At 69.3% G+C, this 54,852-nt stretch carries 57 protein-coding genes and 1 riboswitch (1 of these 58 only partly in view); of the genes, 32 read left to right on the top strand and 25 right to left on the bottom strand.

The features are described from left to right. The 3 genes in view from O4G76_RS08025 to O4G76_RS08015 are tightly spaced (at most 53 nt apart) and all read left to right on the top strand, a layout consistent with a single transcriptional unit that may run on beyond the window. Positions 1-215, top strand: partial view of a urate hydroxylase PuuD gene (locus O4G76_RS08025; protein WP_269396847.1) — the final stretch only. The gene continues 1,018 nt to the left of window position 1, outside the view; only the last 215 of its 1,233 coding nucleotides appear in the window; its start codon lies beyond the left edge, outside the window; the stop codon is at positions 213-215. A gap of 53 nt (positions 216-268) precedes the next feature. Then, on the top strand, positions 269-517 hold the full coding sequence (locus tag O4G76_RS08020; RefSeq protein ID WP_269396846.1) for a type II toxin-antitoxin system Phd/YefM family antitoxin: 249 nt from the start codon (positions 269-271) through the stop codon (positions 515-517). Continuing rightward, on the top strand, positions 514-918 hold the full coding sequence (locus O4G76_RS08015; protein ID WP_269396845.1) for a type II toxin-antitoxin system VapC family toxin: 405 nt from the start codon (positions 514-516) through the stop codon (positions 916-918). The genes O4G76_RS08020 and O4G76_RS08015 overlap by 4 nt, the downstream gene beginning before the upstream one ends. 4 nt (positions 919-922) lie before the next feature. On the opposite strand, the gene O4G76_RS08010 is transcribed toward O4G76_RS08015, so the two are convergent. Then, positions 923-1,978 carry an ornithine cyclodeaminase gene (locus tag O4G76_RS08010; RefSeq protein ID WP_269396844.1) on the bottom strand — a complete coding sequence of 352 codons (1,056 nt, stop codon included), beginning with the start codon at positions 1,976-1,978 and terminating at the stop codon, positions 923-925. Positions 1,979-2,101: 123 nt separating this feature from the next. Here O4G76_RS08010 and O4G76_RS08005 point away from each other — a divergent pair, with 123 nt between their 5' ends. Next, the gene (locus O4G76_RS08005; protein ID WP_269396843.1) at positions 2,102-2,533 is read left to right on the top strand and encodes an Lrp/AsnC family transcriptional regulator; all 432 of its coding nucleotides are present in this window, start codon (positions 2,102-2,104) and stop codon (positions 2,531-2,533) included. A 133-nt stretch (positions 2,534-2,666) separates the two neighbouring features. Beyond that, positions 2,667-3,836, top strand: a complete 1,170-nt coding sequence (locus O4G76_RS08000) for an acetyl-CoA acetyltransferase (RefSeq protein ID WP_269396842.1) — start codon at positions 2,667-2,669, stop codon at positions 3,834-3,836. A 48-nt stretch (positions 3,837-3,884) separates the two neighbouring features. Here O4G76_RS08000 and O4G76_RS07995 read toward each other — a convergent pair whose 3' ends face one another. Next, a complete protein-coding gene (locus tag O4G76_RS07995) occupies positions 3,885-4,229 on the bottom strand; it encodes a hypothetical protein (protein ID WP_269396841.1) in 345 nt (114 codons plus the stop codon). A 465-nt stretch (positions 4,230-4,694) separates the two neighbouring features. Here O4G76_RS07995 and O4G76_RS07990 point away from each other — a divergent pair, with 465 nt between their 5' ends. Further along, the gene (locus tag O4G76_RS07990; RefSeq protein ID WP_269396840.1) at positions 4,695-5,306 is read left to right on the top strand and encodes a hypothetical protein; all 612 of its coding nucleotides are present in this window, start codon (positions 4,695-4,697) and stop codon (positions 5,304-5,306) included. A gap of 155 nt (positions 5,307-5,461) precedes the next feature. Beyond that, the gene (locus tag O4G76_RS07985; protein WP_269396839.1) at positions 5,462-6,232 is read left to right on the top strand and encodes a hypothetical protein; all 771 of its coding nucleotides are present in this window, start codon (positions 5,462-5,464) and stop codon (positions 6,230-6,232) included. Between the two features lie 76 nt (positions 6,233-6,308). Here O4G76_RS07985 and O4G76_RS07980 read toward each other — a convergent pair whose 3' ends face one another. Together O4G76_RS07980 and O4G76_RS07975 are read right to left on the bottom strand one after the other, a co-directional pair. After that, the gene (locus tag O4G76_RS07980) at positions 6,309-7,937 is read right to left on the bottom strand and encodes an isocitrate lyase (protein ID WP_269396838.1); all 1,629 of its coding nucleotides are present in this window, start codon (positions 7,935-7,937) and stop codon (positions 6,309-6,311) included. Between the two features lie 70 nt (positions 7,938-8,007). Further along, on the bottom strand, positions 8,008-9,537 hold the full coding sequence (locus O4G76_RS07975) for a malate synthase A (RefSeq protein ID WP_269396837.1): 1,530 nt from the start codon (positions 9,535-9,537) through the stop codon (positions 8,008-8,010). 152 nt (positions 9,538-9,689) lie between these two features. Between O4G76_RS07975 and O4G76_RS07970 the strand changes: the two genes are divergently transcribed. The 12 genes from O4G76_RS07970 to O4G76_RS07915 all read left to right on the top strand — a co-directional run bounded on the left by O4G76_RS07970 (position 9,690) and on the right by O4G76_RS07915 (position 19,431). Beyond that, positions 9,690-11,126: a short-chain fatty acyl-CoA regulator family protein gene (locus O4G76_RS07970; RefSeq protein WP_269396836.1), complete on the top strand. Its 1,437-nt coding sequence runs from the start codon at positions 9,690-9,692 to the stop codon at positions 11,124-11,126. A 96-nt stretch (positions 11,127-11,222) separates the two neighbouring features. Further along, positions 11,223-11,323: riboswitch (TPP riboswitch) on the top strand. Between the two features lie 53 nt (positions 11,324-11,376). Beyond that, positions 11,377-12,177 carry a bifunctional hydroxymethylpyrimidine kinase/phosphomethylpyrimidine kinase gene (gene thiD / locus O4G76_RS07965; RefSeq protein WP_269396835.1) on the top strand — a complete coding sequence of 267 codons (801 nt, stop codon included), beginning with the start codon at positions 11,377-11,379 and terminating at the stop codon, positions 12,175-12,177. Further along, positions 12,174-13,148 (top strand): FAD-dependent oxidoreductase, encoded by a 975-nt coding sequence (locus O4G76_RS07960; RefSeq protein WP_269396834.1) that lies wholly within the window; start codon positions 12,174-12,176, stop codon positions 13,146-13,148. The genes thiD and O4G76_RS07960 overlap by 4 nt, the downstream gene beginning before the upstream one ends. Then, positions 13,132-13,329 (top strand): sulfur carrier protein ThiS, encoded by a 198-nt coding sequence (gene thiS / locus O4G76_RS07955; RefSeq protein ID WP_269396833.1) that lies wholly within the window; start codon positions 13,132-13,134, stop codon positions 13,327-13,329. Before O4G76_RS07960 ends, thiS begins: the two co-directional genes overlap by 17 nt. A gap of 1 nt (position 13,330) precedes the next feature. Further along, positions 13,331-14,101 carry a thiazole synthase gene (locus tag O4G76_RS07950; RefSeq protein WP_269396832.1) on the top strand — a complete coding sequence of 257 codons (771 nt, stop codon included), beginning with the start codon at positions 13,331-13,333 and terminating at the stop codon, positions 14,099-14,101. Further along, a complete protein-coding gene (locus tag O4G76_RS07945) occupies positions 14,098-14,694 on the top strand; it encodes a thiamine phosphate synthase (protein ID WP_269396831.1) in 597 nt (198 codons plus the stop codon). Before O4G76_RS07950 ends, O4G76_RS07945 begins: the two co-directional genes overlap by 4 nt. Then, on the top strand, positions 14,691-15,653 hold the full coding sequence (locus tag O4G76_RS07940; RefSeq protein ID WP_269396830.1) for a HesA/MoeB/ThiF family protein: 963 nt from the start codon (positions 14,691-14,693) through the stop codon (positions 15,651-15,653). Before O4G76_RS07945 ends, O4G76_RS07940 begins: the two co-directional genes overlap by 4 nt. Before the next feature lie 82 nt (positions 15,654-15,735). After that, the gene (locus O4G76_RS07935; RefSeq protein ID WP_269396829.1) at positions 15,736-16,920 is read left to right on the top strand and encodes a glycine C-acetyltransferase; all 1,185 of its coding nucleotides are present in this window, start codon (positions 15,736-15,738) and stop codon (positions 16,918-16,920) included. After that, positions 16,917-17,969, top strand: a complete 1,053-nt coding sequence (gene tdh, locus O4G76_RS07930; protein ID WP_269396828.1) for an L-threonine 3-dehydrogenase — start codon at positions 16,917-16,919, stop codon at positions 17,967-17,969. Before O4G76_RS07935 ends, tdh begins: the two co-directional genes overlap by 4 nt. A gap of 157 nt (positions 17,970-18,126) precedes the next feature. Next, positions 18,127-18,345, top strand: coding sequence for a DUF1127 domain-containing protein (locus O4G76_RS07925; RefSeq protein ID WP_269396827.1), 219 nt, complete (start codon positions 18,127-18,129; stop codon positions 18,343-18,345). 161 nt (positions 18,346-18,506) lie between these two features. Further along, positions 18,507-18,980 (top strand): hypothetical protein, encoded by a 474-nt coding sequence (locus O4G76_RS07920; RefSeq protein ID WP_269396826.1) that lies wholly within the window; start codon positions 18,507-18,509, stop codon positions 18,978-18,980. Between the two features lie 139 nt (positions 18,981-19,119). Continuing rightward, positions 19,120-19,431 (top strand): hypothetical protein, encoded by a 312-nt coding sequence (locus O4G76_RS07915; RefSeq protein ID WP_269396825.1) that lies wholly within the window; start codon positions 19,120-19,122, stop codon positions 19,429-19,431. 19 nt (positions 19,432-19,450) lie between these two features. Here O4G76_RS07915 and O4G76_RS07910 read toward each other — a convergent pair whose 3' ends face one another. Together O4G76_RS07910 and O4G76_RS07905 are read right to left on the bottom strand one after the other, a co-directional pair. Continuing rightward, complete coding sequence (locus O4G76_RS07910) at positions 19,451-20,125, bottom strand: SDR family oxidoreductase (protein ID WP_269396824.1); 675 nt, start codon at positions 20,123-20,125, stop codon at positions 19,451-19,453. A gap of 234 nt (positions 20,126-20,359) precedes the next feature. Next, positions 20,360-20,728 carry a hypothetical protein gene (locus tag O4G76_RS07905; protein ID WP_269396823.1) on the bottom strand — a complete coding sequence of 123 codons (369 nt, stop codon included), beginning with the start codon at positions 20,726-20,728 and terminating at the stop codon, positions 20,360-20,362. Between the two features lie 374 nt (positions 20,729-21,102). Here O4G76_RS07905 and O4G76_RS07900 point away from each other — a divergent pair, with 374 nt between their 5' ends. Then, positions 21,103-21,714, top strand: coding sequence for an autoinducer binding domain-containing protein (locus O4G76_RS07900; RefSeq protein WP_269396822.1), 612 nt, complete (start codon positions 21,103-21,105; stop codon positions 21,712-21,714). A gap of 78 nt (positions 21,715-21,792) precedes the next feature. Here O4G76_RS07900 and O4G76_RS07895 read toward each other — a convergent pair whose 3' ends face one another. The 6 genes from O4G76_RS07895 to O4G76_RS07870 all read right to left on the bottom strand — a co-directional run bounded on the left by O4G76_RS07895 (position 21,793) and on the right by O4G76_RS07870 (position 28,523). Beyond that, complete coding sequence (locus tag O4G76_RS07895; protein WP_269396821.1) at positions 21,793-22,182, bottom strand: DUF1127 domain-containing protein; 390 nt, start codon at positions 22,180-22,182, stop codon at positions 21,793-21,795. A 41-nt stretch (positions 22,183-22,223) separates the two neighbouring features. After that, positions 22,224-22,802, bottom strand: a complete 579-nt coding sequence (locus O4G76_RS07890; RefSeq protein ID WP_269396820.1) for a hypothetical protein — start codon at positions 22,800-22,802, stop codon at positions 22,224-22,226. 43 nt (positions 22,803-22,845) lie between these two features. Continuing rightward, entirely contained in the window at positions 22,846-24,825 is a 1,980-nt protein-coding gene (locus O4G76_RS07885; protein WP_269396819.1) for a glycosyltransferase family 2 protein, read from the bottom strand. Next, positions 24,825-26,063 carry an HlyD family efflux transporter periplasmic adaptor subunit gene (locus O4G76_RS07880; RefSeq protein WP_269396818.1) on the bottom strand — a complete coding sequence of 413 codons (1,239 nt, stop codon included), beginning with the start codon at positions 26,061-26,063 and terminating at the stop codon, positions 24,825-24,827. The genes O4G76_RS07885 and O4G76_RS07880 overlap by 1 nt, the downstream gene beginning before the upstream one ends. Positions 26,064-26,225: 162 nt before the next feature. After that, positions 26,226-27,314 (bottom strand): cache and HAMP domain-containing protein, encoded by a 1,089-nt coding sequence (locus O4G76_RS07875; protein ID WP_269396817.1) that lies wholly within the window; start codon positions 27,312-27,314, stop codon positions 26,226-26,228. A 246-nt stretch (positions 27,315-27,560) separates the two neighbouring features. Further along, positions 27,561-28,523, bottom strand: coding sequence for a LysR substrate-binding domain-containing protein (locus O4G76_RS07870; RefSeq protein ID WP_269396816.1), 963 nt, complete (start codon positions 28,521-28,523; stop codon positions 27,561-27,563). A 67-nt stretch (positions 28,524-28,590) separates the two neighbouring features. Here O4G76_RS07870 and araD1 point away from each other — a divergent pair, with 67 nt between their 5' ends. From araD1 to O4G76_RS07850, 4 genes are read left to right on the top strand one after another with little or no spacing between them, the layout of a single operon-like run. Beyond that, positions 28,591-29,574 (top strand): AraD1 family protein, encoded by a 984-nt coding sequence (araD1, locus tag O4G76_RS07865; RefSeq protein ID WP_269396815.1) that lies wholly within the window; start codon positions 28,591-28,593, stop codon positions 29,572-29,574. Positions 29,575-29,584: 10 nt separating this feature from the next. Next, positions 29,585-31,327: an L-arabinonate dehydratase gene (araD, locus tag O4G76_RS07860; RefSeq protein WP_269396814.1), complete on the top strand. Its 1,743-nt coding sequence runs from the start codon at positions 29,585-29,587 to the stop codon at positions 31,325-31,327. Continuing rightward, positions 31,327-32,271 (top strand): Gfo/Idh/MocA family protein, encoded by a 945-nt coding sequence (locus tag O4G76_RS07855; protein ID WP_269396813.1) that lies wholly within the window; start codon positions 31,327-31,329, stop codon positions 32,269-32,271. The genes araD and O4G76_RS07855 overlap by 1 nt, the downstream gene beginning before the upstream one ends. After that, positions 32,268-33,764 (top strand): aldehyde dehydrogenase (NADP(+)), encoded by a 1,497-nt coding sequence (locus O4G76_RS07850; protein ID WP_269396812.1) that lies wholly within the window; start codon positions 32,268-32,270, stop codon positions 33,762-33,764. The genes O4G76_RS07855 and O4G76_RS07850 overlap by 4 nt, the downstream gene beginning before the upstream one ends. 162 nt (positions 33,765-33,926) lie before the next feature. Here the strand turns inward: O4G76_RS07850 and O4G76_RS07845 are convergent, their stop codons facing one another. Then, complete coding sequence (locus O4G76_RS07845; RefSeq protein ID WP_269396939.1) at positions 33,927-34,397, bottom strand: GNAT family N-acetyltransferase; 471 nt, start codon at positions 34,395-34,397, stop codon at positions 33,927-33,929. Between the two features lie 246 nt (positions 34,398-34,643). Between O4G76_RS07845 and O4G76_RS07840 the strand changes: the two genes are divergently transcribed. From O4G76_RS07840 to O4G76_RS07830, 3 genes are all read left to right on the top strand, one after another. Next, positions 34,644-35,801, top strand: a complete 1,158-nt coding sequence (locus tag O4G76_RS07840; RefSeq protein WP_269396811.1) for an MFS transporter — start codon at positions 34,644-34,646, stop codon at positions 35,799-35,801. A gap of 366 nt (positions 35,802-36,167) precedes the next feature. Next, positions 36,168-38,498, top strand: a complete 2,331-nt coding sequence (locus O4G76_RS07835; RefSeq protein WP_269396810.1) for a mechanosensitive ion channel domain-containing protein — start codon at positions 36,168-36,170, stop codon at positions 38,496-38,498. Between the two features lie 427 nt (positions 38,499-38,925). After that, complete coding sequence (locus O4G76_RS07830) at positions 38,926-39,126, top strand: DUF1127 domain-containing protein (protein ID WP_269396809.1); 201 nt, start codon at positions 38,926-38,928, stop codon at positions 39,124-39,126. Positions 39,127-39,145: 19 nt separating this feature from the next. Here the strand turns inward: O4G76_RS07830 and ureG are convergent, their stop codons facing one another. The 9 genes from ureG to O4G76_RS07785 all read right to left on the bottom strand — a co-directional run bounded on the left by ureG (position 39,146) and on the right by O4G76_RS07785 (position 44,514). Next, complete coding sequence (gene ureG / locus O4G76_RS07825; RefSeq protein ID WP_269396808.1) at positions 39,146-39,781, bottom strand: urease accessory protein UreG; 636 nt, start codon at positions 39,779-39,781, stop codon at positions 39,146-39,148. Continuing rightward, entirely contained in the window at positions 39,778-40,443 is a 666-nt protein-coding gene (locus tag O4G76_RS07820; protein ID WP_269396807.1) for an urease accessory protein UreF, read from the bottom strand. Before O4G76_RS07820 ends, ureG begins: the two co-directional genes overlap by 4 nt. Continuing rightward, positions 40,412-40,882 carry an urease accessory protein UreE gene (locus O4G76_RS07815; RefSeq protein WP_269396806.1) on the bottom strand — a complete coding sequence of 157 codons (471 nt, stop codon included), beginning with the start codon at positions 40,880-40,882 and terminating at the stop codon, positions 40,412-40,414. Before O4G76_RS07815 ends, O4G76_RS07820 begins: the two co-directional genes overlap by 32 nt. A 9-nt stretch (positions 40,883-40,891) precedes the next feature. After that, positions 40,892-42,601: an urease subunit alpha gene (gene ureC / locus O4G76_RS07810; protein ID WP_269396805.1), complete on the bottom strand. Its 1,710-nt coding sequence runs from the start codon at positions 42,599-42,601 to the stop codon at positions 40,892-40,894. Positions 42,602-42,647: 46 nt separating this feature from the next. After that, positions 42,648-43,004, bottom strand: coding sequence for a lysozyme inhibitor LprI family protein (locus tag O4G76_RS07805; protein WP_269396804.1), 357 nt, complete (start codon positions 43,002-43,004; stop codon positions 42,648-42,650). 66 nt (positions 43,005-43,070) lie between these two features. Continuing rightward, positions 43,071-43,376: an urease subunit beta gene (locus tag O4G76_RS07800; RefSeq protein ID WP_269396803.1), complete on the bottom strand. Its 306-nt coding sequence runs from the start codon at positions 43,374-43,376 to the stop codon at positions 43,071-43,073. Beyond that, a complete protein-coding gene (locus tag O4G76_RS07795; RefSeq protein WP_269396802.1) occupies positions 43,373-43,522 on the bottom strand; it encodes a hypothetical protein in 150 nt (49 codons plus the stop codon). Before O4G76_RS07795 ends, O4G76_RS07800 begins: the two co-directional genes overlap by 4 nt. A 25-nt stretch (positions 43,523-43,547) precedes the next feature. Then, a complete protein-coding gene (locus O4G76_RS07790; RefSeq protein ID WP_269396801.1) occupies positions 43,548-43,850 on the bottom strand; it encodes an urease subunit gamma in 303 nt (100 codons plus the stop codon). Between the two features lies 1 nt (position 43,851). Continuing rightward, a complete protein-coding gene (locus tag O4G76_RS07785) occupies positions 43,852-44,514 on the bottom strand; it encodes an urease accessory protein UreD (protein WP_269396800.1) in 663 nt (220 codons plus the stop codon). 529 nt (positions 44,515-45,043) lie between these two features. Here O4G76_RS07785 and urtA point away from each other — a divergent pair. Genes urtA through urtE form a run of 5 tightly spaced genes read left to right on the top strand, consistent with a single transcriptional unit; the run spans position 45,044 to position 51,029 of the window. Further along, positions 45,044-46,330, top strand: a complete 1,287-nt coding sequence (urtA, locus tag O4G76_RS07780; RefSeq protein ID WP_269396799.1) for an urea ABC transporter substrate-binding protein — start codon at positions 45,044-45,046, stop codon at positions 46,328-46,330. Positions 46,331-46,380: 50 nt separating this feature from the next. Beyond that, positions 46,381-48,333, top strand: coding sequence for an urea ABC transporter permease subunit UrtB (urtB, locus tag O4G76_RS07775; protein ID WP_373568020.1), 1,953 nt, complete (start codon positions 46,381-46,383; stop codon positions 48,331-48,333). Between the two features lie 37 nt (positions 48,334-48,370). Next, positions 48,371-49,594 carry an urea ABC transporter permease subunit UrtC gene (locus O4G76_RS07770; protein ID WP_269396797.1) on the top strand — a complete coding sequence of 408 codons (1,224 nt, stop codon included), beginning with the start codon at positions 48,371-48,373 and terminating at the stop codon, positions 49,592-49,594. Continuing rightward, positions 49,591-50,331, top strand: coding sequence for an urea ABC transporter ATP-binding protein UrtD (gene urtD / locus O4G76_RS07765; RefSeq protein ID WP_269396796.1), 741 nt, complete (start codon positions 49,591-49,593; stop codon positions 50,329-50,331). The genes O4G76_RS07770 and urtD overlap by 4 nt, the downstream gene beginning before the upstream one ends. Positions 50,332-50,333: 2 nt before the next feature. Beyond that, positions 50,334-51,029 (top strand): urea ABC transporter ATP-binding subunit UrtE, encoded by a 696-nt coding sequence (gene urtE / locus O4G76_RS07760; protein WP_269396795.1) that lies wholly within the window; start codon positions 50,334-50,336, stop codon positions 51,027-51,029. Between the two features lie 4 nt (positions 51,030-51,033). Here urtE and O4G76_RS07755 read toward each other — a convergent pair whose 3' ends face one another. From O4G76_RS07755 to O4G76_RS07745, 3 genes are all read right to left on the bottom strand, one after another. Continuing rightward, entirely contained in the window at positions 51,034-52,437 is a 1,404-nt protein-coding gene (locus O4G76_RS07755; RefSeq protein ID WP_269396794.1) for a DUF2252 domain-containing protein, read from the bottom strand. A 78-nt stretch (positions 52,438-52,515) separates the two neighbouring features. After that, entirely contained in the window at positions 52,516-52,956 is a 441-nt protein-coding gene (locus tag O4G76_RS07750; protein WP_269396793.1) for a GNAT family N-acetyltransferase, read from the bottom strand. A 92-nt stretch (positions 52,957-53,048) separates the two neighbouring features. After that, positions 53,049-54,074 carry an SDR family NAD(P)-dependent oxidoreductase gene (locus O4G76_RS07745; RefSeq protein ID WP_269396792.1) on the bottom strand — a complete coding sequence of 342 codons (1,026 nt, stop codon included), beginning with the start codon at positions 54,072-54,074 and terminating at the stop codon, positions 53,049-53,051. Positions 54,075-54,852 lie beyond the last annotated feature (778 nt).

The raw sequence follows: 54,852 nt of genomic DNA, 5'->3' as shown, positions 1-54,852 counted from the left end.
CGATGTGCCACGCGCGCGAGCCGGTCTGGGACGGTATCCGCTGGGCCCCCAAGGGGGTGGTTCTGGAGACGCCGCAAGACATCGCCCAGAACGCCCGCGCCATCTACCTGCAGGCCGGGGTCAGCCACGCGATGCCGCCCGCCAACGTCACCGACATCTCCGAGGAGGATCGCCGCGCGCTGATACGCTGGTTCAAGGCGGGGCAGGGGGCTTGAACCACGCCGCACATACTCCTATCTAGACAGGTATCTAGACAGGAGTTGCGGTTATGTGGAGCCTCCAGGACGCGAAGAACCGGTTCAGCGCGGTGGTGGATGCGGCCCTCGCCGGCGCCCCGCAGGAGGTGACGCGGCGTGGCAAGCCCGCCGTGGTGGTGCTGTCGGCCGCCGAATATGCGCGTCTCGTCGCGGCGGCGGGCGCCGAGCGTGGCAGCTTCGCCGAGCACCTTCTCGATTTCCCCGGCATGGAGAACGGTACGGAGCGGCCGCAGGCGCGGCCACGCGACGTGGCGTTTTGATCTATCTTCTCGACACCAACGTGATCTCGGCGGTGCGGCGCTCGGGCCGCGCCCCCGCCGTCGCGGCGTGGCTTCGGGCGCAGCCGGAAGAGGCGCTGTTTCTCAGCGCCGTGACCTTGGGCGAGATCGAGCGCGGCATCGCCCGGCAGGAGGACCGCGACCCGGGCTTCGCCGCCGATCTGCGCGGCTGGCTCGACCGCACGACGCGGCTGTTCTCCGATCGCATCCTGCCCTTCGGGCCCGAAGAGGCGCGGATCTGGGGTCGGCTCTCGGCCGGGATCGGCCATGGCGGCGCCGACCTGATGATCGCCGCCACCGCGCTGGCGCACGGGGCGACGGTGGTCACCGGCAACGTCTCGGATTTCGAGCCGACCGGCGTGGCGATCCTCGACCCGTTCTGACGCCTCAACCCTTGGCGCGGCGCACCATGCCGTAGAGGTCGCGCGTGTCGTCGGGATCGGCGAGCAGGTCGAGCATCGTGTAATGCCCGGTCCGGTCGAGCTGATCGCGCACGTAGCGCAGCGCCGAGAAATCCTCGGTGGCGAAGCCGACGCTGTCGAACAGCGTGATTTGGTCGGGCGCGCGTCGGCCCTCGGCCTTGCCGGTGATGACCTGCCACAGCTCGGTCACCGGGTGATCGGGGTCGAGCTGCTGGATCTCGCCCTCGATCCTCGTCTGCTCGGGATACTCCACGAAGATGTCCGAGCGCAGCAGGATTTCGCGGTGCAGCTCGGTCTTGCCGGGGCAGTCGCCGCCGATGGCGTTGATGTGCACGCCGCGCCCGACCATGTTGTCGGTCAGGATCGTGGCATACTGCTTGTCGGCGGTGCAGGTGGTGATGATCTCGGCGCCCGCCACCGCCTCTTCGCCGCTGTCGCAGGCGGTGATGTCGAGCCCGCTATCGGCGAGGTTGGCAACCGCCTTCTTCGTCGCCGCCGGGTCGATGTCGTAGATCCTGACCTTCTCGATGCCGAGCATCTCCTGGAACGCCAATGCCTGGAACTCGCACTGCGCGCCGGCGCCGATCATGGCGAGGGTCTTCGCCCCCTTGGGCGCGAGGTGCCGCGCGGCCACGGCCGAGGTGGCGGCGGTCCTGAGCGCGGTCAGCACCGTCATCTCGGACAAAAGGATCGGGTAGCCATTGTCCACCCGCGCCAGCACGCCGAAGGCGGTGACGGTCTGGAACCCGCGCTTGAGGTTCGAGGGGTGGCCGTTGACGTATTTGAAGCCGTAGGTCTCGCCATCCGAGGTCGGCATCAACTCGATCACCCCTTCGGGCGAATGGCTGGCCACGCGCGGCGTCTTGTCGAACAGCTCCCAGCGGCGGAAATCCTCTTCGATGTAATCGGCCAGCTCGGCCATCATCCGGCGCGGCCCGATGCTGTTCACCATCTCCATCATTTGGGCCACCGAGACGAAGGGCACCATGGCGAGCTTGGACGGGGCGGGGGCGTCGGTCATCTGTCACTCCAATGCAGCGGTTATGCCCGATCCTGTAACATTCCTCGGGTGCTGGGGAGGGGGCGGATTGCGCATGACGCGCGGTTCTTCCTACAATCTGTCAAATCAACCGACGAAATGCGCATGACCCAACTCGACCCGACCGATCGCCGCCTGCTGGCGCTGCTGCAGCAGGACGCCCGCATGCCCGTGGTGGCGATGGCCACCGAGCTGGGCCTGTCGCGCGCCACGGTGAGCGCGCGGATCGAACGCCTGTGCCGTGACGGCGCGATCCGCCGCTTCACGGTCGAGTTGGGCGCCCCCGATGCCGACGACCTCGTGCGCGCGGTGATGCTGATCGAGCTTCAGGGCCCGCAGGCGCGTGGCGTCGCGGCACGGCTGCGGCGGATGCGGCAGGTGGCCGAGCTGCATTCGACCAACGGCGCCTGGGATCTCGTCGCGCGGATCGAGGCCGCCTCTCTGGCCGAGTTCGACCGGGTTCTCGGCGACATCCGCGAGATCCCCGGCGTGCTCAATTCCGAAACCTGCCTGCTGCTGAGCCGGGCCGGCGGCTGAACCAGAGGGCGCCGCGAGCCTCCCCGCCGGCGCCGCTCTCGCGATCGTGTCGCGCCCCTTGCCAATGCCGCCGCCCTGTCCGAGCATGGCGGCTGCCGCGGGAGGGCGGCGCAGATTCAAGGGAGGAGGCGTGATGGCCGAGGCGCAGATCGTGGGCTGGGCGCATAGCGTGTTCGGAAAGAGCGAGGCGCCGGACACCGCGGCGCTGATGGCCGAGGTGACGGCACCGGCGCTGGAGCATGCCGGGATCGGCGCCGAGGATGTCGACGGCGTCTTCGTCGGCGTCTTCAACAACGGCTTCTCGGACCAGGATTTCCAGGCCTCGCTGGTGGCGATGGGTCATGACGGGCTGCGATACACGCCGGCGACGCGCTACGAGAACGCCTGCGCCACCGGATCGGCGGCGATCAACGGCGCGATGGATTTCATCGCCTCGGGCCGGGGCCGGGTCGCCCTCGTCGTCGGGGCCGAGAAGATGACCGCGACGCCGGGGGCGCAGGTGGGCGACATCCTGCTCGGCTGTTCCTACCGCGCGGAAGAGGGCGACACGCCGGGCGGCTTCGCGGGGATCTTCGGGCGCATCGCCCAGAGCTATTTCCAGACCTATGGCGACCGCTCCGAGGCGCTGGCCCGGATCGCCGCCAAGAACCACGCCAACGGCGTCGAGAACCCCTATGCGCATCTGCGCAAGGATCTGGGTTTCGAGGCCTGCAACGCCGTCACCGACCGCAACCCCTATGTCGCGGCGCCGCTGCGGCGTACCGACTGCTCGCTGGTCTCCGACGGCGCGGCGGCGCTGGTGCTGGCGGATGCCGAGACCGCGAAGACGATGCGCCGCGCCATCGCCGTGCGGGCGCGGGCCCATGTGAACGACATCCTCGCGATGAGCCGCCGCGACGTGCTGGCCTTCGAGGGGCCGAAGCGGGCCTGGGCCCGCGCGCTGGAGCAGGGCGGCGTGACGCTGGACGACCTGTCGCTCGTCGAGACGCATGACTGCTTCACCATCGCCGAGCTTCTGGAATACGAGGCGATGGGTCTCGCAGCACCCGGACAGGGGCACCGGGTGATCGAGGAGGGCGTGACGTTGAAGGACGGCCGGTTGCCGGTGAACCCCTCGGGCGGGCTCAAATCCAAGGGCCATCCGATCGGCGCGACCGGCGTGTCGATGCATGTGATGGCCGCGATGCAGCTGATGGGCGAGGCGGGGGGCATGCAGGTGCCCGATGCCGAGCTCGCGGGGGTGTTCAACATGGGCGGCGCGGCGGTGACCAGCTACGTCTCGCTGCTCGAGCGGGTCGGTTGAGCGGCGCGGCCCGGGCCCCCGGGCCGCGCCTTTATCCGATGCCCGGTCTCAGACGGGCGTGGCGTGACGGACGGTTCCGGCCCGGCGCGCCATCTCGACCGTGTTGTCGATCATCTCGGTCTCGGCCTCGGTCGCTTCCCGCGCCAGATGGCTGGCGCAGTTGGTGCAGAGCGTCATCCAGTCCTGCACATCGGCGCGCAGCCTTTCGCCGGCGCCCTCGTGCCAGCGCGACATCGCGTCCGAGATCCGTGCACCGTCCGCGCCGGCATCCATGATCTCGGTGGCCAACTCGCCCATGGCCTGGGTCATCTTGTGGCGCCGGTCGAACCATGCGTCGAAGAAGGTTCGGGTTTCCTCCAGCATGCGCGTCTGCGCCACGCGGACATGTTGCATCTGCGGTGTCCCATAGGGTTCGAGCGCCTTTCGCGTCGTCGATGGGTTTGTGCCGCGCGCCTCCGCGGTCGCCGTTTTCAGGTGGGGTGTTCGGGTCATCTCCAGCCTCCCGTGCGAGATTGACACGTGCCGACTTTGGCAGGGCGCTCGAAGTTTATCCACAGCATTGGTGCCGGGGCGCCCACATGGCGGGGAATGGCCGATGCGATCCGCCCGCATCAGGGCGATTGCCCGAATTCGCGGCATTCCGGTCGAGGAACAGATGCGCCGCGACGAGCCTTGGCGCCGTCGTCTCGAATCGCCGGGACCAAGATGGATTGGGGGCAGCATGGGGTGCCAAACCCGAGGCCCCTGATCGCGCGTAGAAAAAGCTCACCGGTTGCAGAGCTTCGGCGAATCCTCGCCCGGTATCGACCCAACCGTGTTAGGATTTGCAGATGTTTCTCCAGGAGGTGCGAAATGGTTATGAAACGTCTTTTCACGGTCGCGGCCCTTGCCTGCATGGGAACGGCGGCCATGGCGCAGGATCAGGCGATGAGCTTCTTCGTGACCAGCGCCAATCCGGGGCAGGGGGCCGGGCTGGGCGGCCTCGAGGGCGCCGATGCGCATTGCGCCGAGCTTGCCGCCGCGGCCGGGGCCGAGGGTGACTGGAAGGCCTATCTCTCGACAGATCAGGAGAATGCGCGCGACCGGATCGGCTCGGGCCCCTGGTACAATGCCGACGGCGTCGAGATCGCCGCCGATGTCGAGGCGCTGCACGGCGATGGCAACGCGATCTCGAAGGAGACCGCGCTCGACGAGATGGGCAATGTCGTGAACGGTCGCGGCGACGACCCGAACCGCCACGACATCCTCACCGGCTCGATGCCGGACGGGACGGCGGCGGCCGAGACCTGCGAGAACTGGACCAGCAGCGGCGAGGGCTCGGCTATGGTCGGGCATCACGACCGGATGGGACTCGATGATTCGGATGCCGCGAAATCGTGGAATTCGTCCCACCCGTCGCGCGGCTGCAGCCTCGAAGCGCTCCAAGGTACCGGCGGTGACGGGCTGTTCTACTGCTTCGCCGCCAACTGATCGATTCCGTACGCGATCAGGTCGCGCGCGCCTCGCCGACAGCGCGCGCGGCACCCAAGCTCCCGTAACCTATGAGTGTTTTCGGAAGTAGGGGGTAGTGCTATCCTAAAGGCGAAGGCAGCGCACCCTTAGGTCATGGGACATGTGCTTTTGTATTGGCCAAATCCCGCGCCATTCTTGCCGCAATCGACGCCTCAAGTCGGGTCATACGCACCCTTAAGAGGTTCGACATGCCACTCACATTCAATGCCGGTTCCACCGGCTTCGACTGGAAAGCCGCCCTTGCCGCCCTGCTGGAAGCGCGCGCCGCCAAGTCCGAGACCACGGTCGAGCAGAAAGCTCCCGTCCCCGCCGAAGAGCCCAAGCTTCAAACCACCACCACCGAGCCGGCCATCCGCATCGACATTTCCGAAGCGGCGAAAACGGCCAGCGCACCCACTGCCACTGAGACGGCTGTCACAGCCGTTGCAGCCGTCGCAGAACCCGCCGCACCGACAGCCCCCGCCGCCGTGTCGCCGGTCGTCGAGAAGGCCGCCGAGGCTGCAACTCAGGTAGTCGCGCCTGTCGCGGATGCCGGGGAAGAGACCGCAAGCGAAGCCGTCGCCGTGACCGAGCAGGTCGTGTCCAAGGTCGCAAGCCTCGCGGGCCTCAACGGTGCGACGGCCGCCGAGAATATCGGTCTCGCCGCCGCGACCGAGCCCGCGGAGCCCGAGGTTTCGGACATCGCGGCCGCCCGCGCGGCGGCGATCCGGCTGCAGGAGCTGGACCGCATGCAAAACCTCGTCTCCTCGATCGGTGCGGCGCCCGAGAGCGACGCGGTCATCACGCCGATCAACCCGCAGAGTGCCGCGCGCGCCGGCGCGGCCTATGGCGCCAGCGCCGCATCGGCGGCTTCGGCCGGCGAGCGCACCGACATCGCCGCATGACGAAAACCGGGCCGGGGCGTGCCGCCCCGACCCGGTTCCCGATGACCCGCCGGTCAGGCCCGACCGGCGGGTTTTCTCATTCGGCCGCGAACTGGTTCATCGTGTTCGCATGGCCCCCGGCCTTGAGCGCCCGGTCGCCGCCGACCATGACCTTGAAGCTGTCGCCCAGATCCGACCCGACCTCGTGCTGGTGCTTGACCGCCGAGATGCCGCGCCGGATCTCCTCGCGCTGCACGGTGGCGACATAGGCCAGCATCCGGTCCTCGCCGAAATAGCCGCGCGACAGCTCGTCCACCGATTTCGCGGTCAGGTGGAAGGTGGGCAGGGTGATCAGGTTGTGGAACACGCCCGCCTTGGTCGAGATGTCGTACTGGAACCGCTTGAGCCTCGCGTCGGCCTCGCGGCCCAGCTCGGTATCGTCGAACTCGGCCTTCATCAGCGCGGTGCCGTCCGGGTAATCGGCCTCGGCGATCTTGCCCTCGGCGATCCAGTCGGCGCGGACCTGCTTGCGCAGGTTCAGGGTCCAGTTGAAGGAGGGCGAGTTGTTGTAGACCAGCTTGGCCTTCGGCGCCTTCTCGCGGATTTCGGCGACCATCGAGGCGATCTCGGCCACGTTGGGTGTGTCGGTCTCGATCCAGATCAGGTCGGCGCCGCCGTCGTTGAGCGAGGCCACGCAATCCTCGATGACCCGCGCGCGCCCGGTGCCCTCCTTGAAGCGCACGAGGCCGTTGGGCAGCCGCGCAGGCTTGGCCCAGCCGCCATCGCGCCACATCGCGATCTCGCCCTCGGTCGGCTCGCCGTCGATGCTCTCGGTCTCGACCCATTTGAGGTATTCGGCCGCGTGATCGCCGGGGGCCTGGCTCACGGGGAGCTTCTGGGTCAGCCCCGCGCCGAGGCTGTCGGTACGCGCGACGATCACGCCCTCGGTGACGCCCAGCTCCTCGAAGGCCATGCGGCAGGCGCGCAGCTTCTCGATGAAATCCTCGCGCGGGACCGTGACCTTGCCGTCCTGGTGGCCGCATTGCTTGGCGTCGGAGACCTGGTTCTCGATCTGCAGGCAGCAGGCGCCGGCCTTGATCAGCTCCTTGGCCAGAAGGTAGGTCGCGTGCTCGTTGCCGAAGCCCGCATCGATATCGGCGACGATCGGCACGACATGGCTCTCGAAGCCGTCGATCGCGGTGACGGCGTCGCGCTCGGCCTGGGCATCGCCGCTCTCGCGCGCCTTGTCGAGGGCGCGGAACAGGTCGTTGAGCTCGACCTCGTCGGCCTGGCGCAGCGAGACGTAGATCTCCTCGATCAGGTCGGCCACGGCGGTCTTCTCGTGCATCGACTGGTCGGGCAGGTGGCCCCAGCGGTTGCGCAGCCCCGCGACCATCCAGCCCGAGAGATAGACATAGGCGCCCTTGGTGGTGCCGCGCAGCCGCTTGACCGAACGGATCATCTGCTGGGCGTGGAAACCGGACCAGCAGCCGAGGCTTTGCGTGAAATGCTCGGGGTCGGCGTCATAGGCGGCCATGTCGGCGCGCATCACCTTCGCCATGTCGCGGGCGATGTCGAGATGGGTGTTGTAGGTGTTCTGCATCTGCAGCTGCAGGATGTCGTCGATGCCGATGCCGCCGGGGGCGGCGCCTTCGGGAAAGCGCGCCTGCAGCGCGGCACGGCGCTCGGCATAGGTCTTTCGGCTCGGGGGGGTCATATCGGTCATTTGGGTGGGTCCTTGGGTGTTGATGGGGTGGGGCGGGGGCCCGAAGCCAGTGCGAGGCCCCCGCGTGATCTCAGTCGAGCGTGTCGAGCAGCGGCGCCGCGAGGCGGGCGACGTGATCGGGTTGCGGGCTGGCGCAGGCGGCCTCCTGCACGATCCGGGCGGCCGAGGCGTAGCGGCCGCGATGGAAGCTGTGCGGTCCGAGCCACTCGACCAGCGCCACGATCTCCTCGTGGATCAGCTCGGCCAGCCAGTCGGCGGTCATGCGGCGCGTCTCGCCCGCCTCCATTTCGACGCTGGCGCCATGGGCCAGCCACTGGCCCAGCCTAGCCCGGGCGAGATCGGCCGAGGCGAGGCCATGCAGGCTTTCCTCGATCCGCACCGGGCCGCGCCCGGCGATCCAGGCGGCGAGCGCCGCGATGGCGACATGGATCGTGCCGCGCAGCCCGGCCTCGGTGACGGGACCGGCATGGGGCTTCAGCAGCATCTCGGGGCTGATCCGGAAATACTGGCGCGGGCGGCCGATCTGATGCGGCCCCGGCAGCGCCCGGGCGATCGCCTCGCGCGCCGCGTCGATCCGGTCCGGCGCGTCGAGCCTGAGCCCGTCGCAGCCCTCGTCGAGCGGGCGACGCAGCTGTGCCGGATTGCTCCCATCCGGCGCCTCGGCGATGGCATGGGTGCCGCGGCGATGCGCGACCTTGACCATGCGCGCGGCGCAGGTGCCAAGGAAAGCGGCTTCGGGGTCGAGCTTGACTGGCAGCAGCGCGTCGCCATGGGCGCGCATCAGCCGCAGATAGGAGGCGGTGAGCGGCGCGCGGCGCATCGTCAGGCCGAGCGCGCGGCTTCTCAGTTCCCACAGGATCTCGTCCATCTCGAAACCGGCATTGACGGTCTCGAGCGACACCTCGACGCGGATCGTGCCCGGCGCCAGCCCGGTGCGCTCCTCGGCGATGGCGATGATCTCGGACCAGAGCCGCGCCTCGCGGTGGCTGTCGATCGCGCCGATCTGCAGATAGGGCCCCATCTCGCGGGCCGAGAGGCTGGCCCCGAAATGGGTGAGGATCAGCGCCAGATCGAACAGACCGGCCGAGACCGGATGCCCGCCGATGAGCAGCGCCGCCTCGTCGCGATCGAGCGGCCGCGGGCGGAACAGCATCGGCGTGGGGTCGTCCGGGGTCTCGGCCAGCGCCGCGAAGCCCGCGATCAGGTTGGCGAAGCCGGGCGCGGTGGCCTCGTCGAGATCGACAAGGAGCGTCGTGGCCCCGGCGGCGCGGGCGACGGCGAGCCCGCCTGCCTCGGCGGCGGTGGCGAGGCAGAGCCTGCGGTCCCGCAGCGCCTCGGGGGCCGGGTCGCAGGCCCAGACACCCTTGCGGATGCCGGTGGTCTCCTCGAGGTAATCGGGCAGGCGGCCTTCATCGGCGCGCTCCTGCCGACGGTCGCGGGCGACCGAGAGCGCCTGCATCTTGGGATTGAAACGGGTCTGCAATTCGGCGGCAAGCGCCAGCGCGTCATCGGTCAGGACGCGGCCGGCACCCGGCACGTCGCGCAGCAGGACCGGCTTGGGCGCTGCGGGGGCGGGGACGAGATCGAGTGGCATCTGCATGACCTTCCTGTTGCCGGCGCCGAAGGGAGGATCGACGCCTTTCTGTCTGTAAGGTTAGTGTGGTCATCGCGCAGGTGCAGCATAATTTTGTTGCTAACGGGTAATGATGTAATTTATGTAAGCCGTAAGATTGAAACATTGTTAGTCATGAAATGAGCGATCGCAGCCAGAAACTCCTGATCGGCCCCCGGCTCAAGGCGCTGCGCGTCTCGTTGGGGCTGACGCAGTCGCAGATGGCGGGGCGGCTCGGCGTGTCGTCGAGCTACGTCACCCTGATGGAGGGCAACCAGCGCCCCGCCTCGGCCAAGCTCCTGATGCGGCTGGCCGAAGCCTTCGACATCAATGTGAGCGAACTGGCGCCCGAGACCGACGCGCAGCTCGCCGCCGATCTCGGCGCGGCGCTGAAGGACCCGGTGCTCGAAGCCGAGGTGGGCCGGGTCGAGATCGAGCAGGCGCTCTCGGCCGCGCCGAACGTCGCGGCGGCGCTGGTGCGGCTGCATGACCGCTACCGGCAGCTGGTGCTGTCGCGCCAGACCGACACCAACCCGCTGGCGGATCGCGACAAGGTCGAGGTGCTGGAGGAGGGCAGCCGCGCGGTGCAGGCGGTGCGGGCCTGGCTGTTCGAGCGGCGCAACCATGTCGACAGCCTCGACCGCGCCGCCGAGGCCATGGCCGAGGAGATGAAGCTGCACCGCAGCGAGCCGCACACCGCCCTGACCGAGCGGCTGCGCGCGCATGACGTGCGGGTCCGCATCCTGCCATCGGACGTCATGGCGGGACGGCTGCGCCAGCACGTGGCGCATCGCGGCGAGCTGCGCCTGTCGGAGCTTCTGGGCCAGCCGAGCCGACGGTTCCAGATGGCGGTGCTGCTGGCGCGGCTGGAGCGCGGCCAGGAGATCGCCGACGAGATCGCGGATTCGGGGCTGACCGACCCCTCGGCGCTGGCGCTGGCGCGGGTCAGCCTCGCCAACTACTTCGCCGCCGCGCTCCTGATGCCCTATGGCCGCTTTCTCTCGGCCTGCGAGAGCGCGGGCTACGACGTGGAACTGCTGTCGCACCGCTTCGGCACCAGCTACGAACAGGTGGCGCATCGGCTGACGACGCTGCAGCGCGAGGGCGCCCGCGGCATCCCGTTCTTCTTCGTGCGGGTCGATCAGGCGGGCAACATCTCCAAGCGCTTCAGCGCCGGGCGCTTTCCCTTCTCCTCCTTCGGCGGCACCTGCCCCTTGTGGAACATCCACGCCGCCTTCGAGGCGCCAGACCGGGTGCAGACGCAGGTCATCTCGATGCCCGACGGCGCGCGCTACTTCTCGATCGCGCGCAGCATCACCCGGCATGGCGGCACGCTGGGCCAGCCCGCGACCCGGCTGGCCATCGGTCTGGGCTGCGACGTCGCCTATGCGCCGCGCCTCGCCCATGCGCAGGGGCTCGATCTCGACCGGATCACGCCCACCGGCATCGGCATCAACTGCTATCTCTGCGAGCGGCCGAACTGCGCCAGCCGGGCCCATGCGCCGGTCAATCGCCGCCTCGAGATCGACGAGAGCGAGCGCGGCCTCGCGATCTACCGTTTCGAGGGCGAGCGCTGATCCCCTTCGCCTTTCTCCAAATGCGCCGGAGGCCCGCGCGGGCCGGTGGCGGAGCCCCCTCCCTTGCGTCAACCTGACCGCGCCGCTAACGTCCGCTCGAATCCGTTGGGGTGCCCCGCTGGGGGCTGAGAGGCGCGAGCCGACCCATCGAACCTGATCCGGTTAGCACCGGCGGAGGGAACGGAGACGCGACCCGAGGCTTGTCACGCCCGTGGTCCGTCCCGCGTCCCCCGTCCGGGGGAGCGAGACGATGCGCATCAAGACGGCCCTGACCATCGCGGGCTCGGATAGCGGTGGCGGCGCGGGCATCCAGGCCGATCTCAAGAGCTTTGCCGCCTTCGGCGTCTATGGCGCGTCGGCGATCACCGCGCTCACCGCGCAGAACACCCGCGGCGTGTCCGGGGTGATGCCGGTCCCGCCCGAGATGGTCGCGGCGCAGATCGCCGCCGTGCGCGACGACATCCCGCCCGACGCGATCAAGATCGGCATGCTCGGCCATGCCGGGATCATCGCGGCGGTGGCCGAGGCGCTCGTGGGATATGCCGGTCCGATGGTGCTCGACCCGGTGATGATCGCGAAATCGGGCGATACGCTGCTCGACGACGCGGCGGTCGCGGCGCTGATCGCGCGACTGCTGCCCCGCGCCACGATCCTGACGCCGAACCTTCCCGAGGCGGCCCGGCTGCTCGGCGCCCCCGTGGCGGCCCGGCCGGAGGAGATCGTGGCGCAGGGGCGCGCGCTGCTCGATCTCGGGCCCGAGGCGGTGCTGATGAAGGGTGGCCATGCCACGGGTCCCTGCTGCATCGATCGGCTGGTGACCCGGACCGGCCTGCACGAGGTCTCGGGCCCACGCATCGACACCCGCAACACCCATGGCACCGGATGCTCGCTCTCCGCCGCGCTGGCGGCGCTGCTGGCGCTCGGCCGCGCGCCCGAGGCGGCGCTGGAACGGGCGCAGGGCTGGCTCTCGGGCGCGATCCGCGCCGCCGACCGGCTCGGCATCGGGTCGGGCCACGGCCCGGTGGATCATTTCCACGAGGGTCGGCGATGACCCGCGAGATCATCGGCGGCGGGGTGATGGGCCTTGCCGTGGCGGCCGAACTCACGGCACGCGGCCGGCAGGTCAGGGTCATCGACCGGCAGGAGGGGGCCGGCCCGCATCATTGCTCTTGGTGGGCGGGCGGCATGCTCGCGCCCGATTGCGAGGGCGAGACGGCGGAGGAGCCGGTGGTGCGGCTCGGCCGCGAGGCCGCCGAATGGTGGCAGGCGCAAGGGGCGCAGGTGACCCGGCGCGGCACGCTGGTGGTGGCGCTGGGGCGCGACCGGGCCGAGCTGGATCGTTTCGCGCGCCGGGTGCCGGGCCGGTTGCTCGATGCCGAGGCGGTCGCGGCGCTGGAGCCGGATCTCGCCGGGCGTTTCGGGCGCGGCCTGCATGTCGAAACGGAGGCGCATCTCGACCCGCGCGCGACCCTGTCCGGGCTGCGGCAGAGGCTGGCCGAGCGTGGCGTCGCCTTCGAAACCGGGGAGATCCGCGCGACGGGGCCGGCGATCGATTGTCGCGGGTTGGCCGCGCGCGACGTGCTGGCGGATCTGCGCGGCGTGCGCGGCGAGATGCTGGTGCTGCGCGCGCCGGAACTGGCGCTGACGCGGCCCGTCCGGTTGCTGCATCCGCGCTACCCGCTTTACGTGGTGCCGCGTGGCGGCGGCATCTACATGCTCGGTGCTACGCAGATCGAAAGCGCGGGGCGCGGCCCGGCCACGGTGCGCGCCGCGCTGGAACTGCTCAGCGCCGTCTACGCGCTGCACCCCGCCTTCGCCGAAGCCGAGATACTCGAGATCGGCGCCGATGCGCGTCCCGCCTTTCCCGACAACCTGCCGCGCATCCGGCGACGCGGCGGGATCATCCATGTCAACGGTCTGTTCCGCCACGGCTTCCTACTCGCGCCCAGCATGGCGCGGATGGCGGCGGACTGGATCTGCGACGGCATCAAACCGGAGGTTTGCGATGAAGATCATGGTTAACGGCACGCCGCAGGAAGTGACGGCCACGACTCTGGCCGAGGCGCTGGCCGCGCTCGGGCGCGACGGCGAAACGGTGGCGACGGCGCTGAACGAGGAGTTCGTCCCGGCCGGCACCCGCGCCGCCACGCCGATCGCGCCCGGCGACCGGATCGAGATCGTCGCGCCACGGCAGGGAGGCTGAAATGCTCGGCTTCTACGGCACGCCGGTCGCCTCGCGGCTGATGCTCGGCACGGCGCAATACCCTTCCCCGAAGGTGCTGTCGGAGGCGTTCCGTCGCTCCGGTGCGGGCATCGCCACCGTGTCGGTGCGGCGCGAGGCGGCGGCGGGCGAGGGCGCGGATTTCTGGGCGCTGGTGCGCGAGCTGGGGGTGCGGCTCCTGCCCAACACCGCCGGTTGCCATTCGGCGCGCGAGGCGGTGACCACCGCGCGCATGGCGCGCGAGCTGTTCGGCACCGACTGGATCAAGCTCGAGGTGATCGGCCATGCCGACACGTTGCAGCCCGATCCCTGGGGCCTCGTCGAGGCGGCGGCGATCCTGAGCGCCGAGGGATTCAAGGTGTTCCCCTACACCACCGAGGACCTGGTGCTGGCGGAGAGGCTGCTCGACGCGGGCTGCGAGGTGCTGATGCCCTGGGGCGCGCCGATCGGCACCGGGCTGGGGCTCGCGAACCGCTACGGGCTGCGCGCCCTGCGGGCGCAGTTCCCCGACGTGCCGCTGGTGATCGATGCGGGCCTCGGTCGTCCGAGCCAGGCCGCCGAGGCGATGGAGATGGGCTATGACGCGGTGCTTCTGAACACCGCCGTCGCCAAGGCCGACGACCCGGCCGCGATGGCCGAGGGCTTCGCGCGCGCGGTCGAGGCCGGGCGGCTGGGATTCGAGGCAGGCGCGATGGAGCCGCGCGACATGGCCGCGCCCTCGACGCCGCTGATCGGCAAGGCCTTTCTCGCATGAGCCTCGACCGGTTCTACCCGATCTTCGACGACGTCTCGTGGCTGGAGCGGATGCTGCCCTTGGGCGTGAAGCTGGTGCAGCTGCGGCTGAAGGATCGCGCCGACACCGAGATCCGCGCGCAGCTGGCGCGCGGCCGCGACCTCTGCGCGGCGCATGGCGCGAGGCTGGTGGTCAATGATCACTGGCGCGCGGCGATCGATCTGGGCTGCGACTGGCTGCATCTCGGGCAGGAGGATCTCGACACCGCCGATCTGCCCGCGATCCGCCGCGCCGGGCTGCGGCTCGGGATCAGCACCCACGACCGGGCCGAGCTGGAGCGGGCGCTGGCGCTCGACCCCGACTACGTGGCTTTGGGGCCGGTCTGGCCGACGATCCTCAAGAAGATGAAATGGGAGCGGCAGGGGGTGGAGCGGCTCACCGAATGGAAGCGGCTCGTGGGCGACATCCCCCTCGTCGCGATTGGCGGGCTCTCGGTCGCGCGGGCACCCGAGGCCTTCGCCGCCGGGGCCGACATCGTCTCGGCGGTGACCGACATCACGCTGAACGCCGACCCGGAGGGCCGGGTGCGTGACTGGATCGGGGCGGTGCGATGAACCGCTACGCGCGACAGGTCGCGGTGCCCGGCTTCGGCGACGCGGCGCAGGCCCGGCTGCGCGAGGCGCATGCGCTGGTGATCGGCGCGGGCGGGCTGGCGGCGCCGGTGCTGCAATATCTGGTCGGGGCGGGTCTCGGCCATGTCCGGCTGGTCGATCCGGACCGGGTCGAGGCGAGCAACCTGCACCGGCAGACCCTGTTTCGCATGGTCGATATCGACCGGCCCAAGGTGGTGGTCGCGGCCCGGCGCATGGCCGCGCTCAACCCCGAGACGGTGGTGGAGCCGCTGGTCGAGCGCTTCGACCCCGGCAATGTCGCGGCGCTGTGCGAGGGCATCGATCTGGTGATCGACTGCGCCGACAGCTTTGCCGCGAGCTACGTCGCCTCGGATCACTGCCTCGCGGCGGGGCTGCCGCTGATCAGCGCCTCGGTCACCGGCCTGTCGGGCTATGCGGGCGGGTTCTGCGGCGGTGCGCCGAGCCTGCGGGCGGTATTCCCCGACCTGCCGGCGCGGATGGGCTCCTGCGCCGAGGAGGGGGTGCTCGGGCCGGTGGTGGGGGTCGTCGGCGCGCTGCAGGCGCAGATGGCTCTGGCGCAGCTCTCGGGCATGGCGCCGTCGCCGCTGGGACGGCTCGCGAGCTTCGACGCCGCGACATGGCGCTTTGGCGGCTTCGGCTTTTCGGCCGCTGCCGAGCCCGCGCGGGCGCCGCGCTTCATCGCGCCGGGGGACATCGCCGCCGATGATTTCGTCGTGGATCTGCGCGCCCCCGAGGAGGGTCCGCCGCCCTGCCGCCACGCGCGCCGCCATGCGGTGGCCGCGTTCGGTCCCGATGGCCCGCGCCCGCCCGTCGGCGCGCGCGCCGTGCTGTGCTGCCGGACCGGGCTTCGGGCGTGGCAGGCGGCCGAGCGGCTCGGCGCGGCATGGGATGGCGAGATCCGGCTGGTGGCGCTCGGCTGAGCACTGCCGTGGCGGCAGAGCTTGCAAGCCGCGCGGGCGGGCATAGAGTCGTGGCCTGCCCGTGCCCTTGAAAGGAGCCTCCATGAGCCGCTTTCTGCAAGACATCGAGACCCGCCTTTCGGAGATCCGCGAGGAGGGGCTGTGGAAGACCGAGCGCGAGATCACCTCGCCGCAGGGCGGGCGCGTGGACCTGAACGGCCGCGAGGTCATCAACCTGTGCGCCAACAACTATCTCGGTCTCGCCGATCACCCCGACCTGATCCATGCCGCCAAGGAGTCGCTCGACCGGCACGGCTATGGCATGGCTTCCGTGCGCTTCATCTGCGGCACGCAGGATCTGCACCGCAAGCTGGAGAAACGGCTGGCCTCCTATCTCGGCCATGACGACACGATCCTCTTCGCCGCCTGCTTCGACGCCAATGGCGCGCTGTTCGAGCCGCTCTTGGGCCCCGAGGACGCGGTGATCTCGGACGCGCTGAACCACGCCTCGATCATCGACGGCATCCGGCTCTGCAAGGCCAAGCGCTACCGCTTCGCCAATTCCGACATGGAGGACCTCGAGGCCAAGCTTCGGGAGGCCCGCGACGCCGGGGCGCGCCACGTGATGATCGCCACCGACGGCGTGTTCTCGATGGATGGCTACCTCGCGCGGCTCGACGAGATCCGGGCGCTCGCGGACCGCTACGACGCGCTGATGATGGTCGACGACTGCCACGCCACCGGCTTCATGGGGCCGAAGGGGGCCGGCACGCCCGCGCATTTCGGGGTCAAGGCCGACCTGCTGACCGGCACGCTGGGCAAGGCGCTTGGTGGCGCGATCGGCGGCTATATCGCCGGGCCGCAGCCGGTGATCGATCTCTTGCGCCAGCGGGCGCGGCCCTACCTCTTCTCGAACGCGCTGCCGCCGATGGTCTGCGCGGCGGGGCTGGAGGCGCTGCACCTGATCGAGCAGAGCGACGACCTGCGCGCCAAGCTGTTCGAGAACGCGGAATACTGGCGCAGGGGGCTGACCGATCTCGGTTTCGAGATCCTGCCCGGCGAGCACCCGATCATCCCGGTGATGCTGCACGACGCCAAGCTGGCGCAGAAGATGGCCGCGCGCCTCGACGAGCTGGGCGTCTATGTCTCGGCCTTCTTCTTCCCGGTCGTGCCCAAGGGCAAGGCCCGGATCCGCACCCAGATGAACGCCGCGCTCACCCGCGAGGATCTCGACGCGGCGCTCGCGGCCTTCGCGCAGGCGGGCCGCGAGCTGGGCGTGATCGGATGAGCCGCCCCAACGGCATGACCGCGCTGGTCAAGGCGAAGGCCGAGCCGGGGCTGTGGCGCCAGACTGTGCCGGTGCCCGAGATCGGTCCCGACGACGTGCTGATCCGGGTCAACAAGACCGGCATCTGCGGCACCGACGTGCATATCTGGAACTGGGACGAGTGGGCGCAGCACACCGTGCCGGTGCCGCTGGTGACCGGGCACGAATTCGCGGGCGAGATCGTCGAGCTGGGCCGCAACGTGACCGATCTGGAGATCGGCCAGCGCTGCTCGGGCGAGGGGCACCTGATCGGCAAGCATTCGCGCCAGAGCCGGTCCGGCAAGTTCCACCTCGACCCCGAAACCCGCGGCATCGGCGTCAACGAACAGGGCGCCTTCGCCGAATACCTGCGGCTGCCGGCCTTCAACGTGGTGCCGCTTCCCGATGCCATCGACGACGAGATCGGCGCCATCCTCGATCCCTTGGGCAACGCCGTGCACACCGCGCTCTCCTTCGACCTCGTGGGCGAGGACGTGCTGATCACCGGCGCCGGGCCGATCGGCATCATGGCGGCGGCGGTGGCGCGCCATGTCGGCGCGCGCCACGTGGTGATCACTGACATCAACCCCGAGCGCCTCGCGCTGGCCGCACAGGTGGCCGATGTGGTGCCGGTCAACGTGGCCGAGGAGGATCTGGCCGAAATCGTCCCGCGCCTCGGGATGAAGCAGGGCTTCGACATCGGGCTCGAGATGTCGGGCAACCAGCGCGCGCTCGACCAGATGGTCGAACGGCTGGTGATGGGCGGGCGCATCGCCATGCTCGGTATCCCGCCGGGCAAGAGCCCGGTCGACTGGTCGCGCATCGTGTTCAAGGCGATCACCATCAAGGGCGTCTATGGCCGCGAGATCTTCGAGACCTGGTACAAGATGATCGCGATGCTGGAGAACGGGCTCGACGTGCGCGGCGTCATCACCCACCGGATGGGGGTCGATGACTACGTCGCGGGCTTCGACGCGATGCGCTCGGGTTCCTCGGGCAAGGTGGTGCTGGACTGGACCGGCGGGCGCTGATCGGCGCATGCAGTGGCTGCATGGCGGGGTTACGGCGAAGCGGGGTGGTGCTCGGCCGTTATCGCTACCAATTAGGGGTCAACGAGGCGGCGATGGGCGCCGCATCGATCAGGCCCGAGACAAGGGCCACACGGACCCGAAGATCAAGGATACTGAGATGAGCTACGCCACCGTCGACCAGCGCACCACCTTCAACACCGAGACCAACGGCCTCACCGCGATCACCGCCCGCGTCAAGGCCGCCATCGAGCGCAACCGCGTCTACCGCCAGACCCAGCGCGAGCTGAGCCTGCTGACCGACCGCGACCTCGCCGATCTCGGCATCGCCCGCGGCATGATCAACCAGATCGCCCGCGACGCCGCCCGCGCCGCCTGATCGCGACCCACCCATCCGCCCCCCTGACAGCGGGCAGATCGAAACGGCGGTCCCCACGCGGGGGCCGCCGTTTCGCGTTAACGCCCCCGATGGGTCCTGTTCGTGATAGGCTGGGCCATGTTCCGCGCCCGCCGCGGGACCGCCTTGTTGGAGGATTCACGATGAAACGGCTTTTATCGATCATGGGTCTCGCGGCCCTCGTCACCGCATCCGGCGCGATGGCCGAGACGGTGATGGTCAAGGGCACCGGCATGGGCAGTTCGGACACCATGCAGATGCCGGTCAGCGACGGCCTCGTGGTGGTGCACAACCGGACCAGCTATGACGGCTTCGAGACGGAGGATCCCGAGAGCCCCTTCGCCAGCCTGTCCGGCTCCTGTTTCGGCGCCACACTGGTCGAAGCCGGCGCGGTGAGCGGCAGCGGCAATTGCCACTACACCGATGCGGATGGTGATCACGCCGTCATGGCGTGGACCGCCACGGGGATGAGCGAGGAGGGGCGCGTCTCGGGCGACTGGAGCGTCGTGGGCGGCACCGGCAAATGGGCCGAGGCCAGCGGCGGCGGCACCTTCGACGCGGGCGGCGAAGGCGCGGACTACACCAACATGGTCACGGGCGAAGTCGAGATGCCCTGACCCGGCGCGGGGCGTTCCGCATCAGTTGATGTCACGTGTTTTGGACATCGCGGCGGGACGCCCCATATCTGGTATGAGGGGGCGTTGGTCTCCGCAGCATCTCCCCCTCTTCCTCCGCACTGCGGAATTGGAGGTCTGGATGTTCAAACGGCTCGTGACCACCGCGCTCCTGTTCGGCATGGCAGCCACCGCGCCGCCCGCGGCGGCGATGGGCTGTGCCCCGCGCGATCACATCGTGGAACGGCTCAAGGATCGCTATTCCGAGACGCTCACCGCCGCCGGTCTCGAAACCACGAGCGAGACGCGGCAGCGGATGCTCGAGATCTGGTCGAACCCCGAAAACGGCAGCTACACCGTGCTTCTGACCGACCCGACGGGGGTCAGCTGCATCGTCGGCTACGGCTCCGAGTTCCACACCATCGCGGCGCCGCCCAAGGGCGAGCTGGGCTGAGCGCCGGTCCCTCGCGGGATCAGCCGGTCGGCATGATGAACATCTCGCGCAGATCGGCGGTCTCGGACTGCTCGAGCGCGAAGACCACCGCCCGGGCGATGTCCTCGGGGCGGATCTTGCCGGGCTTGGGCTCGGAGAAGAACGGCGTGTCGACCATGCCGGGCGCGATCACCGTGCAACGGCCGCCCCATTCGCGCATCTCCTCGCTCATGTTGCCCGCATATCCATGCACGAACCACTTGGTCGCGCCGTAGATCGAGCCCGCGATATGACGTTTGCCCGCCGCCGAGCCGGTCAGCACCAGATGTCCCTTGCGCCGCTTCAGCTCGGGCAGCGCCACCCGCGCGGTATAGAGCAGCGCCATGATGTTGAGATCGATCATCCGGCGCCATTCCTCGGGATCGCCCGCCTCGGTGCCGGGCGTGTCGAGGCCGGTGCCGGCATTGGCGAAGGCGGCGTCGAGCCCGCCCTTCGCGGCGACCAGCTTGGCCACCGCCGCCTCCTGCGCGCCCAGATCGGTGGCGTCGCCCGGAAGCGCGAGCGCGCGGTCGCCCAGCTCCTCGGCGAGGGCCGCGAGCTTGTCCTCCCTGCGCGCCATCAGCCCGACATGCCAGCCCGCCGCGACGGCGGCGCGGGCGGTGGCGGCCCCGATGCCGGAGGAGGCACCGGTGATGAATAGGATGCGATCGGCCATGTGGTTCTCCCCTGTTGCGTAGGCAGCAAAGGGTGTGGCCGGAGCGGCGCGAGGCAAGCGCCTTTCTGCGCGGGGGGAGCGCTCTGCCGGAGGCCGCACGGCGGCTCGGGTCGTAGCAGCCGCCATGCGGAGCTTCCCGGCTTCGAGCGGACCGGGACCAGCGCCCCGCATTGTCCATCCGCGCCCTCGGGGCTTTAGGGCCTCAATGTGCGTCAGTGCTGCGACGTGCCTCGATCAGCTCGCCTGGGCCCAGTCCAGCAGCATCGCGAGATCGTCGTCGAGATCGGGAGCGCTCAGATAGAGCTGCGCCACCTGCGCCTCGGCGGCGGCAGCGAAGCGTGCGCGGCGCGGTTGCGGCAGGCAGCGGATCAGATCGGCCGAAACCGCATCGCCGCGCTGATGGGCATGGCTCAGCAGATCGGCGACGGCGCGGAGCAGGTCGGCATCGCGGCATTCGGAGATGTCCGAATCACTCAGCGCGCCGATCAGAGCGCGGCGGCGCGCGATCCCGGCTTCGCCCACGGTCTGCATCTGCACAATTTCATACCATTCGGCGAGATCGCGGTGGCGAAAATAGACGAGCGATGTTTGCGGCTGGATCATGGTCTGCTCGTGTCCTCTTTGGATCCGCCGGAAGGGGAGGCACCTGCTCCGGGACCAATGTCCTCGGCTTGCGGCATCGCCCGACGGATCGCCTTATAATACCTGCCATATTTAGCTGTTCCTGCTACGGGCGAAACCTAACCGGTGTGATAGGTGTTGCTCCATTCGGTAGAGCTGACCGCCTCTCTTGAGCCTTCTTTGTTCTCCCTATGAGTGATTGCAATTGGGGAACACACGTAAAACGTGTATTTGGTTGTGTTAGGATCGTAACTTGCTACTTCGTTCGGCCTAGCCTTTGCTAGAACTCAACCGGAGAGTGTATGTCCGGTAGCGTACCGATTTTTCCCCTTCGGAGGGCTTTTTTGCCAATGACGATGCTGTTGCACAGTTATGCCCCGCACGACTTCTTCGAACTTGCCCAGCTGGCCCCGGCGGGGTTCTCGGCGGTGCTCCGGGTCAGCCGCGGCCGGGCCACCCATGTCGAGAACTGCCTGCGGCCGGAATGGCGCGATACCTACGAGCGCAAATCCTATTTCCTGCGCGATCCGGCGATCGGCTGGGCCCTCGGTCACGACGGGGTGGTGCACTGGGCCGATCTGGTGAGCCGCGACCACAGCGGCGTCATCGCGGATGCCCGGGCGCATGGCCTCGTGCATGGCATGACCGTGGCGACCGGAAACGCCGAGACGCGCTCGTTCTGCGGGCTGGCCCGGCACGACCGCCCCTTCACGGAGGATGAAGGACAGCGCGCGCTCGAGGTGATCATGCGGCTGCATGCCGGCCCCCCGGGTACGGTCAGCCTCACCGACGCGCAGCGCGAGGCGTTGCGGCTCATGGCCGAGGGCGAGCGTCACACGCGGGCGGCGGCGATCATCGGGATCAGCGAGAGCGCCTTGAAGGCGCGGCTGAAATCGGCCCGGCTGTCGCTGGGCGCGCGCACCACCGCCGAGGCGGTGCATGCGGCGCAGATGCGCGGGCTTATCTGAACGGGCCGGATGTCGCCCGGGAATCAGGCGGCGCCCGCGAGCGGATCGCGAGCGCCGGTATCGGGTCGGGCCGGGATGTCAGCGGCGCAGCGCGGCCGAGGTCAGGAGGCCCAAAGGCGAGGTCCGGGGCATGATCGGTTCGGCCGGGCGCGGCGTGAAGGGCGCCTCGAAACGGGCGATGCGGCGGATGTCGCGGATCTCCCGGCTCGAAATCCCGAGATGCGCGAGATCCTCGTCCGAGAGCAGCGCAAGGTCGCAGACCGTCTGCCTCCGGGCGAACCAGCCGCGCAGCGCGGTGCGCAGGCGCGCGACGAAACCGGCGGGCGCGGCAGTGAGAACGGGGGTGGCGGTGACGGTGGCGGACACGGGCGTGATCCTTTGCGAAATCAGGTGGCTGGAGCCGGGCACATAGTCCCGCGCGATCGCCCTGTCACGGGATTCGCCCTGCCGATTGAACAGGGCTGTCATGCAGCATGCTCATGCCCGCTCGGCCTCGATGCGGACGCCCCTCAGAACGTGTTCAGCGCCACGCCCACGAAGATCTCCCGCGCGTCGAAACCATAGCCCATCCGCAGCCGCCAGTCCGACCGACCGAGCCGCTTGCTCGCCACCAGGCTCTGTTCGGCATAGCCGGTGTCGTCGCCGGTCAGCACCAGCGCCAGGCCGAGGCCGCTGGTCTGGTGGGTGGCTTCGAGCATCGAGAAATAGGACCAGTCGATGCTGTTGATCTCGCCGATCGCGAAGACGCCGCCCCAGCCGGTGGAGGTGTAGCTTTCGGCCACCAGCTTGGCGCCGATCGAGGCACCGTCGTCGAAGCGCAGCGTCGGGCCGAGGCGCAGCGTCACCGGGCGGCCCCAAGGCGCCACCTGCCGCGATCCGGTGAGCGAGAAGGCCACCGCGCCCCCATCTGTATAGCGCGACCAGAGCGCTCCGGCGGAGACGCCGCTCCGCTCGAAGCTCACCACCGCTGTGCGGTCCTCGGGACCGAGATCGAATTGCAGGTATTCGCCGTCGGCATGGGCCGCGATGGGGGCGAGGCCGCAGCCGAGCAGCAGGGCGAGGGCGATACGGCGGAGGGTGCGATGCATGGGGTGTCCTTGGGTCTGGGGGAATGGCGGTCTGCGGAAGGGTCTAGTCCCGGCTGCTGAAGCTCAGCCGCCGCGCGATGTCGCCGAGGAGCTGGCCGAGCCTGACATCGACCACGCCCGGCGCGGCGCCCTCGGTGTAGAACCGGCGCAGCAGCGCGGCGTGCACCTCGTCCTCGGGCCACAGATGCAGCCTTGCGCCGTCGGGCGTGGCGGCGATCACCGTGGCGCGCATGTCGCCGACCCCGGGGATGCGCAGCACGCCGCGGGTGCCGGGCCTGTAGACGACCCCGCGGATCCGCGCCGTGTCGCGGGTGAGCGAGGCGAGCCAGAGCCGCTGCGGACGCTCGCCCGCCGCGAAGATCACCCGCTCGGGCCGGTCCGCGACATGGCGCTCGTGGCGCGGCAACTCGATGCAGGCGATCACCGTCAGCGCCAGCACGAAGATGTTGTAGATGGTCCAGAACAGCACCACCCGCATGCCGTCGCCGGCCTCGGCGCGGTGCAGCCCGTCGAAGGCGCTGCCGAGCATCAGCCCGACCAGCGTCAGCACCAGCAGCACGAGGAACGGCATCATCAGCCGCCATTGCACCACGATGCGGCTGCGGTCGCCGCCCTTGGCGGTGACCTTGAACTTGTGCCCCTTGGGGCGCAGCAGCCCGTGCAGCGCGGCGCGGGTGATCGGGATCGCGCCGACGATCTGGCTCACGTCGTGCAGCACCGGCACCACCGTCCCGCGCGACAGGATGTTCAGCACCCCGAGCGACCAGACGTAGTAGACCCCGAAATAGGACAGGACCTCGGCGACCTCCGCGTCGACGACGATCACGCCGAAATACCAGTAGAGCAGCGGAAAGCTGAGCCCGGCGAGGCGGAACGGAAAGCTGCCGATCCAATAGAGCATGGTGTCGATCACGCTCCAGCGGTCGCGCACCCGCAGCCCGTTGCGCGAAAAGGGCCCGAGCCGGCCGCGCGCGATCTGCATCAGCCCGAGGCACCAGCGGGCGCGCTGGGTGATGTATTCGCCCACCCCCTCCGGCGCGAGCCCCTCGGTCAGCGGCTCGTTCAGATAGACGGTGCGGATGCCGCGCTCCTGCAGCGTCAGGCTGAGCAGGTAGTCCTCGGTGACGCTGTCGGTCGGAAAGCCGCCGATGTCGCGCAGCGCGCTCCAGCGCATCACCGAGGAGGTGCCGCAGCAGATCGCGATGCCCCAGGCGTCGCGCGAGGATTGCACGTGATCGAAGAAGAAGCGCTGCTCGTCGGGATAGGAGCGCGCGAGGCCGAGATTGTGCTGGATCGGGTCGGCGTTGAAGAAGTGCTGCGGCGTCTGCACCAGCCCCACCGTGGGGTCGTGGAACAGCGCCACGGCGCGGCGCAGGAAGTCGCGATGCGGCACGAAATCGGCGTCGAGGATCGCCACGAAACCCGGCGGCCGGTCTTCCTGGGCGAGCAGCTCGAGCGCGTGGTTGATGTTGCCGGCCTTGGCGTGGGCATTGTCGGGGCGGGTGACGTGCCGCACCCCATGCATGGCGCAGAACGCCCGGAGCCAGTCGCGCTTTCCATCGTCGAGCACTAGGACCTCGACATCGGGCCAGTCGACCGAGAGCGCGCCGACGATCGAGCGTTCGAGGATCTCGCGATCCTCGTTGTAGGTGGCGATCATCAGCGCCACCTTGGGCGCGCGGCGGCCCCACCACGTGGCGTTGGCGGTGGCCTCGCGGTGCCGGTCGAGGCGCCGCGACAGCATCACGGCGGCGTTGACCGAGCCGAGCATGGCGATGACCTCGAGCAGGTAGAGCGTCAGGCTGGCCGCAAAATCGAGGTCGAGGCCGACCGGGGCCAGCGTCGCCGCGCCGCGCCACCAGATATAGCGCAGCGCCAGCGCGATCATGGCCCCGAGCATCAGCGACCGATGCCATGTGCGCTTCGGATCGACCCAGAAGGGCAGCAGCAGCACCATGCCGTAGCTCAGCAGCATCAGCGCCAGGCTCGACTGCGCCTCGCTCAGCCAGGCATGCGGCGCCATCACAGCAGGCCGCGCAGCCAGTCGAGCGGCCGGCTTTCGAAGAACAGCCGGCCGGTGCGGCCGACCGGGCAGGCGCCGCCGTCGAGATCGCGCAGCCCCGGCACGCTGACGGCCACGTCGTAGCGCTCCAGATGCTCGCGCCCCGCCGCCACCGCGAGCGTGTCGTAGAGCGAGGCCGCGCCGGCCCCCGCGAGCCGTTCGACCGTGCCCTCGAGCACCTCGCCCGAGCCCGAGAGCCGGAACTTCGCGCCATCGCCGGGCCGCAGCGCGTTGAACACGCTCTCGCTGACCGAGCCGGTGACGATCAGGCTTTCGCAGTCCAGCAGCCGCAGCACCGGCTCGCCGCGTTGCAGGTTCTCGCCGTCATGCGCCAGCACCTCCCACAGGCGGCCCTCGAAATCCGCGGCGAGGGGGGCCTCGCCGAGCCGGTTGACGCTGACCCGCTCCTCGGTGATGCGCGAGGCGAGCGCGCGCACCTGCCGGACTTGCGCGCGATAGTCCGCCTCGAAGCCGTCGTTCCGTGCCCGAAGCTCGGCCAGCCGCTGGCTCGCGAAGGGGCTGTCATTGACCCCGTCGACGAGGAACACGCCGTCGCGCGCCGCCGAAAGCGCCGATTGCAGCACGCCCACCTCCTCGCGCGCATGTTCGAGCGCGATGGCGAGATCGGTGGGCAGATCGGGCAGGAGGATCTCGGGCGCGGCGTCGGTGGCGGCCTGCGACCCTGTCCCCGTGTCTGGAACCGTGCCCGCGCCCTGCGGCTCCTGCGGCAGCTCGGGCTCCAGCGCGGCGACGCGCGCCGCCCCGTCATTCGCCTGGCGTTCGAGCAGGGCAAGGCGGGCGCGCGCATGGGCGAGGCGGATCTCGACCTCGCGGGTCTTGCCGCGGCCGAAGCGGGCGGCGCGTACCGAGAGCGTCTCGATCGCCCGCGCCGTCTCGTCGATCACCTCGCGCAGCCGGTCGCGCTCGGCCTGCGCGTATTGCCATTCCAGCACCAGGTCGTTGAGCCGGATCCGGTCGACATGCGGGTCGTTCACCGAGGCCAGCTCCTCGCCGGGCCGGATCGTCGCGCCGAGCGCGAGATCGGGCATCGCGACGGTGCCGGCGATCGGGCTGCGCAGCGTCGCCAGCCGGGCGTTGACCATGGCGTTGGCGCTGGTGCCGCCGAGCTGTTCCCCGAGGATCACCCAGATCGAGACGAGGATCAGGATCAGGCCCAGAACGAGGCGGGTGAAGCGCATGGGAGGCATCCTTGTCGATGGCGGTCCGGCCGGATCGGCGGTGATCCGGGCCAGTCGTGTTGCCGATATTTCGGAGGGGTCTTTCGAAGCCGGTGGCAGAGGACAATCGCGACGGTGCGTCGCCGCGCCGATCCACGGCGCGGCGTCACCCATTGGCGACGATCAGACCCTCTGAATCCGGACGATGGCGCTGGCGAGGGTTTCGGCCTCGCGGCTGCTGTGCTGCTCGGCCGGATAGGTGTCGCGGCCCTCGGCGATGGCCTGCGCCTCGCGCGAGAGCACCCGCAGCGGCCGCAGGAAATAGCGGCTGAACAGCGCCGTGCCCAGAAGCAGCGCCGTGCCGAAGCCCAGAAGCAGCCACAGGATATCGGCCGAGAGCACGAAGCTGCCGAGGCCGAAGCCCGCGATCCGGGTCGGCACCCGCGCCACCAGCCGCCAGTCGAGCGAGGCCATCTCGCCGGTCACCACCTTAGGCAGCAGCGCGAGGAAGGCGTCGTGATCCGCATCCTGCGCGACCCGGAAGGTGCCCTGCTGACCCGAGGCCACGACCTGCCGCGCCCGCGGCGACAGCGGCTGGTCGAATTCCTCGGTATGTTCGAACAGCACCCGCCCGCGCCCGTCGACCATGAACAGGTCGAGATCGAGCACTTCGGCGCTCTCGACGAGGTAGTTCTGGACCCAGGCCACGTTGAGCCTGTAGATCAGCACGCCCTCGGCACGCCCCTCGTCGTCGTGGATGGCGACGGAGAGGTCGAGATACTGCACCGGTCCATCCGTCTCGGCCGGGACCAGCCGCGCCAGCCGGTCGTCGGCTTCCGCCGCGCCGATGAAGTTGCCCCCGAGACCGCGCCGGAACCACAGCGATCCGGACACGTCCTGCCCCTCGAGAAGCGGCCGCGACGAGGCGACGAGCTTTCCGCTCGCATCCGCGATACCGGCCCAGGCGATCGAGTCGGAGATGCGCGAGATCGCGGTCAGTCGCGGTCGCGCCGCGTCGATCGAATGCATCCGCAGCGTTCCCGCCACGGCCTTGACCGAGTTCCATTCCCGGCCGAGCGCCTTGGCGAAGTTCATCCGCAGCGCCTCGCCCCGCAGATAGACGGATTCGGACTGCACCCCGCTTTCCACGGATTCGAGGCGGCGCTCCGCGAGCAGCGCCATGGCCGCGAATCCGACGAGGGCAAAGAAGGTGACGAAGGCGAAGAGGGCGGTGGACAGGCTGGGCAGTCGGAAGCCGGGGTTTCGATGCATTCTGCAAAGACCTTGTGGAGTTGGTTTCACCCTGGATCTAGAGACGCAGTGTGGCGGGTTGCGGACAACGGCATGGCGATGCCGTGGCTGGGCCGCAAGAGGGCCGCATTCCGGGGCGGCTCGTGATCCGGTTCCTGTGCGGAGGTCGGGATTGTGCGCGAAACCGAACCCTCAGGGGTGGCCGAAATCCGGCCGTTGCCGCCGGGCTGCCATAATGGTCGGGGAAGGCCGCCTCAGGACGTGGCGCTAGTCGACGCCGGGCGTGTCCGGTACCGCCTGCACCAGCAGCTCGGCCATGCGTTGCGCCGCGCGGGGCAGCGCTGTGCCGGCCCGGGTCATCAGCCCGTAGGGCAGCACCGAGATGCCGAGATCGATCGGCAGGATCGCGCAGGGCCCGCCCGCGAAACGCGACGCCACCGCCCGCGCCAGCGGCGCCACGGCGTTGCTGCGCTGCACCAGAGCCAGCGTCAGCAGAAACGAGGAGGTGGTGACGCCGACCCGCGGTGCGGACAGGCCGAGCCGCTCCAGCCGGTCCTGTACCGTGTCGTGCAGGATCGTGCCGCGCGCCGGCAGGATCCAGTCATAGTCGAGCAGGTCGGCGGGCGCGAGCTCCGGCATCGACAGCAGCCGGTGGCCGGGCCGTACCACCAGCGCGACCGGCTCGTCGCTCAGCGGCGTGACGTCGAACAGCGCGGCCGAGCGGTCGTCGGGCAGCCGGGCGAGGGCGAGGTCGAGCCTGTTATCGAGCAGCGCCTCGGCCAGCTCGCCGGAATTGCCCACCTCGACCTGGATCCGCAGCTTCGGCATCGACAGCCGCGCGTTGCGCAGCGCCGGCAGCACCCGGTCCATCGCAGGGCCGGTGACGGCGCCGATGCGCACCTCGCCCGAGAGACCGGCGGCGATCTCCGACAGCTCGCGCTCGGCGTCGTTGAGCTCGCCGATCACCCGCCCCGCGCGCCGGGCCAGCGCGACGCCCTCGGCGGTCAGCTGGATCCCGCGCCCGTCGCGCCGCCGCAGCGGGCAACCGGCGATGCGCTCGGCCTCCGACAGCAGCCGCGACGCGGCGGGCTGGGCGATGCCGAGCGTCTCCGCGGCCGTGCCGAGCTGACAGCCCCGCCCCAGCAGCGCCAGAAGCTGCAGATGCCCGAGCTTCAGCCCGCGCCGCAGCAGCCGGTCCGTCGATTCATCACGGTTTTGGTATGTTCCCATCAGGAAGCATTATTTGTTCGATATCACTCTCATTGGCAAGTTGGCCCCGAACCGGGAGGGGGTTGGCATGCTGCTGTCGCAGGTAAGGACGGATGAGGGAGTCGCGGTGGTGGCCCGCGAGGGCAGCGAGGCGGCGATCGTGCAAGGCGCGGCCTCGACCTACGCGCTGGCTTGGGAAGCGATCGAAACCGGGCGCGGCATCGCCGAGGTGATCGCCGCGCGGGGGCTGGGTCCGGCGGTCGATCTCGCCGGGCTCGCCGCCGAGGGCCGGCTCATGCTGCCGATCCGGCACCCCGATCCGGGCCATATGCATCTCACCGGCACCGGGCTCACGCACCTGGGCTCGGCGGCGACGCGCGACGCCATGCATGCCGAGACCGACCCCGAGACCATGACCGACAGCATGAAGATGTTCCGCATGGGGCTCGAAGGCGGCAAGCCCGCGGGCGGCGGCATCGGCGCGCAGCCGGAATGGTTCTACAAGGGCACCGGCCATTCCGCCGTGGCACCGGGCGCGCCGCTGGTCTCGCCCGGCTTCGCCGAGGATGGCGGCGAGGAGCCCGAGATCGCCGGCATCTACCTGATCGGCCCGGACGGCCAGCCGGCGCGGCTCGGCTGGGCGCTGGCCAACGAGTTCTCGGACCACGTGACCGAGCGCGTCAATTACCTGTGGCTGGCGCATTCGAAGCTGCGCCCGGCGAGCTTCGGCCCCGAGATCCTCGTCGGCGAACTGCCGCGCGACATCACCGGCAGCAGCCGGATCCGCCGCGACGGCGCGGTGATCTGGGAAAAGCCCTTCGTCTCGGGCGAGGCGAACATGTCGCACAGCTTCGCCAACCTCGAACACCACCATTTCAAATACGGCATCTTCCGCCAGCCCGGCGATCTGCACGTCCATATGTTCGGCACCGCGACGCTGAGTTTCGGCGACGGCATCCGCACGCAGGTTGGCGACGTGTTCGAGATTGAGGCCGCGCCATTCGGCCTGCCGCTCATCAATCCGCTCGCGCAGGCCCCCGATGCGGGCATGGCGCGTGTCACCCCGCTCTGAAAGGCCCCCCATGAGCTTCACCCCCGCCCCCTGGCCCCGCAAGCTGCGTTCGCAGGAATGGTTCGGCGGCTCGTCCAAGGACGCGATCTATCACCGCAGCTGGATGAAGAACCAAGGCCTGCCCGCCGACTTGTTCGACGGCCGCCCGGTGATCGGCATCTGCAACACCTGGTCGGAGCTGACGCCCTGCAACGCGCATCTGCGCGATCTCGCGGAGCGGGTGAAGTTCGGGGTCTACGAGGCGGGGGGACTGCCGGTCGAGTTCCCGGTGTTCTCGCCCTCCGAGTCCACCCTGCGCCCCACGGCGATGATGTATCGCAACCTGTGCGCCATGGATGTCGAGGAGGCGATCCGCGGCAAGTGCATGGACGGCGTGGTGTTGCTCGCGGGCTGCGACAAGACCACGCCTGCACTGCTGATGGGCGCGGCCTCGGTCGACCTTCCGGCGATCCTCGTCTCGGGCGGGCCGATGCTCAACGGGCATTTCAGGGGCGAGAAGGTCGGCTCCGGCACGCATCTGTGGCGGTTCTCCGAGGCGGTGAAGGCGGGCGAGATGACGGCGGAGGAGTTCGTCGAGGCCGAGGCCTCGATGTCGCGCTCGCCCGGCTCGTGCAACACCATGGGCACGGCCTCGACCATGGCGTCGATGGCCGAGGCCCTCGGCATGGCGCTGTCGGGCAACGCCGCGATCCCGGCGGTGGATGCGCGCCGTCGCGTCATGGCGCATCTGACGGGACGGCGCATCGTCGACATGGTCAAGGACGACCTGAAGCCCTCCGACATCATGACCAAGGATGCTTTCGAGAACGCGATCCGCACCAACGCCGCGATCGGCGGCTCTACCAACGCGGTGATTCACCTGCTCGCGGTGGCCGGGCGCGTCGGCATCGACCTGACCCTCGACGATTGGGACCGCTGCGGCCGCGACGTGCCGACGGTGGTGAACCTGATGCCCTCGGGCAAGCACCTGATGGAGGAGTTCTTCTACGCCGGCGGCCTGCCGGTCGTCATCAAGCGGCTCGGCGAGGCCGGGCTCTTGCACCGCGGGGCGCTGACCGTGTCGGGCGGCACGATCTGGGACGAGGTGCGCGAGGTGCGCAACTGGAACGAGGACGTGATCCTGCCGGTGGAGAAGGCGCTCGCGAAATCCGGGGGCATCGCGGTGCTGAAGGGCAACCTCGCGCCGTTGGGCGCGGTGCTGAAGCCCTCGGCCGCCACGCCGTCGCTGATGCGGCACCGGGGCAGGGCGGTCGTGTTCGAGGATATCGACGACTACAAGGCGCGGATCAACGACGAGGATCTCGACATCGACGAGAGCTGCGTGATGGTGCTCAAGAATTGCGGCCCGCGCGGCTATCCGGGCATGGCCGAGGTTGGCAACATGGGCCTGCCGCCGAAGATCCTGCGCAAGGGGATCACCGACATGGTGCGGATTTCCGACGCGCGCATGTCGGGCACGGCCTACGGGACGGTGGTGCTGCACACCTCGCCAGAGGCGGCGCGGGGCGGGCCGCTGGCGGTGGTGCGCTCGGGCGACATGATCGAGCTCGACGTGGCGGCGCGGCGGCTGCATCTCGACATCTCCGACGAGGAACTGGCGGCGCGGCTCGCGGATTGGACACCGCATACGAAAGCCCCGGCCTCGGGCTATGCCAGCCTCTACCACGAGCGGGTGATGGGGCCCGAGACCGGGGCGGATTTCGATTTCCTCGTCGGATGCCGCGGCAACGCCGTCGGCAGGGAGAGCCATTGATGAGCTACGCGAACCCGCCCCGCAAGATCGCCCTCGTCGGCATCGGCAAGATCGCCCGCGACCAGCACGTGCCGGCCCTGCAGTCCAGTCCCGACTGGGACCTCGCCGCGACGGTGAGCCGAAAGGGGAGCGTCGAGGGGGTCGAGGCGCATGATGATTTCGACGGCTTTCTCGCGGCCCGCCCCGATATCGAGGTGGTCTCGCTCTGCCTGCCGCCGCAGCCGCGCTTCGACTATGCCCGCAAGGCGCTGATGGCGCGGCGGCACGTGATGCTGGAAAAGCCGCCCGGTCAGACGCTGGCCGAGGTGCAGGCGCTGCAGCGGCTCGCCGAGAAACAGGGCGTCACGCTCTTTGCCAGCTGGCACAGCCGCATGGCGGCGGGCGTCGCGGCGGCGAAGTCGCGGCTCGTCGAGCGGGTGGTGCAGGGCGTGCGCATCACCTGGAAAGAGGATGTCCGCAAATGGCATCCGGGACAGGACTGGGTGTTCGAGCCCGGCGGCATGGGGGTGATGGATCCGGGCATCAACGCGCTGTCGATCCTGACCGAGATCCTGCCCGAACCGGTGCATCTCGTCGCCGCCGAGCTGGAGTTTCCCGAGAACCGCCATACGCCGATCGCGGCCCGGCTCGATTTCACCGGGGATGTCAGCGCCGTCTTCGACTGGCGGCAGGAAGGCCCGCAGACATGGGACATCGAGATCGAGACCAGCAAGGGATCGCTGGCGCTGCGCGACGGCGGCGCACGGCTCGAGGTCGATGGCGTGGCGGAAAACCTGGTTGACCATCCCGGCGAATACCCGTCGCTTTACGCTCGCATGGCGGATCTGGTCGCGCGCGGCCAAAGCGATGTCGACCTCGCGCCGATGATCCACGTGGCCGATGCCATGACGCTCGGGAGGCGGGTGACCACCGCCCCGTTCGAATTCGACAAGGAGAAGACATGACCGGAGCCCATCTCATCGCGGGTGACACCGTCACGGGCGGCGACAGCTTCGCCTCCGCCCCGGCCGAGGGCGCGTCGCGCGATTACCCCAAGGGGACGCCCGAGCTGATCGACCGCGCGGTGCGCGCGGCCGAGGATGCCTTTGCCGCCTTCGCCGCCACCACGCGCGAGGAGCGTGCCGCGCTTCTGGAGAAGATCGCCGAGGAGATCGAGGCGCGCGGGGCGGAAATCACCGCCATCGGCACCGCCGAGACCGGCCTGCCCGAGGCCCGGCTGACCGGCGAGCGCGGCCGCACCTGCGGCCAGCTGCGGCTGTTCGCGGAGCATATCCGCAAGGGCGATTACCTCGACCGCCGCCACGACACCGCGCTGCCCGACCGGGCGCCGCTGCCGCGTCCCGACCTGCGGATGATCCAGCGCCCCGTGGGCCCGGTGGCCGTGTTCGGCGCCTCGAACTTCCCGCTCGCATTTTCGGTGGCGGGGGGCGACACCGCCTCGGCGCTGGCCGCCGGCTGCCCGGTCGTGGTGAAGGGCCATCCCGGCCATCCCGGCACCTCGCAGATCGTGGCCGAGGCCATCGCCGCGGCCGTCGCGGCCTCCGGCCTACCGGGCGGCGTCTTCTCGATGGTGCATGATGGCGGGCTCGAGGTCGGGCGGGCGCTGGTCGAGCACCCGCTGATCAAGGCGGTGGGCTTCACCGGCTCGCTAAAGGGCGGGCGCGCGCTTTTCGATCGGTGCGCCGCGCGGCCCGAGCCGATCCCCTTCTTCGGCGAGCTGGGCTCGATCAACCCGGTCTTCTGCCTGCCCGCTGCGATGGAAACCCGCGCCGAGGCGATCGGCCGCGACTGGGCCGCATCTCTGACGATGGGCGCCGGGCAGTTCTGCACCAATCCCGGCGTCGTCTTCGTGGCCGAGGGCGATGCGGCCGAGGCGATGGTCGCAGCGGCCACCGAGGCGATGGGCGCGGGTGCGCCGCAGGTGATGCTGACCGACGGCATCGCGAAAGCCTTCCGCGAGGGGGCCGAGCGCATGGCCCGGCTGGCGAAGAAGAGCTTCGGTCAGGCCTGCGAGGGCCGCAACGCCACGCCGTGGCTGATCGAGACCGACCTCGCCGCCTGGGAGGCGAACGAGGATCTCGCCGACGAGGTGTTCGGGCCACTGGGCATCGTGGTGCGGGTGCCGGACGCCGCCGACATGACCCGTGCCGCCACCGGTCTGCACGGCCAGCTCACCGCGACGCTTCAGATGGAAGAGGCCGACACCGATCTGGCCCGGGCGCTGATGCCGGTGCTGGAGCGCAAGGCGGGCCGGATTCTCGTCAACGGCTATCCCACCGGGGTCGAGGTGGCCGATGCGATGGTGCATGGCGGGCCTTACCCGGCCTCGACCAATTTCGGCGCCACCTCGGTCGGCACGCTGGCGATCCGTCGCTGGCTGCGCCCGGTGAGCTACCAGAACATGCCCGAGGCCCTGCTGCCGAGCGACCTGAAGTAAGCGCGCAGGGCATCGCCGCGAGGCGGCGATGCCCTTGCCGAATGCCACGATCTTGGCGGGCCCCGGCCGTTTCGTCCGGGAGTTCATGCGATCGGCGGGGGATGAGGTTTCAGCCGGACAGGCTACATTCCGGGCGCCTTGCAGGGCCAATGCCGTCCTGAGTTATCGGCCGGAGCGCTCCGGTTCAGGGGCCGCCTTCAACCGACCCATGATATGCGAGTCGATCAGCATGCCGTCCCGCAACACGTCCTGCCTTTTCGTCCCCTCGACCTCGAAACCATGCCGCTGGTAGAGCCGCATCGCGGCGTGGTTGTCGATGTTCACGTCGAGCTCCAATCGGCGCAGCCCCAGCCAATTGTCCGCGAGATCGAGCAGCGCCCCGAACATGGCCGTGCCGTAGCCCTTACCGACATGGTCGTCATGCACGATCAAAAGCACCTCGCCGACATGGGCCCGGCGTCTCTTGCACGGCATGAGCCCCGCATGGGCGACGATCTCGTGGACGCCCCCCGCTTCGATAACCCCGACGAGGAAATGATCGCCGGAGTCGGCCGCAAGGCGACGCTCGATCCTGCTTTGCGGATCGAAGGGCAGGCGCAGGGTGCCATGCCTCACGCCGGACAGGTTCGCCATGGCCGTGAGGGCTTTGGCGTCACCCGGTTCGGCGGCACGGATATGCAGGTTCGGAGCATCCATCATGGCATCGGCCTAACCCAAACGGATGGGGGCGGCCATCGATTTGCGGATGAGGCCGATCCGCTCCGGGTCCCGCGGCAGCTCGCCGCCCGGTTATCGTCCCGCCTATGGTACTTCCGCTTGCGGGGCCTATCCTTGCAGAAATCGATTTGAACGACGCCCGAGCGGGCCGGGAGAGACCGAATGGCCGAGATCATCACGCCGTGGCGCAGCGTCGCCGCGGCATTCGCCCTGAACGGCGTGCTTCTGGGCTGCTGGGCCTCGCGGGTTCCGGCGGTCGCCTCGGGCTTCGGTCTGGGCGAGAGCGCGCTCGGGCTGCTTCTGCTGGTGATGGGGGTGGGGGCGCTGGTCTCCTTTCCGATCGCGGGCAAGCTGGCCGATCGCTTCGGCGCGGTGCGGGTGACACGCTGGATCGCGGCGGTCTATCTCGTCTCGATCGCTCTGGTCGGGCTCGCCCCGGTGGTACCGGCGCTCGGGCTGGCGCTGTTCCTCTTCGGCATGTGCCACGGCGCGATGGACGTGGCGATGAACTCCTGGGCCGCCGAGGTCGAGCGGCACATGGGGCGCTCGGTGATGTCGTCCTTTCATGCGATGTGGAGCCTCGGCGCCGGGCTGGGCGCCGCCGGCGGTTTCGCGGCCGCGAGCCTCGCCGCCCCCGTCTCGCTGCATTTCATGCTGGCGGCACTCCTTACGGCACTGCTGTTCGGCCCGTTCCTGCGGATCGACTGGACCTCGCGCGTCGCCAGCGGTGGCGCGGGCGACCCGGTCTTCGCCTTTCCGCGCGGCGCTCTGGTCCTCGTGGGCCTCATCGCGCTTGGCGCGGGTCTGGGCGAGGGCGCGGCGGTGGATTGGAGCGCGGTGTTTCTCGCCGATGTGCTGGGCACGGCCGAGTCGCATGCGACGCTGGGCTACGCGGTGTTCTCGGTTACCATGGTGGCGATGCGGCTTTGCGTCGATCGGCTGATCACCCGCCACGGGCCGCGCCGCGTGGCATTGGCAAGCGGGCTGCTGGCGGCCTCGGGCTACCTGACCTGCGCGCTCGCGGGCAGTCTCGCGGTGGCGCTCGCGGGCTTCGTGCTGATGGGGCTGGGCTACGCGGCGGTGATCCCGCTGGCCTTCAGCCGCGCCGCCGCCGACCCCGAGATCCCGGCCGGACAGGCGATCGCCTCGGTGGCGACGCTGGGCTATGGCGCGATGCTGATGGGTCCGCCAGCGATCGGCTTCGTCGCCGATATCAGCTCGCTTCGGGTCTCGTTCGCCCTGGTCGGTCTCTTCGCGCTCCTGATCGCGGCGCTGTCGCCAGTGCTGGGACGCGTGCGCCCGGCGCCGCAGGCGGCCTGACGCGGTCGTGAAGCCGATGCCGTCGCCGCGCCGTTGCGGGCCCGCGCGCCTGTCCAAGGCCCATGCTACGCTCGTCTATTCCCGCCCGGGCCCCGCCCGCCGCAGCCGCGCCGGACCGGCCCGTGGCGGGGAATGGCAGCGGTTTCACGGCTGTATCCCCCTTTCTTCATCCGCGGTGCCGCGATAGGCACTGCCTCCGAAACGGCGCCGTGCCACGGGTGCGCGCCGAGACATGATCCCGGGCGCCCCGTCGGGCGCTTCGACCGCAATGCCAGCCGCCCGGCCGCCAGACGGTGCTTGGGCCCGTCCGAACGACCAGGAGGAAGGCCGCCGATGCCGCGACCCTTTGCCCAACTGATACACGCGATGACCCTGATGCTGGGCCTGATCCTCGGCCTCGCCCTGCCGCATCAGGCCCTCGCCCAGATCCTGCCCGCCGTGGCCGCGGCTACCGAAGAAGCCGAGGCCGAGGCCGAAGCGGGCCCGCTCACCGGTCTTCTCGAGGTGCTGCGGGACGAGACCGCGCGCGATGCGCTGATCGCCGAGCTGGAGCGCGTGACCACAGAGGCCGAGCCGATCGAGGCGCTGGCCGCCACCGCCGAGGAGGTGCAGCAGATCGAGCCGCGCGTCTCGATCGGCTCGCGCATCGCTCAGGTCACGCAGGACATCGCCGAGGGGCTGGCCGTGCAGGCCGACCAGATCGTCCGCAGCTTCTCGGGCAACGGCAATCTTCTGGGCGGTCTTTCGAGCCTCGACCTGCCGGTGCTGTGGGAAACCTTCCAGAGCCTGATCCTTGTCATCGTCATCACCGTGGCGGTCTGGATGGGCCTGCGCGCGCTGACGAAACCGGTCTATCGCCGCATGGGCGAACGCGCGCTGCATGCGAATTTCCTGCGCACGATCTTCATCTTCATCGGCTCGACCCTGCTCGACGCCGCGGTGGTGGTCGCGGCCTGGGCGCTGGGTTACGCGATTTCGCTGATGGCGCTGGGGGAATATGCCGAGGTCGGGTTCCGGCAGGCGCTTTATCTCAACGCCTTCCTGCTGGTCGAGCTGGTCAAGGTGGCCATTCGCGCCATCGTTTCGCCCACCACTGGCGGGCTGCGGCTGGTCAACCTGTCGAACAGCGCCGCGCTGCGACTGAACCGTCACGTGAACGTGGTGGTGAGCGTGCTGGGCTACGGCCAGCTTCTGGTGCTGCCGCTGGTCAACCGCAACGTCTCCTTCGCCGCCGGTCTCGGCGTCTCGGCGCTGCTGTCGGTCTTCGTTCTTGTCTATCTGGTGGTGCTGGTGATCCGGCATCGCGACGACGTCGCGAACTGGATCGCTCGCCGCCTGATGGCCGAGAAGGTCGAGGACGAGCAGGACCTCCCCGAAGACCATGCGGACGTGGTCGTCCGCGAAACCACCCCCGGGGCGCCGGTCGGCGCGGGTCCGGCGGCCACGCCACCGGCGCGCAAGCAGCTCGGCGGCACGCTGGGCACGCTGACCCGGACCTGGCACTGGTTCGCGCTGGCCTATCTGGGCTTCATGTTCGTGGTGGTGATCTCGCGCTCGGCCGATGTGGTGGCGGGCTATCTTCTCGCCTCGGGCAAGGTGCTGGCCGCGGCGCTGATCGGCTCGCTGATCATCGGCGCGATCGGGCGCGCGCTGCGCCATGGCGTGGTGCTGCCCGCCGAGATGCGGACCAAGCTGCCGCTGCTCGAGCCGCGCCTCAACGCGATCGTGCCCAAGGTGCTGATCGCGCTGCGCCTCGTCGTCACGCTGGCGGTGGTGATCTACACGCTCGACGTGATCGGGCTTTACGATCTCGGCGGCTGGTTCGCCTCGCCGGTCGGTCTCGAGGCCACGGGCCGCATCGTCTCGCTGGCGCTGATCCTGCTGGTGGCGGCGATGATCTGGCTCGCCGTGAACAGCTGGATCGACTATCGGCTCAACCCCGAGGTCGGCAAGATCCCGACCTCGCGCGAGACCACGCTGCTGACGCTGCTGCGCAACGCCTTCGCGATCGCGCTGCTGATCTTCACGCTGATGTTCGCCCTGGCTGAGATTGGCCTCGACATCGGGCCGCTGCTGGCCTCGGCGGGTGTGCTGGGCCTCGCCATCGGCTTCGGTGCGCAGAAGCTGGTGCAGGACATCATCACCGGCGTCTTCATCCAGTTCGAGAACGCGATGAATGTGGGCGACGTCGTCACCGTCGGCGGCACCACCGGCGTGGTCGAGAAGCTGACCGTGCGCTCGGTGTCGCTGCGCGACGTGCAGGGCACCTTCCACATCATTCCGTTCTCCAGCGTCGACATGGTGTCGAACTTCATGCGCGATTTCTCGTATTTTGTCTGCGACATGGGGATCGCCTATCGCGAGGATGTCGACGAGGCGAAGCAGGCGATGTTCGACGCCTTCGAAGAGCTCAAGCAGGACCCAGATCAGCGCGTCAACATCATCGGCGACATGGAGTGGTTCGGCGTCAACAGCTTCGCCGACAGCGCCGTGGTGGTGCGGGCGCGGATCAAGACCGTGCCGGGCACGCAATGGGGGCTGGGCCGGGCCTATAACGGCATCCTCAAGCGGATCTTCGACGCGCGCGGGATCGAGATTCCCTTCCCGCACCAGACGATCTTCTTCGGCGAGGCCAAGGATGGCCGGACCCAGGCGCTGCGGCTCAAGCAGGTCGGCGACGCGCCGGCCGAAGGCTGAGACGGCCTTCGCGGGGGTCGGGGATAGGCGCCGCCTATCCCCGATGGGACAGCGGCGCGGGTCGATCCAAGTTCGATCTCGGCCCGCGACTGCAATGCGTCGAAAGCCCCCACCCGAGTGTTGGCCGGGAATGATTCGCCCTTGCGCGGTCGGGGCTGGCGGCCCGTGCGAAACGGGCAGTTCCGTCGAAATCGCCGCCTGCCGGGGACTTCGCGCGGCGAATGATCGCCCCGCAGACAGATCTGACGCTGCCTGCCCGATCGGCCGGCAGGAGGAAAACGCAGCCCGGTCAAACCAATGATGCTGCATTGCAGCAATTGCATGGCAGGGTACAGCCCGACGGCACTGGTACATGCTGCGTCGAGACGCCAGTCTTCGATCAAGCGGCGCGGGAGCGCCCGTTCAGATCATGTCAGGAGATACCGTCATGAGACTCGCAGTACCGTCCCAGGCCCGTACCGATGTCGCGGGATACCTTGCCTCGGCCACGACGCGGTGGCGCGTCTACCGCCGCACCGTGTCCGAGCTGTCGCGGCTGAGCGACCGCGATCTAGCCGATCTCGGCTTCGCGCGCTCGCAGATCCGCGAGATCGCCCGCGACGCCGCCGCGCGCGCGGTCGCGCGCTGATCCACCGGGCCACGGGGCGTCAGGCGGCGCCCTGCGGTACGAGGCCGCCCATCTCGCGTAGATGCGCCAGCACCTCGTCGACACCGCGCCCGTGGCGGAGCGCGCAGAACACGAAGGGCCGCGATCCCCGCATCCGCGCCGCGTCGCGCTGCATCACCTCGAGCGAGGCGCCGACATGCGGCGCCAGATCGGTCTTGTTGATCACCAGAAGGTCCGAGCGGGTGATCGCCGGGCCGCCCTTGCGCGGGATTTCCTCGCCGGCCGCCACGTCGATGACGTAGACGGTCAGATCGGCGAGCTCGGGCGAGAAGGTGGCCGAGAGATTGTCGCCGCCGCTCTCGATCAGCACCACTTCGATGCCGGGATGCCGCCGCTCCAGTTCCGCCACGGCGGCGAGGTTGAGGCTCGCATCCTCGCGGATCGCGGTATGCGGGCAACCCCCGGTTTCCACGCCGATCACCCGGTCGCCGGGCAGGATCTGCATCCGCATCAGCGCCTCGGCATCCTCCTGCGTGTAGATGTCGTTGGTGATGACGCCGATCGAATGGCCGGGCGCAAGCGCGCGGGCGAGCTGGGCGGTGAGCGTCGTCTTGCCGGCGCCGACGGGGCCGCCGATGCCGATGCGGAGGGGCCCGTTCATCGTTCTGATGCTCATGTGGCGAAGATCCTCGGTTGCTGGGTTTCGTGGCGCATCGACGCGATGTCGCCTATGAAGGTGGTGGAGGAGAGATCGTCGAGCGTGCCGTGCTCGACCTCCTCGGCGATGCGCGCGCAAAGCGGCGCGAGCGCGGATTGCAGCCGCTGCCCCTCGGTCTGGCCCAGCGGCATCAGCCGCTGCGCCGCCGAAACGAGATTGGCCGCGAAGGCCTGCAGGTAGAGCGCGCAAGTGGATCGGGGCGGCAGACCGTGCCGCGCCGCCGCCGCGCCGATGGCGACGGGATAGGCGAGGGGGGCCGCCGTGACGCCCGAGACCCGGGCCTCGGTCCGCGCGAAGGCCGTGCCCTGCCGCTCCGTCTCGATCAGCCGCTCGCGGCTGGCGGCCAGGGCGCGGGCGGTGGCGTCGATGCCGGCCAGGTCGTCCCCATCCGCGTGCCATGCGGCGACGAGCAGCAGCGCGTCGTTGCGACCCGCGCCGAACTCCAGCGTATCGCGCAGCCAGTCATCGAGCGTCGCGCGGTCGAAAACCCGGCCATCCGCGATCGCCCGTTCCAGCCCGTGCGAATAGGCGAAGGCCCCGACCGGGTAGCCGGGCGAGAGCCATCGCGCCAGCGTCAGGGCCTGCAACTCAGTGAGCATGTGCCGTCGCGACATGTTCATGCGCATGGGTGCGGCCGTGACCATAGGCGCCGCCTTCGGGGGTGAATGGCCCGGTCACGTCGCGCAGCTCGGCGCCCAGATGCGCCAGCATATGCGCGATCACGTGGTCGCGGCGGATCACCAGCCGGTCGGGTCTGATCTCGCAGGGCGTGTGCCGGTTGCCGACATGCCAAGCGAGGCGGACGAGGTCGCCGCGCGCCTCGGTCAGCGGCTCGGGCGCGGCCTCGATCGCCACGAGAGAACCATCCGACAGCTCCAGCGCGTCGCCCGCTTCCAGCGAAGTCGTCTGCGGCAGATCGACGAGGAACGGGCGACCCGAGGCGGTCACGAGCCGCTTGCGGCGCAGGAAGCGGCCCTCGTAGTCGAGCGCGCAAGCCTCGTGCGGGCCTGACCAGTGGCCCTTGCGGTGCAGTTGCCGGGCGGTGGGAAGATCACTCATCGCATTACCTCAGAACAGGAAATAGCGCTGCGCCATCGGCAGCACCTCGGCGGGCTCGCAGGTCAGCAGCACGCCGTCGGCACGCACCTCGTAGGTCTCGGGGTCGACCTCGACATGCGGGAGGGCGTCGTTGAGCTTCAGATCGCGCTTGGTGACGTGCCGCGTGTCGCCGATGGCCACCGTCTGCTTGGCGAGGCCGAGCCTCTCGCGGATACCGTCCTGCTGCGCGGCCTCGGACACGAAGGTCACGCCCGCATGTTCGACCGCACGGCCATAGGCGCCGAACATCGGCCGCAGATGCACCGGCTGCGGGGTGGGGATCGAGGCGTTGGGATCGCCCATCTGCGCCATCACGATCTGCCCGCCCAAGAGCACCATCTCGGGCTTCACCCCGAAGAAGGCCGGATGCCAGAGCACCAGATCGGCGCGCTTGCCCGGCTCGATCGAGCCGATCTCATGCGCGAGGCCATGCGCCAGCGCCGGATTGATCGTGTATTTCGCGACATAGCGGCGGGCACGGAAATTATCGTTCTCACCGGCCTCCTCGGCCAGACGCCCGCGCTGGCGCTTCATCTTGTCGGCGGTCTGCCAGGTGCGGATCAGCACCTCGCCGACGCGGCCCATCGCCTGGCTGTCCGAGGCGATGATCGAGAAGGCGCCCATGTCGTGCAGGATGTCCTCGGCGGCGATGGTCTCGCGCCGGATCCGGCTCTCGGCGAAGGCGATGTCCTCGGGCACGCGCTTGTCGAGGTGGTGGCAGACCATCAGCATGTCGAGGTGCTCCTCGACCGTGTTGACGGTGAAGGGCCGCGTCGGGTTGGTCGAGGCGGGCAGCACCGACATTTCGCCGCAGATCTTGATGATGTCGGGGGCATGGCCGCCGCCCGCGCCCTCGGTATGGAAGGCATGGATGGTGCGGCCCGCGATGGCCTTGACGGTGTTCTCGACGAAGCCCGCCTCGTTGAGAGTGTCGGTGTGGATCATCACCTGCACGCCGGTCTCGTCGGCGACCCGCAGGCAGCAGTCGATGGCGGCAGGCGTCGTGCCCCAATCCTCGTGCAGTTTCAGCGCGCTGGCGCCGGCGAGCACCTGCTCGTGCAGCGCGCCGGGCAGCGAGGCGTTGCCCTTGCCCGCGAAGGCGAGGTTCATCGGGAAGGCATCGGCCGATTGCAGCATCCGGGCGAGATGCCACGGCCCCGGCGTGCAGGTGGTGGCGAGCGTGCCATGCGCCGGACCGGTGCCGCCGCCGAGCATGGTGGTGACGCCCGAGGCCAGCGCCTCCTCGATCTGCTGCGGACAGATGTAGTGGATGTGGCTGTCCATGCCGCCGGCGGTGAGGATGCGCCCCTCGCCGGCGATCACCTCGGTTCCGGGGCCCACGACGATGTCGACGTTCGGCTGGGTATCGGGGTTGCCCGCCTTGCCGATGGCGGCGATGCGCCCGTTGCGCAGCCCGACATTCGCCTTGAAGATGCCGGTATGGTCGAGGATCAGCGCGTTGGTTACAGCCGTGTCGACCGCGCCCTCGGCGCGCGAGCGCTGGCTCTGGCCCATGCCGTCGCGGATCGTCTTGCCGCCGCCGAACTTCACCTCCTCGCCATAGGTGGTGAGATCGCGCTCGACCTCGATCACGAGGTCGGTATCGGCGAGCCGGACCCGGTCGCCGGTGGTGGGGCCGTACATGGCGGCGTAGTCGCCGCGCGGAATGGTCACGGGCATCGGATGGCCTCCATGAGTTGGGTCGCAGGGCTCATGGAGGCGCGGCTCAGCGCAGCGCGCGCAGCTCCGCGTTGCGGCGCAGCGTCAGCTCCTCCATGCATCTCCAGTAGAACATCGGCGCGGCGCTGCCGCCGCCCTGCTGCTCCGGCTCGCAGGTCGCGTCGCGCCGCGCGAGCCAGGCGCGCTGCTCGTTCAGAAGCGCCTGACCGGTCCCCCGGGCATCGGCGCGCGGTTTCACCACGCCCCACAGGCGGTTCAGCTCGGCATCGGCGGCCATCCACTCCTCGTGGGCGCAGAAGTTGAGGCCCATCTGCGTGGACGGGTCGCAGCGGTGATAGTCGTTCCGCGCCAAGGCGGGCAGGGAATGCAGGAGAAGGAGCGGGAACAGGAAAACGAAACGCATGGCAAACCTCCGGTCCGGTCCGCCGCCAGCCTAGCATACGAAGCCGATTCCCCCCATGCGCGACCATCACAGCTCTCCCATCACGTCGCCCTGGAAGCCGAAGACGCGCCGGTCGCCGCCGATCTCGATCAGCCGCACCTCGCGGCGCTGGCCCGGCTCGAAGCGCACCGCCGTGCCCGAGGCGATGTCGAGCCGCCGTCCGCGCGCCGCCGAACGGTCGAAGTCGAGGCCGGGATTGGCCTCGGCAAAGTGGAAATGGCTGCCGACCTGCACCGGACGGTCGCCGGTATTGGCGACCATCAGCGTGATCGCCTCCGACCCCGCGTTCAGTTCGATCTCGCCGCTCTTTGGCATCACCTCGCCGGGGATCATGCGCGCAGCCCCCGGATCAGCGCCACGGCAACGAGCGCGAGGCCGAGGAGGGGCCCGGCCCAACCGGCATGGAGATGCGCCGCGCCCGCATGGGCGAGCGCCGGGGCGGGAAGGACGAGCGGGGTGGCAAGCAGGATGCGGGTCATCATCGGTCCTTTCGACGACTGGGGCTCAACGGATCGGGTCGTGCACGGTGACGAGCTTGGTGCCGTCGGGGAACGTCGCCTCGACCTGCACCTCGGGGATCATCTCGGGCACGCCCGCCATGCATTGCGCTCGGGTGATCACCTCGGCGCCCCTCTGCATCATCTCGGCCACGCTGCGGCCGTCGCGCGCGCCCTCGACCACCGCGTCGGTGATCAGCGCGATCGCCTCGGGGTGGTTGAGCTTGACGCCCCGGGCGAGGCGGCGGCGCGCCACCTCGGCGGCCATGGCGACCAAGAGCTTGTCCTTTTCGCGGGGGGTGAGGTTCATCCTATAGTCTCCATGAGGCGGGCAGGGTGCCGCCGGTCAGCAGGTCGAGCATCGGCAGAAGCGTCTGGCGCAGCGCGAAGCCGTCCTCGGCCAGAAGCCGCAGCACCAGAAGGTCGGGGGCGACGAGCGTCGCGCCCCCCGTTGCGGGCAGCAGCGCGCGGATCGGCGCGAGATGCGCCTCGGCCTCGGCGGCGGCGAGGATCACGCTGGCCATCGCGCCGGCGCCGTTCGCCACGGCGGGGCGCGCGAGATGCGCGGCGACGTCTCCTTCGAGCCGCATCGCGTCGAGATAGAGCGGCGCGCCGTCGCGGCGGATCTCGATGCGGTCGCGGAACCGCGCCTCGCCCAGCACCTCGCCCATCAGCGCCCGGCCGAAGATCACCGGCTCGACCAGAAGCGCCCGGGCGCCGGGAGCGAGATCGAGCGTGAGCGCCCGGTCGAGATCGCAGCCGCGATAGAGGATCGTCTCCTGCGGCAGCCAGTCGAGCCGCGCGCCGGTCTCGGCCGCGAGCCGGTTGCGGATGCGCGCCGCCGGGCCGCCGGAACTGCGATAGGCCCGCTCGGCGGCCTGCGTGGTGAGCCGCAGATGCCCGCCCGGGGTCGCCCGCGCCTCGATCTCGAGCCGGTCGCCCCCGGTGGCGCCGCCGGAGGTGTTGAGGATCACCGCCTCGACATGCGGCTTGCGCGGGAACAGCGCCCGCAGCGCCCCTTCCTGGCGCAGCAGCGACAGCCCGCCCGCCCCGGCCTCGATCCGCAGGGCGCCCTTCGCGCGAGGCGGGGCGGCATATGGCAGCTGGTGCAGGATGGCGGTTCTCCCCGAGGCATCTCCTGCCGCTTTCCTGCGCCGTCCGGATACGAAGATGCCAGACCGGGCGCCGGGATCGCCGGGCCCGCCGCGCCATAGCGATCAGGATTACGGCATGGTCCCGGGCATTTGCACAAAATGTCGGCAATGGCCGCAATCCCGCTGCGCCGCGGCGCCCGGAAGTTTGCCACTTCGGCCGCGCTGCTCAAACGATGAGCGCATCCGCCACCGGGCCGATCGGCACCGGGCAGGGGCGGGAGATGGGGACGGCCGCAGGAATTGCAGCTCTCGACGGCCGCCCCCGGGTGCAACGATGTTGCGGGACGAGATCTAGAACCGGCGGGCCCAGCGGGCAACGTCGACGCCGCGTCCCGCGGGAGACAGTGACATGAAAACGCGTATTTCCACCCTCGCCCTGACCGCGGCGCTCGGCCTCTCGGCCGCCCCCGCCATGGCGCAGGACACCGCCTGCCCGATCAAGGTCGGCGTGCTCCATTCGCTCTCGGGCACCATGGCGATCTCCGAGACGACGCTGAAGGACACGGTGCTGATGCTGGTCGAGGACCAGAACGAGAAGGGCGGCCTCTTAGGCTGCGATCTCGAGGCGGTGGTGGTCGACCCGGCCTCCGACTGGCCGCTCTTCGCCGAGAAGGCGCGCGAGCTGCTGACCGTGCACGAGGTCGACGTGATCTTCGGCAACTGGACCAGCGTGTCGCGCAAGTCGGTGCTGCCGGTGATCGAGGAGCTGAACGGGCTGCTGTTCTATCCGGTGCAGTACGAGGGAGAGGAATCCTCGAAAAACGTGTTCTACACCGGCGCCGCGCCGAACCAGCAGGCGATCCCCGCCACCGACTACATGATCGAGGAGATGGGCGTCGAGAAATTCGCGCTGCTGGGCACCGACTACGTTTATCCGCGCACCACCAACAACATCCTCGAGGCCTATCTTAAGGATCAGGGCGTCGCCGATGCCGACATCTTCGTCAACTACACCCCCTTCGGCCATTCCGACTGGTCCAAGATCGTCTCGGACGTCGTGGCGCTCGGCGCCGACGGCAAGAAGGTCGGCGTGATCTCGACCATCAACGGCGATGCCAATATCGGCTTCTACAAGGAGCTGGCGGCGCAGGGCGTCTCGGCCGAGGACATCCCGGTCATCGCCTTCTCGGTGGGCGAGGAGGAGCTGTCGGGTCTCGACACCTCGAACCTCGTCGGCCACCTCGCGGCGTGGAACTACTTCCAGTCGGCCGAGGGCGAGGCCAACGAGGCCTTCGTTGCCAAGTGGAAGGAGAAGATGGGCGAGGAGCGGGTCACCAACGACCCGATGGAGGCGCATTACATCGGCTTCAACATGTGGGCGCAGGCGGTCGAGGATGCCGGCACCACCGATGTCGATGCGGTGCGCGCGGCGATGTATGGCCAGACCTTCGACAACCTGACCGGCTCCACCGCCGAGATGCTGCCCAACCATCACCTGACCAAGCCGGTGCTGATCGGCGAGATCACCGAGGACGGGCAGTTCGACATCCTGAGCGAGACCGATCCCGTGCCGGGCGACGCCTGGACCGACTACCTGCCCGAGAGCGCGGTGCTGACCTCGGATTGGCAGGAACTCGATTGCGGCATGTACAACACGCAGACCGAGACCTGCGTGCAAACCAAATCGAACTACTGAGCATGGTCGGACCGGGGGCCGTGCCCCCGGTCCCCCTCGGGGGCGGGATGATGAGACGGACAATCAAGACGGCGCTGGCGGCGCTCTGGCTGGGCCTTGGCGCGGGCATGGCGCAGGCCGGGCCGGTGCAGGACCTGCTGCAGGCGCAGGGCGCGCTGATCGAGGAAAGCTCGCGGCGCACCATCGGCCCGGCGATCGAGGCGATCGTCGCAAGCGGACTGCCACGGGTGCAGCCGGTGCTGCAGGCCTGGCAGGACAAGGCGCTCTGGATCGACGCGGAGGGCCGTTTCTGGCGGGTCATCGAAAAGGACGGGGAAGAGATCCTCGTCGATGTCGATACCGGCGACGAGGCGGGCCCGGCCGAGACGGATGCGATGGAGCAGATCAAGCCCAACAGCGGCATCCGCGCGCTGATCGGCACCGCGCTGGTGCAGTTCCAGCTCACCGATCCCGAGCCGCGCCGCAGGCGGGCCGCGCTGGAATCCATCACCCGCGATCCCGAGCCCGAATTGCTGGCGCCGCTGCGCGCCTCGATCGAGACCGAGGAGGACGCGGATCTCCTGGCCCGCAAGATCCGGCTGGAGCGGCTGCTGACCGCGCGCTTCGGCACCGACGAGGCCGAGCGCGTCGCCGCCATCGAGGCGCTGTCCACCGACACCGCCGTCGAGACCCGCGCCGCCATCAACCCGCTGCTGGCCAGCCGCATGGTGGCGCTGCCCGAGGGCGAGACGCCCGAGGGCAACGTCGCGCGAGAGCTGTCGCCCGGCGGCGAAAGCCTGTCGCGCGCCGCCGCCTATGGCGCGCTGGTCGATGCCGGGCTGGCGCCGTCGCGCCCCAGCGCCGACGAGATCCGCGCCGCGCTCGAGGTCAACCGCGCCGACGGCATGGTCGGCGGCGTGCCGGTCGAGACGCTGGGCGACCCGGAGGCCCGCGCCCGCGCCTATGACGCGCTCGCCGCCGAGGGCCTCGTGGCCCCCCGCGTCGAGGAGGCCGATGTCGACGCGGCGCTGGCCGCCCACGCCTTCTTCGACATCTATACCGAACCCTCGGAGGCCGTGACCGATGCCGCCCGCGCGGCGCTTACCTCGATCGGCATCAGGGTCGGCGCGATGAAGGGGGTCGATATCGGCCTCGACGCGCTCTCGCTCGCCTCGATCTACTTCCTCGCCGCGATCGGCCTCGCCGTCACCTTCGGGGTGATGGGGGTGATCAACATGGCGCATGGCGAATTCATCATGATGGGCGCCTATACCGCTTATCTGGTGCAGCAGATCGTGCCCGACCGGACGCTGTCGCTGATCGCGGCGCTGCCGGCGGCCTTCGTGGTCACCTTCGCGGCCGGCGTCGCGATGGAGCGGCTGGTGATCCGGCATCTCTACAAGCGCCCGCTGGAGACGCTGCTCGCCACCTTCGGCATCTCGATCGCGCTGCAGCAGCTCGCCAAGATCATCTTCGGCACGCAGGCCCGGCCGCTCACCGCGCCGGACTGGCTCGGCGGCGCCTGGATCGTCAACGACGTGGTCGGCATCAGCCATATCCGCATCGCAATCTTCGTGCTGGCGCTGATGTTCCTCGGCTTCTTCCTATTCCTGATGAAGCGCACCCGGCTCGGACTCGAGACCCGCTCGGTGACCCAGAACCCCGGCATGGCGGCCTCGGTCGGCATCGATCCTGGTCGGGTCAACATGCTGACCTTCGGGCTTGGCTCGGGCATCGCGGGCATCGCCGGTGTCGCCATCGGCCTCTACGCCAAGGTCACTTCCGAGATGGGTGCCGACTACATCGTGCAGAGCTTCATGACCGTTGTGGTCGGCGGCGTCGGCAACATCTGGGGCACTCTGGCGGGCGCCGCGATGATCGGCGGTCTGCAGAAGGGCATCGAGGTTCTGAACCCCTCGAACACGCTGGCGGCGCAGACATGGATGATCGTCGCCGTCATCATCTTCATCCAGTTCCGGCCGCGCGGCATCACCGCGCTCCGGGGCCGCGCCGCGGGGGACTGACCGTGATCCGCATCGCCATTCAAAGATCGGAGGCCGCATGACCGGCTCGTTTCTCAAGCGCAACCCGTCGGTGCCGGTGGTACTGGGGCTGCTGCTGATCGGCACGCTCGCCATCACCGCGATGGCGGCCTCGGGCGGGCTCTCGACCAGCTTCGTCAAGACGCTGGGGATGACGCTCTGCCTCGCGCTGGCCGCGCTCGCCATGGACCTGGTCTGGGGCTATGCCGGCATTCTGTCTCTGGGCAACATCGCCTTCTTCGCGCTTGGCGGCTACATGATCGGCATGTGGCTGATGACCGCGCGGACCGAAGGGATCGTCGCCGAGAGCCTCGCCGGTCAGGCGATCCCGCCGACGCCGCAGGAGATCCGCGACGCGGTGGGGGGGCAGATCTTCGGCGTGGTCGGCTCCTCGGACTTCCCGGCGATCTGGGCCTTCTCGGGCTCGCTGCCGGCGCAGCTCGCGCTCGTCGTGCTCGTGCCCTCGGCGCTGGCGCTGGTCTTCGGCTGGCTCGCCTTTCGCAGCCGCGTCACCGGTGTCTACCTGTCGATCCTGACCCAGGCGATGACGCTGGCGCTGGCGCTCTACCTGTTCCAGAACGACGCCGGTTTGCGCGGCAATAACGGCCTCTCGGGGCTGCAGAACCTGCCGGGGCTCTCGGGCGTGCCGCAATCCACCGTCTCGCTGTGGTTCCTGTGGGGATCGGCGCTGGCACTGGGACTGGGCTACTTGCTCTGCGCCTTCGTGGTATCGGGCAAGTTCGGGGCGATCCTGCGCGGCATCCGCGACAACGAGGCGCGGGTGCGGTTCCTCGGCTACCCGGTCGAGGGCTACAAGCTCGCCGTCTTCACCCTGTCGGCGGCGATCACCGGCATCGCGGGTGCGCTCTACTACCCGCAGGCGGGGATCGTGAACCCGGCCGAGATGATGCCGATCGCCTCGATCTACCTCGCGGTCTGGGTGGCGATCGGCGGGCGCGGACGGCTCTATGGCGCGGTGATCGGCGCCATCGCGGTCAGCCTGATCTCCTCCTTCTTCACCTCGGGCAAGCTGCCCGACCTCGATCTCGGGCCGCTGCGGCTCGTCTGGGTCGACTGGTGGCTGGTGATGCTGGGCTTCAGCTTCGTGCTGGTCACGCTGCTGGCTCCCAAGGGGCTGGGCGGGCTGGTGGATCTGTGGACCCAGCGCCGCCGCCCGGCGCGGCACGGCGCCGATCTCGGCCCCGATCAGGGCAGCTTCCGCGAAGAGGAGGCCAAGGCATGAGCACGCTTCTCGAAGTCTCGGGCGTCTCGGTCAGCTTCGACGGCTTCCGCGCCATCAACAACCTGTCCTTCCACATGGGCGCTTCTGAGCTGCGCGCGGTGATCGGGCCCAACGGCGCGGGCAAGACCACCTTCATGGACATCGTCACCGGCAAGACCCGGCCCGACAAGGGCACGATCCGCTGGGGCGAAAAGGGGATCTCGCTGCTGGGCCTGTCCGAGGCGCGGATCGCCCGCGAAGGGGTAGGGCGCAAGTTCCAGAAGCCCACCGTGTTCGAGGACCAGACCGTGCGCGCCAACCTGCTGGTGGCGCTGAAAAACAAGCGCGGCCCTTTCGCGGCGCTGTTCTGGCGGCCCGGCCCCGCCGATCTGGAGCGGGTCGACGCGCTGTCCGAAACCATCGGCCTCGCCGCGCATCTCGACCGCAAGTCGGGCGAACTCAGCCATGGCCAGAAGCAGTGGCTGGAAATCGGCATGCTGCTGGCGCAGGAGCCGCGGCTGCTGCTCGTGGACGAGCCCGCCGCCGGGATGACCGTGGCCGAGCGCGAGAAGACCACCGAGATCCTCGTCGAGGCGGCGAAGACCCGCGCCGTGGTGGTGGTCGAGCACGACATGGAGTTCGTGCGGCGGCTGAACTGCCGGGTGACCGTGCTGCACGAGGGGTCGGTGCTGGCCGAAGGCAGCCTCGACCACGTGACCTCCAACCCCGACGTCATCGACGTCTATCTGGGACGATAACCATGCTCCAAGTGGACAGGCTCGACCTGCATTACGGCCACAGCCAGATCCTCGACGGCGTCTCGCTCGAGGCCTGCCCCGGCGAGGTGACCTGCGTGATGGGCACCAACGGCGTCGGCAAGACCAGCCTGCTGAAGGCGCTTGCCGGGCGGCACCCGACCAGCCGGGGCGAAATCCGGCTCGATGGCGACGCGGTCACCGGGCTCTCGGCCCATGCCAAGGCGCGGCGCGGCATCGGCTACGTGCCGCAGGGGCGCGAGGTGTTCCCGCTCCTGACCGTGCGCGAGAACCTCGAAACCGCCTTTGCCGGGCTGCCGCGCGCCGAGCGCAAGGTGCCGGACGAGATCTACGAGCTGTTCCCGGTGCTGCACGAGATGCGGCACCGGCGCGGCGGCGATCTGTCGGGCGGCCAGCAGCAGCAGCTCTCCATCGCCCGCGCGCTGGTGCTCAGGCCGCGCGTGCTGCTGCTCGACGAGCCGACGGAAGGGATTCAGCCCAACATCATCGCCCAGATCGGCCGGGTGATCGCCAAGCTGCGCGACCGGGGTGACATGGCGATCGTGCTGGTCGAGCAGTATTTCGACTTTGCCTATGATCTCGCCGATCGCTTCGTGGTGATGCGGCGCGGCGCGGTGACGCTTTCGGGCGCGCGCGACGACGTGCCGCGCGAGCGGCTGCTCTCGGAGGTCTCGGTCTGACCGCTCAGCGGTAGCTGCGCCGCAGATCCTCGAAGGCGCCATGCGCGTGGTCGCGGCGAAAGCTCTCGTGGTCGCGGCGCAGCCGGGCCAGCGCCTCCTCGGCGAAATCGAGGATGTCGGCCACGAAGAGCTTGCGCGGCCCGATCGCCTCGAGGATGCGCGGCTCCACGTCGTAATCGATCTGCCCGACCTCGTCGGAGCGGGCATGCGCCTGCGCCAGTGCCCGACCGCAGACCCGCGCATAGGCCTTCCAGGTCTTCTTCGACAGCTCGTCGAGATCGATGTCCTCTCGGAACGGCGCGCGTTCGCGTGACATGAAGCTCTCGCCCTCGATCTCGACCTCGCCGTAGAACACGTCGCCATGGGCGAGATGCACCGACTGCCCATGCGCGATCCGGGCGCCCAACTCGCCCGAGTCGAAGCCGGTCTCGGGCACAAGCCCGCTCAGCGCCGAGCGGCGGGCGCGCTTGAACTCGATGATCAGGTCGTCGGTGGCGTCGCCCGATGGGCCTTCGAGCAGCACGTAGTAGCGCGGCAGGCCGAGCGAGGCGGTACCCTGCCCATGCCGGATCGCCACGTCCTTGACCATGAGACCCTCGATCCGGCGCGAACGCCCGACCTTGTCGCCCGCGGCGAGCCTGTCGATCTGCTTCTGGAACTCCTCGACCCGGCGCGATACCGGGGTGAACTCATCGTTGGCGCGAAAGCCGCGTCCGGTCTCGTCGAGATAGCGGTCGCGCAACCAGTCGGCCCGCGAGGTCCGCGCCTCCTCGAACAGCCGCCGGATCACCTTGGGGCTGTTGTCGGGGCGCAGTTCCTCGCCGGACTCGGTGCCGCTCCTGGCATAGAACTCCATGCCGTCGAGATAGCCGTCGATGAAGGCCCGGGCGATCTTGCGCTGCGCCTTGGCGCCGTAGCCGCACTTTTCCCCGGCGCCGAGCATGAAGCCTGTCGCGCCGCGCTTCAGGTCCCAGGTGAAGGGGCCGTAGCAGACATCGTCGAAATCGTTGACTCCGAAGATCGGCACGTTGTCGGCATTGGGCATCACCCCGAAATTGCCCGGATGCACGTCCCCCAGCAGCAGCACCGTCGGCATCCGCGAATCCTCGCCCGCCATGTCGCGGTGAAACAGCAGCGAGGTACCCCGGAAGAAGGCGAAGAGCGAGCTTGAGAGCTTGTCGAACTTGCGCTGCGCGCCGACCGCCTTCTGGTCGATCCGCGTCGCGTGGTCCTCGATGATCGTGTCGCGCACATGCATGCGCCGGTCGTGGCCGGTGAGCTGGCCGGGCCGCATCGCGCAGCCATCCGCGGCATAGCGTTGCGCCAAGGCCCGGAACGCCTCGACGCGCGGCTCCAGCGGCGCTTCGACCGGCGTGGCCTTCTTGTTCGATGTCCTGCCCTTGGCCATGACGCTCCCCGTGCCCGGCGCATCCGCCGGGGATGCCTCTCGACAACGCGGCATCGGGGACTTGGTTGCGGCGCGGCCTCAGCCGGGCAGGGGCTTTTCCATGTAGACCCGGTTGCCGGAGCGCCCGGTCTCGCGCCACCCGAGGTGATCGTAGAAGCGCCGCGTCTCCGCCATCGCCGCATGGGTGGTCAGCGTCACCGCCTGCGCCCCCCAGGCGCGGGCCTCGGCCTCGATGAGCCGCAGGAGCGCCCGTCCGATGCCGTTGCGGGCGGCAGCCGGATCGACGCAGATATTCGACAGCTTGGCGCTGCCCGGGCCGATGACCAGCACCGCGCCGCCGAGCACATCGTCACCGCGCTCGGCCAGCCAGACATAGTGGTTGGCGATGTCGTCGCCGATGCCGCGCGTGACCGGCGGCAGGTCGGGCAGATGCGCATGCGGCGCATAGGCCCGCGCGAAGCAGGCGGTCAGCGCGGCCGCGTCCTCGGGCACGGCCCGGCGTATGGTCCAATCATCCATGCGGCGAGGCTCGCAGGCACCGCACCGAGAGGCAAGCCCCCTGGGCACCGTCCTGCGTGCAAGACGGCCGCGCCGGTCGCCATGCCCACGATTCAGACACCGTGATAGTCGCGGTACCACTCTACGAAGCGCGCCACGCCGAGCGCGACGGGGGTCGAGGGGGCATAGCCGGTCAGCTCGCCGATAAGCCGCGTATCGGCCCATGTGGCGGGCACGTCCCCCGGCTGCATGTCGAGAAAGCGCTTGATCGCCGTCCGTCCCAGCGCCGCCTCGATCGCCTCGACGAACTCCATCAGCGGCACCGGCGCGCCGTTGCCGATATTCACCACCCGGAATGGGGCGACCGCGGAGAGGCTGTCGCCCTCCCGTGGGCCCTCGGGTCCGGGCCGGGCCGGGATCGCATCGGCGAGACGGCGGATCCCCTCGACCAGATCGTCGATATAGGTGAAGTCGCGCTTCATGTCGCCGTGGTTGTAGATGTCGATGGGCGTGTCCTCGAGGATCGCCCGGGTGAACTTGAACAGCGCCATGTCCGGCCGGCCCCAGGGCCCGTAGACGGTGAAGAAGCGGAACATGGTGATCGGCAGGTCGTAGAGATGCGCGTAGGAATGCGCCATCGCCTCGCCCGCCTTCTTGGTGGCGGCGTAGAAGGACATCTGCGTGTCGGCCTTGGCCGTCTCGCGATAGGGCATCTCGGTATTGGCCCCGTAGACCGAGCTGGTCGAGGCGAACAGCATATGCGCGGGCGGGTGCGCCCGCGCCGCCTCCAGAAGCTCGAAGCTGCCCTGCAGGTTCGCCTCCAGATAGGCGCGCGGCTGCTCGATCGAGTAGCGCACCCCCGCCTGCGCCGCGAGATGGACCACGAGGCTGGGGCGGTTTTCCTCGAACAGCCGCATCAGCCGGCCGGGATCCTCGATCTTGCCGATCTCGGCGCTGAACGCGTTGTGCCGCGCCAGCCGGTCGTGGCGCGCCTGCTTGAGCGCGACGCTGTAATAGTCGTTCAGGGAGTCGAGCCCGACCACCCTGTACCCATCCGCGATCAGCCGCTCGCAGACATGCATGCCGATGAACCCGGCCGAGCCGGTGACGAGTGCGACGGGAAGCTCGGTCTCGGTCATGTCAGGCCCGGATCTGTTGCGTAAAGGTGCAGAGGCCGAGGCAAAGTGGACGCGAGCGCCCCGATTGGCAAGCCGCAGGTTGCCGGAGAGTGGGTTCCCGGGTCCCGGTAGGGGTCGATGACCGGCCCGGGGGCAGTCGGATAGGCGTCGGATGATTCGTTCATCCGTCGGTCAATTCGCAGGCGCGAGAGAGTTCGCAGACCGGATTCGGGCGATCCGGGAACAATCTCACCGTGCAAATCACATTTCGCGTCCCCGATCATTTAAATTTCCTGAAGCGACTCGAGCCGAAGATTGGAGGTTCGAGATGTATCGGGGCCATCCATTCAGGTGGTTCGCCAATCAGCATTTTCCACCACAGGAAGAACATGCGACGACAACCTGAGGCATAATTTTCGAAGACCCACCGCCCCTCAAGGGTTAGTTATAAAGTTACCATGCTGGTAGTACTTTTGTAATAAACCTCAAGTTTCGGGCCGAGTGCGGTTCTGTGGCGAAAATATGTTTGTGCCGTGGCCGCGGATTGTTAACGTTGGGACAGAGGTATGAGGAGCAGCCGATCTCCGGGCGCGTTTGCCGGGGGGGATCGGGGGGAAGGACCGGGGCACCGCCCGTTTTCAGCGACGCCCGTCTTGTGCCCCAGACCGCTCCTCAGGACGAGATTGATTGCCGGGGCGCGTGTTCTTGCGTTTCGCCACATTTTTTAACGAGTGTTTCGAAGGGTAATGGTCGTGGCTGTTTCCAACAATTTTTCTGCCAGCTCGCTTGATTTCAACGG

Source organism: Limimaricola sp. G21655-S1 (assembly GCF_027213785.1).
Lineage (GTDB): Bacteria > Pseudomonadota > Alphaproteobacteria > Rhodobacterales > Rhodobacteraceae > Limimaricola.
This window is presented reverse-complemented; position numbering and strand designations above follow the sequence as displayed.

Coding starts and splice junctions, on each gene's coding strand:
- O4G76_RS08020 (WP_269396846.1), top strand. CDS start 269: ATGTGGAGCCTCCAGGACGCGAAGAACCGGTTCAGCGCGGTGGTGGAT.
- O4G76_RS07815 (WP_269396806.1), bottom strand. CDS start 40,882: ATGAGTGATCTTCCCACCGCCCGGCAACTGCACCGCAAGGGCCACTGG.
- urtE (WP_269396795.1), top strand. CDS start 50,334: ATGCTCCAAGTGGACAGGCTCGACCTGCATTACGGCCACAGCCAGATC.
- araD (WP_269396814.1), top strand. CDS start 29,585: ATGAGCTTCACCCCCGCCCCCTGGCCCCGCAAGCTGCGTTCGCAGGAA.
- ureG (WP_269396808.1), bottom strand. CDS start 39,781: ATGAGCATCAGAACGATGAACGGGCCCCTCCGCATCGGCATCGGCGGC.
- O4G76_RS07895 (WP_269396821.1), bottom strand. CDS start 22,182: ATGACAGCCCTGTTCAATCGGCAGGGCGAATCCCGTGACAGGGCGATC.
- thiD (WP_269396835.1), top strand. CDS start 11,377: ATGCGCATCAAGACGGCCCTGACCATCGCGGGCTCGGATAGCGGTGGC.
- O4G76_RS07820 (WP_269396807.1), bottom strand. CDS start 40,443: ATGAACATGTCGCGACGGCACATGCTCACTGAGTTGCAGGCCCTGACG.
- urtA (WP_269396799.1), top strand. CDS start 45,044: ATGAAAACGCGTATTTCCACCCTCGCCCTGACCGCGGCGCTCGGCCTC.
- O4G76_RS07830 (WP_269396809.1), top strand. CDS start 38,926: ATGAGACTCGCAGTACCGTCCCAGGCCCGTACCGATGTCGCGGGATAC.
- araD1 (WP_269396815.1), top strand. CDS start 28,591: ATGCTGCTGTCGCAGGTAAGGACGGATGAGGGAGTCGCGGTGGTGGCC.
- O4G76_RS07940 (WP_269396830.1), top strand. CDS start 14,691: ATGAACCGCTACGCGCGACAGGTCGCGGTGCCCGGCTTCGGCGACGCG.
- O4G76_RS07945 (WP_269396831.1), top strand. CDS start 14,098: ATGAGCCTCGACCGGTTCTACCCGATCTTCGACGACGTCTCGTGGCTG.
- O4G76_RS07850 (WP_269396812.1), top strand. CDS start 32,268: ATGACCGGAGCCCATCTCATCGCGGGTGACACCGTCACGGGCGGCGAC.
- O4G76_RS07870 (WP_269396816.1), bottom strand. CDS start 28,523: ATGGGAACATACCAAAACCGTGATGAATCGACGGACCGGCTGCTGCGG.
- O4G76_RS07755 (WP_269396794.1), bottom strand. CDS start 52,437: ATGGCCAAGGGCAGGACATCGAACAAGAAGGCCACGCCGGTCGAAGCG.
- urtB (WP_373568020.1), top strand. CDS start 46,381: ATGAGACGGACAATCAAGACGGCGCTGGCGGCGCTCTGGCTGGGCCTT.
- O4G76_RS07970 (WP_269396836.1), top strand. CDS start 9,690: ATGAGCGATCGCAGCCAGAAACTCCTGATCGGCCCCCGGCTCAAGGCG.
- O4G76_RS07995 (WP_269396841.1), bottom strand. CDS start 4,229: ATGCAACATGTCCGCGTGGCGCAGACGCGCATGCTGGAGGAAACCCGA.
- O4G76_RS07885 (WP_269396819.1), bottom strand. CDS start 24,825: ATGGCGCCGCATGCCTGGCTGAGCGAGGCGCAGTCGAGCCTGGCGCTG.
- O4G76_RS07975 (WP_269396837.1), bottom strand. CDS start 9,537: ATGCAGATGCCACTCGATCTCGTCCCCGCCCCCGCAGCGCCCAAGCCG.
- O4G76_RS07950 (WP_269396832.1), top strand. CDS start 13,331: ATGCTCGGCTTCTACGGCACGCCGGTCGCCTCGCGGCTGATGCTCGGC.
- O4G76_RS07980 (WP_269396838.1), bottom strand. CDS start 7,937: ATGACCGATATGACCCCCCCGAGCCGAAAGACCTATGCCGAGCGCCGT.
- O4G76_RS07835 (WP_269396810.1), top strand. CDS start 36,168: ATGACCCTGATGCTGGGCCTGATCCTCGGCCTCGCCCTGCCGCATCAG.
- O4G76_RS07915 (WP_269396825.1), top strand. CDS start 19,120: ATGTTCAAACGGCTCGTGACCACCGCGCTCCTGTTCGGCATGGCAGCC.
- O4G76_RS07990 (WP_269396840.1), top strand. CDS start 4,695: ATGAAACGTCTTTTCACGGTCGCGGCCCTTGCCTGCATGGGAACGGCG.
- O4G76_RS07880 (WP_269396818.1), bottom strand. CDS start 26,063: ATGCGCTTCACCCGCCTCGTTCTGGGCCTGATCCTGATCCTCGTCTCG.
- O4G76_RS07910 (WP_269396824.1), bottom strand. CDS start 20,125: ATGGCCGATCGCATCCTATTCATCACCGGTGCCTCCTCCGGCATCGGG.
- O4G76_RS07805 (WP_269396804.1), bottom strand. CDS start 43,004: ATGCGTTTCGTTTTCCTGTTCCCGCTCCTTCTCCTGCATTCCCTGCCC.
- O4G76_RS07905 (WP_269396823.1), bottom strand. CDS start 20,728: ATGATCCAGCCGCAAACATCGCTCGTCTATTTTCGCCACCGCGATCTC.
- thiS (WP_269396833.1), top strand. CDS start 13,132: ATGAAGATCATGGTTAACGGCACGCCGCAGGAAGTGACGGCCACGACT.
- O4G76_RS08010 (WP_269396844.1), bottom strand. CDS start 1,978: ATGACCGACGCCCCCGCCCCGTCCAAGCTCGCCATGGTGCCCTTCGTC.
- O4G76_RS07900 (WP_269396822.1), top strand. CDS start 21,103: ATGCTGTTGCACAGTTATGCCCCGCACGACTTCTTCGAACTTGCCCAG.
- O4G76_RS07745 (WP_269396792.1), bottom strand. CDS start 54,074: ATGACCGAGACCGAGCTTCCCGTCGCACTCGTCACCGGCTCGGCCGGG.
- O4G76_RS07925 (WP_269396827.1), top strand. CDS start 18,127: ATGAGCTACGCCACCGTCGACCAGCGCACCACCTTCAACACCGAGACC.
- O4G76_RS07875 (WP_269396817.1), bottom strand. CDS start 27,314: ATGCATCGAAACCCCGGCTTCCGACTGCCCAGCCTGTCCACCGCCCTC.
- O4G76_RS07855 (WP_269396813.1), top strand. CDS start 31,327: ATGAGCTACGCGAACCCGCCCCGCAAGATCGCCCTCGTCGGCATCGGC.
- O4G76_RS07770 (WP_269396797.1), top strand. CDS start 48,371: ATGACCGGCTCGTTTCTCAAGCGCAACCCGTCGGTGCCGGTGGTACTG.
- O4G76_RS08005 (WP_269396843.1), top strand. CDS start 2,102: ATGACCCAACTCGACCCGACCGATCGCCGCCTGCTGGCGCTGCTGCAG.
- O4G76_RS07845 (WP_269396939.1), bottom strand. CDS start 34,397: ATGGCGAACCTGTCCGGCGTGAGGCATGGCACCCTGCGCCTGCCCTTC.
- O4G76_RS07795 (WP_269396802.1), bottom strand. CDS start 43,522: ATGACCCGCATCCTGCTTGCCACCCCGCTCGTCCTTCCCGCCCCGGCG.
- O4G76_RS07935 (WP_269396829.1), top strand. CDS start 15,736: ATGAGCCGCTTTCTGCAAGACATCGAGACCCGCCTTTCGGAGATCCGC.
- ureC (WP_269396805.1), bottom strand. CDS start 42,601: ATGCCCGTGACCATTCCGCGCGGCGACTACGCCGCCATGTACGGCCCC.
- urtD (WP_269396796.1), top strand. CDS start 49,591: ATGAGCACGCTTCTCGAAGTCTCGGGCGTCTCGGTCAGCTTCGACGGC.
- O4G76_RS07790 (WP_269396801.1), bottom strand. CDS start 43,850: ATGAACCTCACCCCCCGCGAAAAGGACAAGCTCTTGGTCGCCATGGCC.
- O4G76_RS07750 (WP_269396793.1), bottom strand. CDS start 52,956: ATGGATGATTGGACCATACGCCGGGCCGTGCCCGAGGACGCGGCCGCG.
- tdh (WP_269396828.1), top strand. CDS start 16,917: ATGAGCCGCCCCAACGGCATGACCGCGCTGGTCAAGGCGAAGGCCGAG.
- O4G76_RS07840 (WP_269396811.1), top strand. CDS start 34,644: ATGGCCGAGATCATCACGCCGTGGCGCAGCGTCGCCGCGGCATTCGCC.
- O4G76_RS08000 (WP_269396842.1), top strand. CDS start 2,667: ATGGCCGAGGCGCAGATCGTGGGCTGGGCGCATAGCGTGTTCGGAAAG.
- O4G76_RS07920 (WP_269396826.1), top strand. CDS start 18,507: ATGAAACGGCTTTTATCGATCATGGGTCTCGCGGCCCTCGTCACCGCA.
- O4G76_RS07890 (WP_269396820.1), bottom strand. CDS start 22,802: ATGCATCGCACCCTCCGCCGTATCGCCCTCGCCCTGCTGCTCGGCTGC.
- O4G76_RS07960 (WP_269396834.1), top strand. CDS start 12,174: ATGACCCGCGAGATCATCGGCGGCGGGGTGATGGGCCTTGCCGTGGCG.
- O4G76_RS07800 (WP_269396803.1), bottom strand. CDS start 43,376: ATGATCCCCGGCGAGGTGATGCCAAAGAGCGGCGAGATCGAACTGAAC.